Raw genomic sequence first — 56,471 nt, 5'->3', positions numbered from 1 at the left:
GGACGTCGGTGCTCGGGCGCTGCTGACCGTCAGGGAGCGAGGTACCGTAAGCGCCGCCCTGCGGCGTCTGCGCCTGGTCCGATGCACGGACTTCGACGTCCACCGGACTGCGACCGCCCGGCCATTTCGGCCGGACGACGATGCCGCGCACGCGCTCGGCCATGCCCTGCCGCGGCACGACGACCACGCGGTCGCGCTCGCCTTGCTGGCGATCCATCGCCACGTCGACCCACTGGATCGGCGTCGATTCGGTCATCGTGAACGAGGCCTGCGAACCGTTGAGCACCAGCAGGCGCGGGAACAGCTGCTGGCGTTGCTCGCGGTTCTCGGTGGAGAGCGCCACACCGCCGCGCGCCGACACGCTGCCGCCGGTACTGACCACGGTGCTGCCGTCGCGGATGCCGGCCACGGTGGACCCGCTGAGCTCGGATTCGACCCAGCGCATCTCGACCTGCAGGTTCTGCTTCGGGCCTTGCGCATAGCCCGGCGTCATCACTGAGGCGCCGACGCCGAGCACGGCGGCGGCAAGAACGGCGAGGCGGCGATTCGAGTTCATCGCATCAGCATACGCCGCGACGACGTCAATCACGACGTCACTTGTTGAGCGCTCTGCAGCGGTCGATGTCGCAGGCCGTGGGCAGCATCGAGCGGTATTCGACGACGCTGCCCCAGCTCTTCGGATCGCGCAGCGCGCAGCGTTCGCCCTTGCCGTTGTCGTAGTAGGACATCGTGTCGACGCAGCGCTTCGAATGCGCCATCAGGCCGAGGAAGTGCCCCATCTCATGCGAGAGCACCATCTGCAGCGTCTGGTCCGCCGGGTGCTTGGGGTTGCGCTCGCGCAGCAGCGCGAACAGGCCGGGACCGATCGACAGGCTGCGCGCCGTCACGTTGGCGAGGGCGAACTGGCCGCGGCTACCGACGTCGCTCCAGAGGATCTGGATGGCGTCTTCCGGCGGCACCTGGCCGCTGGGCACGGCGATGACGGCGAGCTTCAGCCCGCAGGCGGACCAGGCCTCGGCGGAGCGCTTCACCAGCGCCATCACCTGCGGTTCGCTGAACCAGGGCGGCGCGTTGTCGTGGCGATAGGCGAAGCGCAACGAGCGCGTCGCGATCGCGCGATCGCGGCCATCGCCCCAGGTCCGCACCTCGCCGGGCAGGCATTGGGCGATCTCCTCGTCGCGCACGGAGGGAATCGTCGTTGGCGCCTTGCCCTTCTCGGACGGGACGAACTGAGCGTTCGCGCCACGCGGCGTGAGCGCACCGAGCAGGGCCAGGGCCAGGGCGGCCAAGGCGCTGGCAAGCCGGCGATGCGCGCGCGCGCCGAGGCGCCTGTCGATGCTCACGCCGGTGCCCATGCTCATGCCTTCGCGGTCCGCAGCACGCCGCGCACATGCGGCCACAGCAGATTGATCGCGAGCCCGCTGATGACCAGCGCCGCAGCGATCAGCTTCCACGCCGGCAGGCCTTCGCCCAGCAGCAGCGCGGAGCAGCTCATGCCGAACACGGGCACCAGCAAGGCCATCGGGACGATGGTCGCGGCGGGGTGGCGCGACAGGAGGAAGCTCCACGCGCCGTAGCCGAAGAGCGTGTTGCCGACCGACTGCCAGAGCACGGCGCCCCACGCGCCGACGCTCGCGTTCTGGATCGCCTCACCCATCTGTGCGGGACCTTCGACGATGAAGGACAGGACGAACAGCGCGGGCGCGGCGAAGGCGCTGCTCCAGACGACGTAGGCCAGCATGTTCACGGCGCCGGCGCGCTTGCCGACGATGTTGCCGCTGGACCAGCAGAGCGCGGCGAGCAGCACCATCGCCAGACCCAGCACCGTCGTCGTGCCGTCGGTGTGCGAGGCGATGACGCCGATGCCGGCCGCGGCCATGACCAGGGCGAGCCACTGGAAGCCCTGGACGCGTTCGCCGCTCATCTTCATGGCGAGCAGCAGCGTGAAGAAGACCTGCGTCTGGATGACGAGCGACGCGAGCCCCGGCGAGATCTGCGAACGCATCGCCAAGTAGAGCAGCGCGAACTGTCCGACGCCGACCAAGGCGCCGTAGGCGGCGAGGTTGCGCCAGCCGACCTTCGGCCGCGGCAGCAGGAGCATCGCGGGCAGCGCGGCGAAGGTGAAGCGCAGCGCCGCGAACAGCAGCGGCGGGAACGCGTTCAGGCCCCAGCGGATCACGACGAAGTTGCTTCCCCAGATGGCGACCACGGACAGCGCGAGCAGGAAATGTCGGAGCGGTAGCGTCATGGCGGCCGGGTGAGCGAGGGGGGACTGTCGACTATGCCTGTTGGGGTCTGCGCCGACCCGGTACAGGCGATTGGGAGTGCGACCGGTACAGCGGAGGGCGCATTGCGTCACTGCGGCACATCACAGAAAAGAACCAAGCCAACGAATCCCTTGATTCAGTTAGTTAGTTCTTGTTATTTTCCGACAGTTATCAATAGTCAAACCACCCTCCTCAGCCCACCTATTTTCATGATGGAACTTCTACCAATTAAAACATCCCTTCGCCCCATTTAATGTCGGACCGTGCCTCGTCATTTGCGGGCGGGCTGCCCTCGATCGCTGGGATAGCGACCTTTGAAAACTTGAAGGATGAAAATGGAAGAGCTCCAACCACACGAACTCGAACAGGTCAGCGGCGGAATCGCCTTTTTGGCCCCTTTGGCAATCGCACTCGCGGACACGGGAGGCTGGAGCGCACTCGCCATGGCGGGAGGCGCGGGTTTCAAGTTCGGCGAGATGCTTTCCGACATGTCCAATCATCAAGGTGAGGACCTGACGAACTACAACTTGTTCTGATCGACTTTCACGGTGTCGACACTGCGAGGAAGGGACGCCTTCCTCATGCCACATGAGATGAAACCTCCATCATGGACAACATTTTTCGGGTCGTCTGTCTGTGCCTCAGCGTCATCATGTTTGCGTTGGCATGGCGCTCATTTTCGGATCACCGCATTGCCATGGGTTTGATAGAGATGTCGGCTTGCGCTGGTGGGATTTCCGCGTCAAACCTGTCGAATCCATCCCGCAAGATCCAACTCAAGGCATTTATATTGGGACGCGAGAGATTCCAGATCAGCGCGATCGGAGCAGCGATGGATTTTCTTTCCATCTTCCTTTTCATCAGTGCGCTATTCGCTGGTTGGTTTGAACTCTGACCGTTGAAATGCAGGGAGAGTCTGTCTTCTCATCCTTTGGGTCGCAGGTGTCCCAGCGGCAACGCGCCGCCCGCCTTCACCTCCCCCAGCGAAAAGCTCGTGTGGATGTCCTTCACGTTCGGCAGGTTCAGCAGCGTGTCGATCGAGAACCGGCTGAACGCATCGAGGTCGGTGGCCATCACCTCCAGCTCGAAGGTCCCGGCGCCGCTGATGTAGTGGCAGGCGATCACCTCCGGCAGTTGCCGGATCGCCTCTTCCAGCTGCTTGGTCGCCGCGCCGTTGTTGCGGTCCGCGTCCACGCGCACGAACGCCAGCACGCCCAGGCCAAGGCGGCGACGGTCGATCTCGGCGCGGTAGCCGGTGATGAAGCCCTGCTCCTCCAGCCACCGCACCCGCCGCCAGGTCGGCGCCGGCGACAGGCCGATCCGCGTCGCCAGCTCGGCGTTGGACAAGCGCGCCTCGCGCTGCAGCTCACCCAGGATGGCCACGTGATACCGGTCGAGTTCGCCGCTTGCCGGAGCACCGGATCCGCCCGCGTCCTCTCCCCGATCGGCGCTCCGGTCGACCCCCTCGTCGACGCCCGCGGAACCCGCCGTCGCCCTCATGGTTTTCCCTGAGGCGCCATTTTTCGATGCCATTTGAATTCCTTTCGCCATTCCGGGAAAGATTCTTGCTCAAACGACCGCCGCCGGCGCGGAACTAGCAAACACTCGCCGGGCATTGTTTCCTACACTGTTCTCTGCGTTTTCCGCGCGCCGCCATACTCGGCGCGACGGCAGCCAAGGCACACGGCCTCGCCACAAGCGGGGACCGGAGGTCAGCCACCTATCAGGAGACTCCCCCGCATGAACGCCCCCTTGCCCGAACACATCCTGCGCGCCCTCGAGAAGGTCACGCTGGATGACAAGTACGCACTCGACGAGGGCCGCGCCTTCATGAGCGGCGTCCAGGCGCTGGTCCGCCTGCCGATGCTGCAACGCACCCGCGACGCCATCGCCGGCCTCAACACCGCCGGCTTCATCTCCGGCTACCGCGGCTCCCCGCTGGGCGGCTACGACCAGGCCCTGATGGCCGCGAAGAAGCACCTCGCCAAGCAGCACATCGTCTTCCAGCCGGGCGTCAACGAGGAACTCGGCGCCACCGCCGTCTGGGGCACCCAGCAGCTCGCGCTCTTCCCGGAGAAGGCGAAGTTCGACGGCGTCTTCGGCATGTGGTACGGCAAGGGCCCCGGCGTGGACCGCTCCATCGACGTGTTCAAGCACGCCAACATGGCCGGCACGTCGAAGTACGGCGGCGTGATCGCCATCGCCGCGGACGACCACATCGCCAAGAGCTCCACCGCCGCCCACCAGAGCGACCACGTCTTCAAGGCCGTCGGCTTCCCGGTGTTCTTCCCGAGCAGCGTCCAGGAGATCCTGGACATGGGCCTGCACGCCTTCGCGATGAGCCGTTTCTCCGGCCTGTGGTCGGGCATGAAGACGATCCAGGAGATCGTCGAATCGTCCAGCAGCGTCAGCGTCGATCCCGACCGCGTCGAGATCCTGATGCCCGAGGACTTCCAGATGCCCCCGGGCGGCCTGCACATCCGCTGGCCCGATCCGCCGCTCGATCAAGAGGCGCGGATGATGGACCACAAGTGGTACGCCGCCCTCGCCTACGTCCGCGCTAACAAGCTCAACCACAACGTCATCGCCACGCCGCATGACCGCATCGGCCTGATCGCCTCCGGCAAGGCCTGGAACGACACCCGCCAGGCGCTGCACGACCTGGGCCTGGACGACGACAGCTGCCGCCGCCTGGGCATCCGGCTACACAAGGTCAACGTCGTGTGGCCGCTGGAAGCGACCATCACCCGCGACTTCGCCACGGGGCTGCAGGAGATCCTCGTCATCGAGGAGAAGCGCCAGATGATCGAGTACCAGCTCAAGGAAGAGCTGTACAACTGGCGTCCGGACGTCCGCCCGAACGTGCTCGGCAAGTTCGACGAGACCGACGGCGACCGCAGCGGCGGCGAGTGGAGCCACCCGAACCCGAGCAGCAACTGGCTGCTGCGCCCGCAGGCCGACCTGACGCCGGCCATCATCGCCCGCGCCATCGCCAAGCGGCTGAAGAAGCTGGGTGTCGACGCCGACACCGCCGCGCGCCTGGACGCCCGCATGGCGCTGATCGACGCCAAGGAGCAGTCGCTCAAGAGCGAAGAGAAGACCGCCGGCGGCGCCGACCGCACGCCGTGGTTCTGCTCCGGCTGCCCGCACAACACGAGCACGCGCGTGCCGGACGGCTCGCGCGCCGTGGGCGGCATCGGCTGCCACTACATGGTCACCTGGATGCCGGGCCGCAACACCGCGACCTTCACCCAGATGGGCGGCGAAGGCGTGCCCTGGGTCGGCCAGGCGCCGTTCACCGACGAGAAGCACATCTTCAGCAACCTCGGCGACGGCACCTACTTCCACAGCGGCATCCTGGCGATCCGCCAGTCCATCGCCGCGGGCGTGAACATCACCTACAAGGTGCTGTACAACGACGCGGTCGCGATGACCGGCGGCCAGCAGGTCGGCGAGCGCCCCGAGGGCCACAGCGTCACGCAGATCATGAACAGCCTGGTCAGCGAAGGCGTGGCCAAGCTGATCATCGTCACCGACGAACCCGAGAAGTACGACGGCAAGCCGCTGGCGCCCGGCGTGACGGTCCATCACCGCGACGAGCTGGACGCGCTGCAGCGCCAGTTCCGCGAGATCCCCGGCACCACGGTCATCATCTACGACCAGACCTGCGCGACCGAGAAGCGCCGCCGCCGCAAGCGCGGCAAGCTGGTCGATCCGGCCAAGCGCACCGTCATCAACGAGTTGGTCTGCGAAGGCTGCGGCGACTGCTCGGTGCAGTCGAACTGCCTGTCGGTCGAGCCGCTGGAGACCGAGTTCGGTCGCAAGCGCCAGATCAACCAGAACACCTGCAACAAGGACTTCTCCTGCGTGAAGGGCTTCTGCCCGAGCTTCGTCACCATCGAAGGCGGCGAGCTCAAGAAGCCCAAGAAGGACAAGCGCGTCAGCCCGTTCGACGCGTCGCTGCCGGTCATCCCGCAGCCGACGATCCCGAACGCGGTCGAGGCCTGGGGCATCGTCGTGGCCGGCGTCGGCGGTACCGGCGTGATCACGATCGGCCAGTTGCTCGGCATGGCCGCGCATCTGGAAGGCAAGGGCGTCATCACGCAGGACGCGGCCGGCCTCGCCCAGAAGGGCGGCGCGACCTGGAGCCACATCCAGATCGCCAACACGCCGGACGCGATCCACTGCACCAAGGTCGGCACCGCGGAGGCGGATCTGGTCATCGCCTGCGATTCCATCGTCGCCGCCAACAAGACGACGCTGGCCGTGATGCGCGAAGGCCGCAGCTTCGTCGCGCTGAACACGCACGGCTCGCCGACCGCGACGCTGGTCAACGACGCCAACTGGTCCTTCCCCGGCGCCGCCTGCGAGGCCGCCGTGCAGAAGGCGGTCGGCGCCTCGCACCTGGGCATGTTCGACGCGGAAGAGGTCGCGGTGAAGCTGCTGGGCGATTCGCTCTACACCAACCCGCTGATGCTGGGCTTCGCGTGGCAGAAGGGCCGCGTGCCGCTGAGCCTCGCCGCGCTGATGCGCGCGATCGAGCTCAACGGCGTGCAGGTCGACAACAACAAGGCCGCCTTCGAATGGGGCCGTCGCTGCGCGCATGACCTGGCCGCGGTGCAGTCGCTGTTCGCCGCGCAGCAGGTCATCAACTTCGTCAAGCGCCAGGGCGTGGACGAGCTGATCGCCAAGCGCGTCGAGTTCCTGACCGACTACCAGAACGCCGCCTACGCCGAGCAGTACCGCGCCTTCGTCGAGAAGGTCCGCCAGGCCGAGGCGCCGGTGGGCGGCACGCGCCTGACGGAGGCCGTCGCGCGCTACCTGTTCAAGCTGATGGCCTACAAGGACGAATACGAGGTCGCCCGCCTGCACACCGACACGAAGTTCCTCGACAAGATCAAGGGCCAGTTCGAAGGCGACTTCAAGGTCGTGCATCACCTGGCACCGCCGATGCTCGCCAAGAAGGACGACCACGGTCATCTGCAGAAGCGCCCCTTCGGCGGCTGGGTGCGTCCGGCGATGGGCGTGCTGGCCAGGCTGAAGGGCCTGCGCGGCACCGCCTTCGATCCGTTCGGCTACACCGAGGAACGCAAGACGGAACGCCAGCTGATCGCCGACTACCGCGCGACCATCGAATCGATCCTGGCGAAGGGCCTCAGCACCGAGCGCCTGTCGACGGCGGTCGAGTTGGCCCGCATTCCGGAAGACATCCGCGGCTATGGTCACGTCAAGGAGCGCCATCTGAAGGCGGCGCGCCTGAAGTGGGACCAGCTGCAGAAGCAGTGGCAAGAAGTGGCCTGATCGGATCCATTTCCCGTCCGCGATACGGCCCGCCCCGGGATGCCTGGGGCGGGCCGTATGTCTTTCGTCACTCAACAAGTTTTTTGACGCCCCCCGATGGGGGAAGTGCGGCTTTCCCGATGACTCGGATCGATAGACTCGCACCCTTCGGCCCGCCAGAGGCCAGGTTCGACACACCATTTCGAGGGAAATCCATGATCGCCACCCCCTTCGCCCGCTCGCTGCGGACCTTCGTCGGCGCACTTGCCGGCGCGATGTTCATCGCGGCCGCGCCCGCCTCGGCGCAGACCGGCGAGAACGAGTTCGCCAAGGTCCTCACCGCTGCCCAGAACGACATCGTCAAGGGGCCGCAGGACGTGAAGTTGTCCAGCCAGGCGGTGCTGCATCTGCCCGAAGGCAAGGTCTACATCCCGCAACCGCATGCGGCCAAGCTGATGCGCGCGATGGGCAACCCGGGCGACTACGGCGACCTGGAAGGCGTGGTGTTCCCGCGCGGCGACGCCGACTGGTTCGCGACGCTGCGTTTTGAGAAGTCCGGCTACATCAAGGACGACGACGCCAAGCACTGGGATGCGGCGGACATGCTGAAGAGCTTCAAGGAAGGCACGGAGGCCGCCAACGAGGAGCGCAAGAAGATGGGCGTGCGCGGGCTGGAGATCACCGGCTGGGCGCAGGAGCCGACCTACGCGGCGGACTCGCACCGTCTGGTCTGGGCGATGAAGTCGCGCGAGGTCGGCGCGCAGGCCAACGAGCCGCAGGGCGTCAACTACAACACCTACGCGCTGGGCCGCGAGGGCTACATGAGCCTGAACCTGGTCACGGGCCTGGACGATCTGCCGAAGTACAAGGGCGACGCGCAGCAGTTGCTGGGCGCGCTCGAGTTCAACGACGGCAAGCGCTACGCCGACTTCAACAGCAGCACCGACAAGGTCGCCGAGTACGGCCTGGCCGCGCTGGTGCTGGGCGTCGGCGCGAAGAAGCTGGGTCTGCTGGCGGTGATCGGGGCGTTCTTCCTGAAGTTCGCCAAGATCATCATCCTGGCGGTGGTCGGCTTCGGCGGCGCGATCATGAAGCTGTTCGGCCGCAAGAAGAGCGAGTCCGCGGAGTCCTGAGCCGATGACCAAGCTCCTGTTCCTGCTGTTCTCGGGCGTCAAGCTGAGCAAGCTGCTGTTCAGCGGGGGCACGATGCTGCTGTCGCTGCTGCTGTACGCCTGGATCTACGGCTGGCGCTACGCGGTGGGGTTCGTCGCGCTGCTGTTCGTGCACGAGATGGGTCACTACCTCGCCGCGCGTCAGAAGGGCCTGAACGTGGGCCTGCCGACCTTCATCCCCTTCGTCGGCGCGTGGATCGAGCTCAAGGAGATGCCGCACGACGCGCAGACCGAGGCCTACGTCGGCCTGGGCGGTCCGCTGCTGGGGACTGTCGGCGCGACCGTCTGCTACTTGCTGGCGCGCAGCTGGAACCTGGACTGGCTGCTGGCGGTGTCGTACGCGGGCTTCTTCCTGAACCTGTTCAACCTGATCCCGATGTCGCCGTTCGACGGCGGCCGGATCACGGCGGTGCTGTCGCCGCGGATCTGGTTCGTCGGCGTGCCGGTCCTGGTCGGACTGTTCCTCTACCGGCCCAGCCCGATGCTGCTGCTGATCGCGCTGCTGGCCGCGCCGCAGCTGATGAAGGCATGGAAGTACCGCTCCGACAGCGAGGAGGCGAAGACCTACTACGCAGTCCCCGCCCGCGTGAAGTGGGAGTACGCCGCGTATTACATCGGCCTGGCGGCATTCCTCGCGGTGATGACGCACGACGTCCACGAGATGCTGGGCGCGGCGCGGCATCTCGGCGGCGACACCTGACGGCGGCGTCCGGGCGCGTCGATCAGTCCGGCGCGCCGGGCGCCCGGTAGAACATCGCGGTCGGCGTCTTGCCGCCCTGCCCGCTCGCCCAGCGGAAGTGCGGGTAGGTCGCCTGGTTGTCGACGACGATCATCTCGTCCTGGTTGACGCATCGGACCACCAGGAAGACATGGTCCTCGCCGTGGTGCTTGTCCTCGCGGCAGGTGCTGCCGACGTCCCCGCCGCGCTGGCTGCCGGGAGGCACCTCGATCCAGCCGCGCGCGAGCAGCGTCGCCGGCACGTCGATCGCCCAGCAGAGCTCGGGCACGTCGAATCCCGCCGCCCGCATCAGCACCGACAGCGTCATCGCGCATCCGTCGGCGGGATAGGTGCCGCCCTCGGGATCCAGCAATCTGCGCGCGGCGAGCGCCTGCGCGGCGCTGAGCCGGTCGGGATCGACCGCCAGCGCCAGCAGCCCGGGAATCCGGGCGCGATCCGGGACATCCTCGGCGGGACGGGGAGGAAGTTCGGTGAACGGCAGAGGATGGAACAACGGCATGGGGGCCTCGCAATGACTGGAATGAGGGAGTGCGTCCCGTCGCCTCGGCATGAGGCTGCGGGCGCCCTCTTCAGTGAAGTCAGTCGGCCAAAATGCTTCAGTCCTGCTTGCGGCGCTGCGACGGCTTGGCAGTCTTGGCGCGCTTCGAGGCGTCGCCCACGCCCATGAGCTTCACGGCCTTGACCGCCTTGGTCGCCTTCTCCAACGCCTGCCGCTGACGCGGCCTCAGCCATCCCAGGGCGAAGCCGGCTGCCGCCGCCGCCGGCACGTCGCTTCGTGCCATCGCCAGCGCGAGTTGCTCACGCGCCTGGGACAGGCCGACCTCGAGATCGTTCAGCGCACCGAGCCGCTGCGCGGCCTCGTGGACACGGGCGAGCTCCCGGGCCCGGCGTTCGATGTCCTTCTTGGTCAACTTGCCGCCGTCGGCACCGGCCGGGACCGCGAATGTCAGCTCCATCGCCAGGCGCAGGCGTCTCAGGCGGCGCCGCAGGTGATGCCGTCCCTCGACATCGAGACGATCGAAGCGTCTGACCTGCTTGTCCGTCGCGGCGCGCCACTGCGCGAGGTGGGCATGGACGGGGGCCAGGCCTTGCGTCCCTTCGGGCGCGTGGTCCGGCGCGGGGCGCGCGAGCCAGCCGATGACCGCGAGCAGCCAGCCCTGGACCTCTGGCGTGAGCAGCAGGCCGGCGACGTCGATGGGCGCTGCGGGCGAGACCTCGGAGGCCGCGGACGGACGCTCGGCGCGCCAGGCGGCAAGCATCGTCGCGCGCCAGCCGGCTTCGGCCTGCGCATCCGCGTCGCGCGCGGCGGTGAGCCGTCGCGACAGCTGCCCGGCGCCCTCGGCGAGCGCGAGCAGCGCGACGTCGTCGTCCGCCGCCAGCAGCCGCAGGCCGGCGCGCAGGCGGCGCAGACCGACGCGCATCTGATGCAGGTGCTCGGGCCGATGCCGGCCGCTCGCGATCTGCGAGGCATTGCCGACGACCGGCTCCAGACACTCGCGCAGCAGCACGTGGAGCGCGTCATCGCAGCTCATGTCCCCGGTCCAGTGGATCGCATGGGAATCGGCGACCGGCGCGCAGTCGAGCTGGCGCGCGAGCAGGTCGCCCCGCAGCGCTTTCGTACGCAGCTCCAGCGACAGCCCGAAACGCTCGATGGCCCATTGCCGCGCCGTTTCGAGCACGGCGCGGGCCTCGCCGCTCTTCAGCTCGATCTCGAGCTCGGCGACCGGCGTGCTGCGCAGCGAGTCGCCCTCGCCCGCGAGCAGCGCGCCGTGATCGAGCGCCAGTTCGACCGTGCCATGCGGCGTGCGCAGCGGCCGCGTCAGGCGGGTGATGTCGGTGCGGAACAGCGCCTGCAGCGCGCCTTCGGGCAGCGTGGCCAGCAGCGTCTGCAACGCCTGCCCGGCGGGATGGTCGGCGTGCCGGGCGACGTCGAGCCGGGGAATGTCCGCGCCGAGCGGCACGTTGTGTTCGAGGCGGGTCATGCCGTCGGGCGCGGCGCCCTTGAGCGTCTGCACCCAGACCTCGCCCTCGCGCCGCAGACGCAACGCGAAGCCGGCGCGCGCGAGGTCGCGCTCGGGCGTATCGAAGTACGAGGCCTGCAGGCGCTCCTGCGCCGCGACGGACTTGCCCGCCCCCGCGACCCAGCGGCGCACGGCGGGCCATTGCGATTCGGGGATCTGGAAACGCAGTTCGATTTCGGTCATCAGGCAGTGTCGCATGCAAGGGGTGACAGTCATCGGCCAGCGGACTGGCAAGACCCAGTCAGCAGGCGCTGCAGGTGTACCCATCGATGGTCGCCCCGTTGCGACGAACCGTGCAGGTTCTGCTTGACCAGCGGCATCGTTGACGAGGCGCAAGGCGTGAAGAGAACCGAATCGGAAACATGGCTGTCCCGTTGCTCCGAGAGCTTCCTTCGCCATGATCAGTTCTACCCTGGAAAGCGAGTCACGCCCGACCGCGGCATCCACCGGCGCGATCACCGATGTGCCGGTGACCGAGCATCTTGACGCGATATCGCCGCGACACCGAAGCCGGGTCGTTGCCCGATGTGGCGTGCCATGGGACCTGACGCATCTGGAGCCGATGGCGTTCCGCATCGATCCCGGACTCGGCTTCGACATCGTCGTCATCGCGTACTTCTCGAGTCATTGCTTCACGCGCTCAATTCCTTGGGATGGCCGGCCAAAGCACATGATCCCAACGGGCGAACTCTTCGACGATGGTCAGGAGATCCGTGTGCTTTGCGAAGAGCGCTATTCGCTCTCATCGATGCATCTGCCCAGGATCATCAAGGACCTGCCACAGCGTGCGATCCGCATCGCCCGTGAACAGCCGCAGAACTTCGTCACCGTCGAATCTGTGACCAGCAACATCGGCGCATCGCAGCAGCACTATGTGCTGTTCTTCGAATTGAGCCGGGATGCCAAGCGGAGGCGCCGACTTGTACTCAAGGTCCAATCGGCATACCTGCAACACCCTTTCGACACCAGTTTGACGAGGGGGCGAAAGGTCAGCTTTGCGAAGCTGTTGAAAGCAACTTGCTTGCGGCAACCCTTGAGGCGTTGACTGAAGCAATTGCACAAAAAACAGGCGGCCACCCAAAGGTGGCCGCCGCACGCGGGGTTCTCTATCGCGTTTCCGCGAACTCCCATTCCAGCTGGGACCCGATTGCTCGGGCGGCTCGACCGTCTCACTCCGCCTGGTTCGATCTTGAGGTCCGCAGTCTATCGACCGGCTTTGGCCAACGCAAGATTGCCAGATGACAACACACCATCCGGCAAGTCCGAAGATTGACCGGCTCGGTCAAACCAGAGTTCGACCTCCCCACCTCGCACGCGGAGCACCGCGAAGCCATCGCCCGGATGGTCGGCCCATGCGCTGACGACGCATCGCAGCCGCTGACCATCCGGGCCGTCGAACTCAAACACGTCGGGCGCGGCCAGTTCCTCGGCCGCCGTGATCGCGAACGGCCAGGGCGCGTAGAGCGCGGAGCTGTGGATCGAGTGGATGCGCACCGGGCCACGGTCGTCACCGTCGACGGCGGAGATCTCCGCGCTCACCCAGCCCGAGCGGTGCTCGTCGCCCGACAGGAACACCAGTCCCGAGGCACGATGCCGCCACACCAAGCCCAACAGTTCATGCAGGCTGTGCGGGTAGCCGTCCCATCCATCCGAACGCAGGCAGCTCGCCGCGTGCTCAACGCTCATCCGGCGTCGCGGCAGCGGCAGCGATCCGCTCAGCACGAACTTCGGCCGAGACGCGCCGCGCGACAACCATTCGTTGAATGCATCGCGTTGGGTGGTCGACCACAGGCGCGCGCTCGACCAGTTTGCGACGCGTCGTGCCTCGCGCTCGCAGCGCGCGTCGGCGATGAAGAAGGCAGCGCCGCGCCAGTCGAACTCGTGCCACAGCAGTTCCGGGCCGCCCACGCGCGGGCCGGCTTCCCACCGGTGATGCCAGGCGGCCTGGCGCGCGACATCGAACCAGGGGCCGTTGCCGCCGTGGCCGGCGCCAGGACCCGGTTCCCAGTTGTCGACGATCTCGTGATCGTCGATCGCCTGCACGACGCGCGCCACCGTCGGTGGCAGCAGCCGCACCGGACCGGCCTTGAACTCGCCGTAGGCGCGCGCGTACCGCTCAATGCCGCTGCGCGAGTCGGCCAGTCCGCCGCTCGCATCCGCATAGATCTGGTCGCCGGCGAACAGCACCAGCGAGCAGTCCTGTCCTCGCGCCGTGGATCGCGTGAACTGGTGCAGTCTCGCCAGTGACGCAAGACCTGGCCCCGCCTGCGACGCATCGAGTTCCCACCCCGGACTCACATCCAGCAGGCCCGGCGGGTACTGGCACGCGGCAAGCGCGAAGCACAGGCCTCCGTCGTCGACGGTGACCTCCGACCCGCCCGGCGAGGGCACGAAGCCATGCGCCCAGCGATGCGGCGGCAGATCGAAGAACTGATCCAGCGCGCCTTCGACCTGCGCGTGCAACTCCTCGTGGCCAAGCTCGTGCATCACGCCGCGATGCGCGCCTTCCATGGCCAGCGCGCGCGGCTCCAGGTACAGCGCCACCAGCAGCAGGCCGTGGATGTCGATCTCATGCTCGTCGCCGTCGGCGCCCGTCGCGGCCTCGTCCTTCGGGTGACCCGCTGCATCGGACATCGCGCGCGGCGGCACAGGGAACGCCTCCACGGCCTGCGAGGTCCGCCAGGGCGCGCCCGGCTGCCCCACGCCCGGTGGCACGAAGGACTCGATCCGCCAGGGCTGCGGCAACTGCTCGTAGGTCCAGCCGCCGCGCCACCGCATCGGCACCCACAGCAGCCAATGCGGCCAGCCACGCTCCGGTCGCAGCGCCGTGAGCAGTGGCACGCGGCCGGTCTCCGGCGGCGCCCGCTCGATGCGATGACCCGGCGCCTCGGCGCCAATCAGCAACGCGCTGGCCGGCGTGCCCCGGCGTGTACCGTGCAGGACCCCGCTCATGACTGCGGCTCCTCGGCCAGGAAGGCCAGCACGTGCGGGAACACCTGCGTCGCGACATGGCGTCCGATCAGGCAGTCCTGATGCCCGTGGCCCGCGATCACCCGGTAGCGATAACGGCCCGGCGCGGCCTGGTCGTAGTAGTCCTTCAGCAGCTCGGCGCTGTCGGCGCTGCACAACCCGTTGTCCTCGCCGTGCAGCGACAGGACCGGGAACGCCTTGAGCAGCGCCAGGCTCTTCGCCAGACTGTCGAGATAGACGCTCGCGCCCTGCCAGTCGGTGATCTCGTGGCATCGGGCGAAGTGGATCGCCTGCGCGACCGTGTCCATGTTCAGCGGCCCGAAGTGGTCGTCGATGAATGCCAGCACCGCGCGATCGACGTTGCCGATCGCGAAGTCGCGCCCGTACAGCAGGTCCATGCGGTGCCGCGTGGCGGTCCAGGGCGTGCGCCGCATCCGCCATGGCGGCCAGGGCGGCGGGTTCTCCAGATCGAACTCGGCCTCCGGATACGGCAGGCTGGCCAGCAGCCGGTCGAGCAGGTGATCGAACAGCGTCGGCGTGCCCTCGGGCCGGAACGCGTACCCGCCCAGCGGCAGGTAGGGCCGCAGGTACTGCATCAGCACGCCGCGCAGGCTGTTCGTCGGCGACATCACCATCAGCGGCGTGACCTGCGAGATCACCAGCTTCGAGATCCGGTCCTTCAGCGCCGCGCGCAGTGCGAAGCAGCGTTCCCACGGCTGCTCGCGCGGCTCCAGCAGCGCCATGTGCAGCATCACCGATCCCATGCAGTGCGCGAGGATGTTGAGCCGCTCCCGACCGGTCTCGCGCAGCACACGATCGACGGCCAGCGGGATGTCGTTGAACGCGGATTCCTCGAAGGTCCACGGCAGCGTGGCCGTCGGCAATCCCGCGCTGGTGCGCAGGTCCAGCAGCCAGACGTCGTGGCCCGCGTCCCACAGCAGCTGGGCCGGACCGGGGCGCACCGAGTGGTGCGCGAAGGTCGTGCCGCTGGCGCTGTAGCCGTGGATCATCAGCACGGGTTCGCCGCCCGGCCGGCCGTAACGCGTCAGGCGGATCAGCACCGGCCGGTCGTCGTCCTCGCGCGTCGGGCGGTCCAGGTCCTGGCGCTGCGCGCCCGCGTCGCCCCAGCGGCCGGCGGCCATCTCGATCACCACGGGATCCGGCAGTCCCGGCACCGTGCCCGGCAGGCGCGAGATGCGCCGCCGCGGCGCCTCGTCGGGCTTGCGGAAGGTCCAGGCATGCAGCCCGATCGTCATCCGCGCGATGTAGGCCATCAACGCGCCGACGTCGCGCGCTGCCGAAGGAATGTCGCGCGCCTGCCGGATGCGCAGCAGCGGCAACCGCTCGCGGGCGAGGTGGTGCATGTCCAGCGTCAGGACGATGTCCCGCGCGCCCGGTGGCGGCGCCATGCCGGCGGCCGGCGTCAGCGTCATGCGGCTCAGCTGCGTCCAGGGATTGCCGCGCCGCGTGTAGCTGATCCGCTTGCATCCGCGCAACGACTGCCCGCGCAGCCCGGCGGCCCACGCGGGCAGGTCCGCGGCCGGGTCGATGAGCACCTGGTAGCGCATCACCCGCGCCTCGCCCGCATGGCCCGAGAGGTGCCAGGCGTTGACGGCCCGCGCGCGCAGGCCTGCTCGTGCCGCGCCCGGCGTCCTGGGCGGCGATCGGCGCCCCGCCCAATCGATCAGACCCTGCCAGGCGTCGCGCACGCCGCGGTTGATCGCCCAGGCCCACAGCCCGCGCGCATGCCGCCGCAGCGATCCCGAGTCCTCGCGCTGGAACAGCGTCAGCACGCCTTCCGCCAGCGGCGCGATGAACAGTGCGTGCTCATCGCCGCGTTCCTCGTGCGCCCAGAGGCGACCGTCGCCCGGCTTCGGGCCGACGATCTCGAAGCATCCGGGCCGTCGCTCGCGAGCCTCGAAGACGCGAAGCCGGCTGCCCGGCGCCACGATCAGTCGCCGCTCGGGGCCAGGTCTCAACAACTCCACCAACGCCTTCGGACGGAAGACGACGCAGAGCTCCATGTACTTCACCGGCGAGCCCGGCGCTCCGGACCAGCGCACGAAGCCGCCGAGGCGCTCGCGCACCTCGATCACCGTGGCATCGGGGGCTCTGGCGGCGCCGTCGCTGCTCGCGCTGCCGCCATTGCCGGAGTGACCGGCGGCGGAGGACGGCGGCCCACCCCGTCCAGGCCCGGCAGGCAGGCGGAACACCGGACGCTCCGGCTCCCGGCGCCGGGCCACCGGCGATGGCGCGCCCAGTCGCCAGAGGACGGCGAGCCGGTCCAGCGCCCGCTGCGCCAGCGCGCTGATCGTCAGCGCCGGATTGATCGCGATCGAGCCCGGCACGATCGAGCCGTCCAGCACGACGAGGCCGTCGTGCACCGCCTCGCCGTCGCCGGAAAACACCCGCCCGATCGCGTCGACGACGCCGTCGCTGCCGAGGTCCCCCATCGCGCAGCCCCCCAGCGGATGCACGCTGACCATCGGCCCGCGGGCGTCGTTCGTCAGGAAGGCCATGTCCGGCGGCAGCAGCTGCCACAGCGGATTGCGCAGCAGCCGCGCGCCCTGGGTGTGGCAATGACGCGCCAGCGCCTCGTGACGGCGCGCGATCGCGGGTTCGTCGCGCAGCCCGGGCCAGTCGACCTGCAGCCCGCCTGGCTCCTCGAAGCCTTCCCGTCGGACCAGCCGGCCGGTGCCGCTGTCGCGACCGACGATCGCCAGCGGCAGCTGCCGCTCGGTCACGGAAGGACGGACCGCGAAGGGATCGTCGAAATCGGCGCGCTCCTCATGCGGGCCGGCGTTTGAACGGGCCAGCGCATCCAGCGTCGCCGCCAGCGCGAAGCCCTCCTCGAAGACCGGACGCAATGCGCCGGGAATCGCCAGGTCCTCGACGACATGATCCGGCCCGGCGTCCCACACGCCGGTGATGGTCGGACCCACCTGGCGCGCCGCGGGCGGCTGGTCCTCGTCGGCGACCGCATGGACCGCCCGCGGCCAGCCGTGGCCCACCGCGATCACGTCGCCGTTGGCCGAGAACGCCTGCCCCAGCATCCGCGACAGCGTCAGCCCCCGGTCCCGCGAGCGCATCAGGATCTCGGTCGACCCCAGGCTGCCGGCGGCCAGGATCACCCGACGGGCGAGCACCTCGAACGGCTCGCCCTGCCGCCGGCGCAGCAGCTCGTCGGTGTGCTGCAGCGTGACGCGCCAACCGGCGCCGGGGGCCGCCACCAATGCTTCGACGCTCGCGCCGCAGACCAGCTCCGCGCCCTGCCGCCAGGCCTGCAGCAGCAGGCTCGTGTCGAGCGACTGCTTGGCCTCGTGGTTGCAGCCGGTCGCGCAGTCGCCGCAGGCGATGCAGGGCTGGTGCGACCATTCGGCCGCACCGCGCGGGCGCGCGTCCATCGCGACCTGGATCCTCGCCGCGCGTGTGCGCGCCGGGTCGAGCGCCTTCAGCGCCTCGAGCCGGCGCGTCTTGAAGCCGGCCTTCGCGCGCAGGCGTTCGATGGTGTTGTCGCCCTCGTCGTCGCGGACGCCCAGCAGCCGCTCGGCGCGCTCGAACCAGGGCGTCATGTCCTCGCGCAGGAAAGCCTGCGGCCAGCCGGGTTCGCGGAACACCGCCGGCGCGGGTCGCTCCATCACGCCCGCGTTGATCAGCGATCCGCCCCCCAGGCCGTTGGCCAGGGCGACGCAGACATCCGGTCCCAGCCGCAGGTCGAAGAGCCCTTCGCGACGTCCCGTCGGCGCATCCGCGCCGGGACGCGCCAGCCGCACGTGACCGGGCAGATCGGCGAAGCGGCTGGGGAACGCCCCGGGCAGGTACTCACGCCCGCGCTCGAGCACGACCACGCTCAGCCGACGGCCGTCCTCGTCGCGACGTCCCGCGAGCGCATGCGCCGCCGCGGCGCCGCCATAGCCGCTGCCGACGATCAACACGTCCACGGCGGCCGGGCCCGGCTCCGGGACCGACAGCCGCCCGGCCATCCAGTCCTCGAGCGGCCGCGACAGCCAGCGCGTGCCCGAGGGTCTCGGCCGCCGAGCGTCGGTGCCGTCCGACGTCACGCGAGCCGCCGTGTCGGACGACGCGGCAGACGGGGCCTCAGAGGGGACTCTCGGCGCCTCCTCGAACGGTCGAGACATCGGCACCCTCCCTGCGATATTCGGCCAGCGCGGCCTGCATCGCGTTGATGAGCAGCTCCTCGGTGACCGGTTTGTGCAGCAGCGTCAGGCCCGCCTCGTGGGCCTCGCGCAACCGCTCGGGCGCAGTGTCGCCGCTCACGATCAGCGCGGGCAGTCCCGGGAACGCGCTTCGCAGCGAGCGCACCGCGCTGATGCCGTCCTCGCCGCCGCGCAGCCGGAAGTCGGTCAGCAGCAGGTCCGGCTGCTGGCCCATGCTCTTGAGCAGGCCCTCGCGGGTGCTGCCGGCCAGCAGCACCTGGCAGCCGTGCGCCGTCAGCAGCGCGTGCATCGCGACCCGCACCGGCTCCTCGTCGTCGATCACCAGCACGCGCATGGGCGGCAGCGCCGGGCCCTGCGTCGGCGTCGAGCCGGGTCGCACCAGCGCGATGTCGGCGGCGGTCACGTTCAGCATGAAGCTCGAGCCGTGCCCCGGCGCCGACCGCAGCGCCAGGTGCAGGTCCAGCAGGTCCACCAGCCGCGTCACGATCGACAAGCCCAGCCCCAGGCCCTTGGCGCGATCGCGCTCCGGGTTCCCGACCTGGTAGAACTCGTCGAAGATCCGCTGCTGCTCGTGCTCCGGGATGCCCATGCCGGTGTCGCGCACCGTCAGCCGCCAGACTTCCTCGTCCTGGCCGCGATGGACCTCGATCGCCACCTCGCCGCGCGCCGTGTACTTGAGCGCGTTGTCGATCAGGTTGCGCACCACGCGCTCCAGCAGCACGGGGTCGCTCTCGACGCAGGCCTCCGGCGGGCAGTCCAGTCGCAGCAGCAGGTGCTTGCGCAGCGCGGTGGGCTGGAACTCCCGCTGCAGCCGGCCCAGCCAGGGCTGCAAGGCGAAGCCCTGGTTGTTCACCGGCACGACGTTGGCGTCGAGCTTCGAAATGTCCAGCAGCGCATCCATCTGCGAGGACAGCGAGTGCAAGGCCAGGTTCATCTGCGTGACGATGACGCGGCCCTCGTCGTCGAGCGGGCGCTTGTCCAGCGCCGCGCCGAACAGGGACAGCGTGTGCATCGGCTGGCGCAGGTCGTGGCTGGCGGAGGCCAGGAAGCGCGTCTTCGCCGCCATCGCCGATTCCGCCTGCGACAAGGCCTGGCGCAGCTGCTGGTTGCTCTTGTTCTGCTGCAGCCGGATCAGCACCGACTCGGCGAAGACGCGGTAGGTGTCGCGCGCCAGGCCGGTCAGGATCAGGCCGAAGAAGACGATCAGCGCCGACAGCACCCAGTCCAGCCAGCGGTGCTCCGCGCCGGGCTCGTGGAACAGCCCCCACGACAGCGCGGTGGCGAGCGTCACCGGCCAGAGGAAGACCTGGAACACGACGCGGTGCCCGGCGGTCGTCGCGACCGCGCCGGCGCACAGGCCCAGCAGCACGATGGTCTGCACCATCCGCTGGAAGTCGCTCAGGTGGGGGGCCGCGATCAGCGAGGCGCTGAAGACCAGCCCGTTGGCCAGGCTCAGCCACACGGCCCAGTCCATGCGCTGTTCCAGCGGGCGGTCCTGCATTTCCGGCAGGCGGCCCAGCACGGCCCAGCGCGTCACCAGTACCGCGTACACGGCGGCCAGCCAGCCGTAGGCCAGCCAGGGCGACATCACGCTGGCCGCCATCACCGCCATCATCAAGGCGGCAATGCTCACCGGATAGGGGACGCGACGACCCTGCTTGCCGATCAGCCGCAGCAGTTCGAGCTCGACGCTCGCCTGCTCGGCGCTGCGCTCACCCGCCATGACCGGAACAGACAGCGCCTGGCCACTGCCGCGAATGGAAATGCATGGGTTGTGTAAGGCTTGTTCTGGGCCGGCAATATATCGTGCCGTGCCGAAAACGTGCCGCGCAGATAAAACTATGCCGACCACCGCCACCCTTGCGGGCTTTGGTAGGTCGGCATAGCACTCCTCCCCTTGATCACGACGCTGAGGTCCAGGCAGCGCGCGATCGGTACCCAGTATGCAAAGCGACTCGGGGGTCCGATATCCCCCTCAAGAGGGAGACACGCTTTGACATCGACCCATTCCGCATGTGCTCATACGGAATGCGCCTATGCCGCCCGCGCCTCAGGCGATGCGCACCCGCTCCGGGGCCCGTGTGTCGTGCAGCAACTCTTCGAGCAGCACCAGGTAGTAGCCGAGCGGCGGCGTGCGCATGCCCGGCCGCTTGGCCAGATCATCCCAACGGCGCAGCTGCAGCGAGGCGCTCGCGTGCGGGTGGGCCATGAAGAGCAGCCGTTCCTCCGCATTCATCGGCCCGCCCTGCAACGCCAGGCTGTGGCGCGAGGCGTCCGACAGCCCCGGTCCGTATGCCGGGTCGGTGCTGACCAGGTAACGCTTGGCGGCGACGTGCAGGCGGATCGGCTCCACCACGGCCGGGCCCAATCCCCCGGCGCGCAGCAGCGGCAGCGCGGTCAACTCATGTTCGTCGTCCCGCAGAGGGGCGCCAGAACCGCCGTCCATCAGCTGCCCGATGTCGTGCAGCAGCGCGGCGGCTACAAGGCTATGCTCCGCGTGGGCCCACTCGGCCAGTTGGGCGCATTGGAGCGCGTGCTCCAGCGCGGTGACGGGCTCCCGGCGCTCGTCGCCGTACTGCAGGTGTCCGCGGCGGCGGAACACCGCCTCGATCTTGGCGATCAGGTCCATGGCAACTCCTAGCCATCGCTCCAAGGGCGGAGCGGGCGCCAGTCTCGACCCCGCCGATGACGGATCTGTGAAGCATGGCCGGGGCTCCCATTCAAATTGGATGAACAGTGGCCTCAGTTCCGGTGAACCGACGATGTACGGCGCACGCGGACACTTCATGCCATTCCGGACCTCCCGACGCCCCAGGTCTTCCCAAGGACGCGAGCCGACATGACTGCCATCGACAACCAGAACAACGACCCTGACCAGCAGCCCACGCTGCCCGCCGAGACCCACGATGGCACCGGGGCCCCCATCGCCACGTCGCCAGCGCCCGCGTCCACGGCGATGCCGCCGGTGCCGGCCGCGGTGCCGCCCACGGGCAAGACCCGGTACGACGGCCTGGCGATGCTCTTCCACTGGGTGCTGGCGATCGCGATCATCGGCACCTTCTCCGTGGGCTGGTACATGGCCGACCTGCCGTTCTCGCTGACGCGGCTGAAGCTCTTCAACTGGCACAAGTGGGCCGGCGTGACGATCCTGGCGCTGTCGGCGCTGCGGCTGCTGTGGCGCCTGACGCACCGCCCGCCGGCGGACCTGCCGATGCCGGGCTGGCAGAAGCTGGGCGCCCACGCGGTGCACTGGCTGCTGTACGCGGCCTTCTTCGCGGTGCCGCTGAGCGGCTGGGCCTACAGCTCGGCGGCGGGCTTCCCGATCGTGTGGTTCGGCGTGCTCCCGCTGCCGGACTTCGTCGGGAAGGACAAGGAACTCGCCGAATCGCTGAAGCAGGTCCACCAGTTCTTCGCCTACGGGCTGGGGCTGCTGGTGCTTGCCCACCTTGGCGCCGTGGTCAAGCATGTCGTCCTCGACAAGGACGGCCTGCTGCGGCGCATGCTCCCGGGCCGCGCCTGAGCGGCACGGCGACAGCCCCGGCCCGGACCGCAAGAAACAACACCTGACAACACCTGACCCCCAAGATCCACGACTGGCAGAGGACCTCATGACCGCACGCATGGCCACCCATCTCTCGATCACCGCGCTGTCGGTGCTGAGCGCCGCCCTCCTCCTGGCCGCGCCGGCGATGGCGCAGACCAAGCCGGCGGCCGCGCCCGCCACGGCAGCCGCCGCCACGACAGCGGCCGCGCCCAAGCTGGTGCCGGCGCAGAGCGACATCGCCTTCACCTTCCGCCAGATGGGCGTGCCGGTGGACGGTCACTTCAAGAAATTCGATGCGCAGCTGGCCTTCGATCCGAAGAACGCCGCGGCGGGCAAGGTCACCTTGTCGATCGAGCTGGGCAGCGCCACGCTGGGCGACGCCGCGACCGACGCGGAGCTGGTCAAGCCCGAGTGGTTCAACGTCAAGAAGGTCCCGACGGCCACGTTCCAGAGCACCTCGCTGAAGGCGCTGGGCGGCGGCAAGTTCGAGGCCGCCGGCAAGCTGACCATCAAGGGTCAGGTCAAGGACGTGGTCGTCCCGGTGGCGCTGGCCCAGGCCGGCGGCACGACGACGGCGACCGGCGCGTTCGCGATCAAGCGGCTGGACTTCAACATCGGCGAAGGCGAATGGAAGGACACCTCCATCGTCGCCAACGACGTGCAGGTGAAGTTCAAGCTGGCCATCACCGGCATGGCGCCGCTGTAAGCCGATTCCGCGGCCGATCCGCAGCCTCTCCCGATTTCTCCAACCGGTCCGGGTCCTTCGCCCGGTTCCTTCTCCACCGCGGTACCCGCCGCGGTTCCATCACTGTTCCGACAACTGTTCGACAAGGACCCACCACCATGATGAAGAAAGCCCTGCTGCTCGCCTCCCTGCTCGCCGTCGCCGGCCTGGCCCAGGCCCAGAGCGCGACCTACGCGATCGACCCGACGCACACCTACGCCACGTTCGAGATCAAGCATTTCGGCACCTCGACCAACCGCGGCCGCTTCGACAAGAAGGAAGGCACCGTGCAGTTCGACAAGGCTGGCAAGTCGGGCAAGGTCGAGATCACCTTCGACATGAACGGCATCAGCACCGGCTCGTCGCAGTTCGACACCCACCTGAAGAGCAAGGACTTCTTCGACGTGGCCAACAACCCGACGGCCAAGTTCGTCGGCGACAAGTTCACCTTCTCGGGTGACAAGGTCGCCTCGGTGGCCGGCCAGCTGACGCTGAAGGGCAAGACCGCGCCGGTGACGCTGACGGCCACCAACTTCAACTGCTACGAGAACCCCATGCTCAAGCGCGAAGTCTGCGGCGGCGACTTCGAGACCACCTTCGACCGCACCGCCTTCGGCGTCGACTACGGCATCCAGTACGGCTTCTCGAAGGACATCAAGGTCATCGTCCAGGTCGAGGCCGTGAAGCAGTAATCCCCTCGGGAACACTTCACAACCATGCCGGAAGGCCCGCGGAAGCGGGCCTTTCGCGTTTTGTGGCGCTTCTGGCGCCCGCACCGATGGGGGGCGCATGGGCCATCCGGGCCTCCGGCCTGTCGCCGATCGGTGCAGTCCATCCCGCCGTCTTCACGGCGCGTCGCCCGCCGCCCCGGGAGCGCCGGGGTCTTGCGTAAAGTGCGAGCCATACGACAGGTCCTCCCATGAACGCGCCGACTCCCGCCTCCCCCACCCCGCGCCAGCGCTGGCAGAGCTTCATGAAAGCCGCCGAGCAGGGCTTCCACGCCTACGGCAACTGGCTGGTGTCCATCACCTGGAAGCGCTTCACGCTGCTGGCGGTGATGCTGATCATCGGCGCCAACATCCTCCAGACCCTCCCGCCCTTCTCCTTCAGCTGGCAACTGCCGGTCGAGACGACCGAGACCATCCATCCGTCCAAGGACCTGCGCCGCGACCGCGACACGGACCGCGAACGCCGCGAGAAGCAGCGCGCCGCCGAAGCGGAGAAGAAGGTGGCCGAGGCGCAGAAGAAGATCGACAAGGCCACGAAACCCGCCGACTCCGCCGAAGCCGGCTCCGAGGCGGGTCACGGCGCGTCCGCCGCGGTCGACGGCGAGGGCCTGCGCTACGAAGTCCAGATCGACAGCCGCGGCGTGCGCATCGTGCCGCGCCATCCGGCCTCGCCGGCCAGCGCCGCGTCCGCAGCCGACGCCGAAGGGGCCGTCGACCCCAACCTGCCGTCCGTGGACATCCGCATCCCCAACGAGAAGCAGCGCGAGGCCATCCGCGACGCGGTGAAGTCCGCCGCGGCCGACGCCAAGCGCGCCCTCGAGGAGGCGGCGGAAGAAGCCCGGCAGGCCAAGGCCGATGCCGAGGAAGCGCGTGACGAGCTCGAACAGGTCCAGCGCGAGACCTCGCGCAAGACGCGTTATCGCACCGTGCACCTGGGCGACTTCCTCGACAAGCTGGCCATCCTGGTCGTGCTGGCCTCGGCGCTGCTGAAGGCCACCTACAAGGGTCGCCTGCAGGCCGAGGTGAAGGCCGCCAAGGCCACCGAGACCGCCGAGGCCGAGTCGCTGCGCCGTCAGGTCGTCGAAGCCCGCATGGCCGCGATGCAGGCGCAGGTCGAGCCCCACTTCCTGTTCAACACGCTGGCGTCGATCGACCATCTGATCGAGACCGATCCGCCGCGCGCCTCGCAGATGCAGAAGAACCTGATCGCGCTGCTGCGGGCCTCGATGCCGACGATGCGCGAGGCCAACGCCAACGGCGGCGTGCGCGACCTGGGCCGCGAGATGGCCGTCATCCGGCCCTACCTCGAGATCCTGCAGGTCCGCATGGAAGAGCGCCTGGTGTCGCGCATCGAGGTGCCGGACGGCCTGCTGTCCGCGGAGTTCCCGCCGATGATGATCCAGAGCCTGGTCGAGAACGCCATCAAGCACGGCCTCGAACCCAAGGCCGAGGGCGGCAGCCTGCTGCTCAAGGCCGAGATCGTCCACGGCAAGCTGCAGGTCACCGTCGCCGACACCGGCCTGGGCTTCGGCCGCGCCGCGACCTCGGGCACCGGCGTCGGCCTGGCCAACATCCGCGAGCGGCTCTCGCTGCTCTACGGCAAGGCCGCCAGCGTCACCGTCGCCGAGAACCAGCCGTCCGGCACCGTCGTGATCATCACCGTCCCCTACCGGACCTCCGCCCACCACGCGCCCGAACAAGGAACGCAAGGAGCACACGCATGAAAACGCTGTTCAAGACCCTTCTTGTCCTCGGATTCGTCCTCGTCGCCGGCGCGCTGCTGCTGGGCTGGGGCGTGATCCATCTGCTCGGCGACGTCCCGGGCGTGCACCTCACCGTCGACGGCGAGGAAGTCATCCTGAGCGGCATGGGCATCGCCGACGCCTTCGGCGCCGGGCTCGGCCTGATCATCGCCATCGTCGTGATGTGCCTGGTCGTGCCGCTGGTGCTGCTGCTCGGCCTGGGCCTGCCGCTGCTGATCCTGGGCGGGCTGGCGCTCGTGGCGCTGGCCGCGCTGGCGGGCGTCGGCGCGGTGGTGGGCTCGCCGCTGCTGCTCATCGGCCTCGTCGTCTGGCTGATCGTGCGCGACAAGCCGCGCAAGGCGCCGCGGGTGCCGCCCGCGCCGGCGGCGCCCGCCATGACGTCCACGCCGGCCGAACCGTCCCTCCACGCCTGAGACCACGCGCGGGTCCACCGCCGGATCGCCCCTCACCTGCCCTAACATCGCCTCCCATGAGCGACACCAGCGACACCCACCACGCCCCCCGCGCCGTCCTCGCGGACGACGAACGCCTGATGCGCGAGCAGCTGCGCAGCCGCATCGCCGAGGTCTGGCCCGAGCTGCAGATCGTCGCCGAGGCCAAGAACGGCCTGGAGGCGGTCGAACTGGTCAAGGAGCACAAGCCCGACCTGGTCTTCCTCGACATCCGCATGCCGGGCCTGACCGGCGTCGAGGCCGCCAAGCAGATCGCGCAGCTGCCCGACGACGACGACTGGCCCCTGCCCGAGATCGTCTTCATCACCGCCTACGACCAGTACGCGGTCGAGGCCTTCGAGCAGGGCGTCTGCGACTACGTGCTCAAGCCCGCCGAGCGCGATCGCCTGCTGGTCACGGTCGAGCGCATCAAGAAGCGCCTGGCCCTGCGCAGCGGCGAGGTCGAGCCCGAAGGCCCCAGCACCGGCACGCTGCAGCAGCTGCTGCACTCGCTGTCGGCGCGGGTCAACAACACCAGCGGCTCGCCGCAATACCTGCAATGGATCCAGGCCTCGGTCGGCCAGACCATCCAGATGATCCCGGTCGAGGAGGTGCTGTTCTTCATCAGCGACGAGAAGTACACCCGCGTCCAGACGCCGACCGTCGAGGCGTTGATCCGCAAGCCGATCAAGGAACTCGTCGACGAGCTGGATCCGAAGCTGTTCTGGCAGATCCACCGCTCGACGCTGGTCAACGTCAAGGCCATCAACGGCATCAGCCGCGACTTCCGTGGTCGTCAGCTGGTGGGTGTGCGCGGACTCGATGAAAAGCTTGAGGTCAGCCGCAGCTACACGCACCTGTTCAAAGGGATGTGACGCGGCCCAGAATCGGGCACACCGCGTCAGCGTGGCGGACCTTTCAGCTTGACGCCTGCCGCCGCCATCGCGCGGCGGACTTCGGGGGCGTCCTCGAAGGCCGACTCGAGCTCCGGCTGCAGGGTCTCCAGTTCCAGGCGGGAATCGGGATCGCCCGGGCGATGCGACTTGCGTGACGACGCCCGCAGGCCCAGCCCCAGCGCCATCAGCGCGTAGAACAGGAAGGCGATCCGCGGCGCGTCGATGAGGCTGTCGAAGAGCCCCACGATCACGAAGCCCGCCAGCCCGCCCACCACCGCCGGCGCCAGCGGATGGTGGCGCCCCGCGCCGAAGCTCAGGCGCACCAGCACCGTCACCAGCAGGCTGGTCCACAGCGCCAGGCCGAACAGGCCCTGCTCGAACAGCACGTGCGCCGGCAGGCTCTTCATGTGGAAGGGCATGTGGTTGCGGTCGCTGGTGAAGAACCAGCGCGCCAGACCCTCGTTGAAATCGCCGTTCCGCAGCAACGGACCGTGCACGCTGTCGACGATCGAGATCGACGCGATCTCCAGCACGCCGCCGCGCCAGTTCTGCGTCACCGAGGCCACCAGACGCTTCGGCGCCCAGGATCGGCCGCCGAAGTCGGCCGGCGCCTGGCCCAGCTTCAGTTGCACCGGCTGCCAGGCGCCGCCCATCGGCTCCACATCCGTCTCACGGTCGACGCAGCGCAGCGGGTAGAGCAGGAACTTCTCGCAGATCTCGACGCGCAGGCGCGTCTTGAACTGCGTGCGCAGCGTCACCGTCGCCGCGACTTCGCCGGCGACGGCCGGCACACGCTGGCTGAGCCGGAACATCTCGCCGTGCCCCATCTGGTGCAGGCCACTGGTCAGCGTCACCGTCGGATGCGGGAACGGCTCCGTGCCGGGCAGGCCGGACGCGGGCAGCTCGGAACGCGCCGCGTTCAGGTGGTAGTCACCGACGCGTTCATCGAAGGGCCCGCCGTTGGCGAAGCTCGCCGGGAAACGGCCGCTGCCCTTGCCCAGCAGCCATTCGTCCATGGACTTGAGCAGGCCCAGGCCGACGCGCCAATGCTCGAGACGACCTTCGAGATCCTGCTGCCCGGTCGACATCCGCTGACCGATGTAGGCGCCACCGCCCAGCGCCGCGACCACCGCGCACGCCAGCAGACAGCCCGTCCACACGAGGCCGCGGATGCGCCAGCCGGCGGTGCGCAGATCGGCGCCGACGCGCGGCGACCATTGCGTCGCGATCCACGCGATCGCCAGCACCGACAGCACGGCGGCGATCGCCACCACGTCCTGGCCGTCGCCCCAATGCGCCGCGACGAGCCCCGTGCCGGCGAGCGTCGCCATCCACACGATCGCCAGCGCGAAGGCCTGCGAGGGCTGCGTCAGTCCGCCGCGCCACAACCAGGCCAACCCCAGGCCGAGCAAGACGACGATGCCGTCGATCAGGTAGGCGCCCTTGGGCACGAGATCGATCAGCAATCCGCCGAGCAAGGCCAGCAGCAGCGCCGGCAGCGGCGACAGCGCCATCAGCGCCCGCTGCTGTCCGCGCGGCCACGCTGCACGCGAGGCCGGCATCGCGAGCAGCACCGCGACACTGCCCGCCAATGCGAGCAAGGCGCGATAGCCACCAGCGCCGAAGAGCACCCAGGCGGCGACCGCGGTACCGATGATCACGCCGGCCGACCAGGCAAGCGGCACCGTCCCGCGCGCACCGGGGAAGACATGCGACGACGGCGCCGCCTCCTGTCGCGGCGCGTTCCTTTCATCGCGGCGCTGCACCGCCCACAGCAGCGCGCAAAGCGCCATGCCGAACGGCACCGCCAGATACACACCGCGCGAGAACGTCGTCAGCGACGCGTAGAACGCCAGCAGCATCACCGCCAGCGCCATCACGAAGCGCAGCGGGCGGCGCTCCCGCATCGCCCACAGCATCGCGAAGGGCAGGCTCAACGCCAGCGCGCCATCCAGCGACGCTCCGCCGACGTTCATCTCCCAGAACAGCGAGGTCGTGCGGTAGTCCGATGAGAAGTCCAGCAGCCCCGTGTAGACCCAGCGCTCCCACAACGCGCCGAGCGAGGTCGTGACCAGCACCAGCACCCAGGCCGCGCGCGACAGGCGCTGCACCGACGAGGGCCGCAGGTCCGACGCCTTCTGCCACAGCGGCAGCAGCAGCAGGACCAGGAAGAAGCTCTTGCCGGCGCGCAGGCTGTTCATCGGCTCCTGGAAGCCTTGCCAGAAACCGAACTGCACGCCGCCGGCCTGGTCGAAGCCGCGCCAGACGGCGATGAAGGCGGACAGCGCGAACACGGCCATCAACACCCGCACCGCGGCGCGCCAGCGCAGCGTCCGATAACGCCACGCCACCGGCTTGTGCGGCGGCTCGGTCACCGCCATCGCGGTGTAGCCGCCGGCGGCGACGGCCAGCACCAAAAGGTCGAGTTCCTCGAAGGTGATCCAGCCGGTCCACGGCGCGAACCCGATCACCGGCACCAGCGCGGGCACCAGCAGCGGCAACGAGCGCCATCCGAAGAAGCTGGCCACCGCGATCGCCACCCACAACGCGGTGGCGGCGACTGGTTCGACCGGGTAGTGCCGCATGAGCCAGAGCCCGACGGCGGCGCTGGCCACGCCGATCACCAACGTGGCCAGCGATGAAGGGCGCCGAGGCAGGACGAATTTCATGCGTGGGGCCGTTCCAGGCTGCTGGCGATGCACCACTGCGCCGGCCAGTAGCTCGCGAGCACCCAGAAGCTGGCCATCTCCAGCGGGCCTGCGAACTTGTTGATCGCCAGCATCGCGTCGGAGAGCACGAACAGCGTGCCGCCCCACGCGGCCCAGCGCGCGAGCGGCTCATCGGGCTGGCCGACGCTGCCGCGCCACCAGGCCCAGGCCTGCGCCGCCATGGCCGACAGGCAGACGACGTAGACGACCACCGGTGCGCGCAGCTCGGCGGGGATGTGCGGCCAGAGCCGTCCCAGCACTGCCGCCGCGAGGATGCCGAACATCAGGAAGGGCCAGCGCACGGCGCCCAGCTTCTTGCGGGTGCAGAAGCCGACGATGTAGCAGACATGGGCGGCCAGGAAGCTCACCAGACCGGGCAGGAAGCCCTGCGCCGGCCACAGCAGCGCGATGTCGCCCGCCAGCGAGCACAGCAGCCCGGCACGCAGCCAGCGCGCCAGCCGTGGACGCTCGGCGCCACGAGGCCAGGCGTAGAGCAGGATGAGGATCGTCGTCAGCGGCTTGAAGACGAAGGCCAGGGCCGGCGGCAGTTGCGCGGGCTGTGACAACGCGAGGATGGCGGCAGCCGCGCTGAGGAGGGTCAGCAGCGGGAGCGCGGCGGCGAGCCTGGTGGCGGACTTGGCGGCGGAGGCTGTCATGCGCCGGCATTTTGCCGTTTGCCGACGACGCCCACCCCCCGGTTCCGGGTGACATGGCAGACCTTACAGGGTCGATGCGGCGCTTGACGCTGACCGCCGCGACGTGTCGATCACCGCCCGTGGCGCGCGCGAGGCGCACGAAGTGCACGGCATGCGCGAGGATCACAGATGCGACCAGTGCCGATCCAGGGCCTGCAGGCGTTCGTGGACGGCGGACTCGGGGACGAAGAACTTCTCCGAGAGCCTGCGGGCACTGACGATCCCCTGGTTCATCAGCCGGTAGATCGCGAAGTCCGGCATCAGCAGGTCCAGCGCGAAGCGATGGGCGTCCTGCTCGATGCGGCGCGGGCTGTGAATGGAGAGGTTGGACGCCGTCTCCGGCGGTACCGCACCGTGCCCGAGCAGGTGATGGCCCAACGCATGCGCCAGCACGATGCGGCGTCGCATCGGGTCCTCGGCGAGGCTCAGCTCGATCACCGGGCGCTCGTCCAGATAGAGGAGCCGGCCGCGATGGGGATACATCGGCTCCCGCGGGCCGCCGCGGTCGCGGATCTCGACGCCGACGCCCTCCGCCAGTTCGTGGGCGTTCAGCGGCAGCGTGGCCTGGTCCCAGTGCGTCTTGCGCAGTTCATCGGCGAGGGCGTCGATGGCGCGGTGGCGCGCCGCGGCGTCGGCCGGCTCGGGGGATTCTCGGAAGGGGTGGCAGGAAAGCGGGGCGGCGTCCATGGTCGGTCTCCTCGGCGGGCGCAGAGGGACCGGATGCTAGAAACGCGCGCCTCGCCGCGAAATGACTCGAACCAGTAAGAATCGTTCGCCCACCACCGTCACTGACTGTTCGAGTGACAGGTCTTGCTCAGCGATCGTCCTTCGCCGCCTGCGCCTGTTTCGCCGCGGTATCGGCGGCCTTGGCGGCAAGCTGCTCGCGCATGCGCTTGAGTTTCTCGCGGGGGTCTTCCTTGACCCCGCCCTCGCCGAGTTTCATCTCCGCGATGAAGCGGCTGGGCACGCCGACGACCGTCTCGCGGTTCTTCTTCCGCCGCCGCAGCGTCGACACCGCCAGCGTCCGCCGCGCCCGCGTGATGCCGACGTACATCAGCCGGCGCTCTTCCTCGACGCGCTGGGGCGTGAGCTCGTCGTTCTCGGCCTTGAACGGCAGCAGGCCTTCGTTCACGCCGGCCAGCATCACGTGCGGCCATTCCAGGCCCTTGGACGCATGCAGCGTCGTCAGCACGACCTGGTCCTGTTCCTCCTGGCGCTCGGCCAGCGAGAGGATCACGCTGATCGTCTGCGCCACTTCGAGCAGCGTCTGACGCGGGCTCTCGGTGGTGATGCCGCCGTCGGTCGAGATCTCGCCGCCGCAGCGCTTGGCGACCCAGTCGACGAAGTCGAGCACGTTGCTCCAGCGGGCCTGCGCGACCTTCTCGTTGTCTTCCTGGTCGATCAGGTACTGCTCGTAGGCGATGTCCTTGAGCCATTCCATGATCAGCGCCTTGCCCTCCTCGCCGCCGACGGCGTGACGGGCGCGGTACTCGAGGTCGACGACATAGCGGCCGAACTCGTGCAGCCCGTGCAGCGCCTTGCTCGACAGCGTCGCCTTCAGCGACTCGGCGAACAGCGACTCGAACATGGACAGCTTCCACTTCGCCGAGAACTCGCTCAGGTGCCCCAGCGTCTGGTGGCCGATGCCGCGCTTGGGCGTGGTCACGGCGCGCAGGAAGGCCGGGTCGTCGTCCTGGTTCACCAGCAGCCGCAGCCAGGCGCAGAGGTCCTTGATCTCGGTGCGGTCGAAGAAGCTCTGCCCGCCGGACACCTTGTAGGGGATCTCCGCGCGGCGCAGCGCCTGCTCGAAGATGCGCGCCTGGTGGTTGGCGCGGTACAGGATCGCGAAGTCGGAGAACTTCGTCGTCGGATGGTTGGCCCGGATCGACTGGATGCGGGCGACGGCGCGTTCGGCCTCGTGCTCCTCGCCGTCGGCCTCGATCAGCGTGATGGGATCGCCTTCGCCGAACTCGCTCCACAGCGTCTTCGGGAACAGCTTCGGATTGCCGCCGATCACGTTGTTGGCCGCGCGCAGGATCGCGCTGGTCGAACGGTAGTTCTGCTCCAGCGGAATGATCTTCAGCTGCGGGAAATCGACCGGCAGCTTCTTGAGGTTCTCGATCGTCGCGCCGCGCCAGCCGTAGATGGACTGGTCGTCGTCGCCCACGGCGGTGAACATCGCGCGCTCGCCGACCAGGCACTTCAGCAGCTCGTACTGGACCGCGTTGGTGTCCTGGTACTCGTCGACCAGCACGTAGCGCAGCGTCTCCTGCCACTTGCCGCGCGCCTCTTCATTGGTCTGCAGCAGCTTCAGCGGCATGCCGATCAGGTCGTCGAAATCGACCGCCTGGTACGCGGTCAGCCGCTCCTGGTAACGCTGCATGACGACGGCGGCGGCGCGCTCCATGTCGTCCTTCGCGTAGGCCAGCGCCTGCTGCGGGCTCAGGTTCTGGTTCTTCCACAGCGAGATGGTCCACTGCCAGGACTTCGCCGTCGCCGCGTCGGTCGTGCCGCCGGCATCGCGCAGCACGGACAGCACGTCGTCCGAGTCGAGGATCGAGAACTGCTCCTTGAGCCCGAGGTGGCGCCCGTCCTGGCGCAGGATGCGCACCCCCAGCGAGTGGAAGGTCGACACCAGCAGCTCCGAGCCCGCCTTGTTGCCCACGAGGTGCTTGGCGCGCTCGCGCATTTCCTGCGAGGCCTTGTTCGTGAACGTGATCGCGGCGATGTTCTTGGGCCGGTAGCCCTCGGACATCAGCTTGGCGATCTTCTGCGTGATGACGCTCGTCTTGCCCGAGCCCGCGCCCGCGATCACCAGGCACGGCCCCGAGAGGTGATGCACCGCCGCCAGTTGGGCGGGGTTGAGCTGGGCTTTGGACATGGAACGTGGGGGACAGGAAAGCGCGGAGGGGCCGGGGATGATAGCGGGACGTACAGTGCGAACCATGAACACAACACTTGCCATTGCCGCCAATGTCGTCGTCGCCCTCGTGGCGCTGATCCACGTCTACATCCTGATCCTGGAGATGTTCCTCTGGACCACGCCCAAGGGTCGCAAGGCCTTCGGACTGACCCAGGAATTCGCCGAGGCGAGCAAGGTGCTGGCCGCCAACCAGGGGCTGTACAACGGCTTCCTCGCGGCCGGGCTGATCTGGGGCCTGGTGCTGGGCGCGGCCGGCGGACCGGTGAAGATCTTCTTCCTGGCCTGCGTGCTGGTGGCGGGCCTGTATGGCGCCGCGACGGCCAGCCGCAAGATCCTCTTCATCCAGGCCATCCCGGCGGCGATCGGCCTCGCGTTGCTGCTGTTGAGCTGAGGCAGCGCGGTTCGGGCCCAAAATGCCCGATTCGCCCGATTCGCCCGATTCGCCCGATTCGCCCGGGTAGCCCGGGTCGCCCGCCGGGACGCCGTTCAGTCCGGCAGCGCAACGCCGCGTCGTGCCGCCATCTGCTGCAGTTCCCCGCTGGCGCGCAGGCGCTGCATGCCGGCATCGACCAGCGCCGCCCAGGGCTCGCCCGCAGCGTCGCGACTGAAGGCGAAGTGGCCGCGCAGCTGCGCGAACGGCGGCGCGCACAGCACGACCTGGTCTGCCAGTCCCAACTCCTGGATCACCGGCTCCGAATTGCGCTGGTTGGCCGCGATCAGGTCCAGCCGGTTGAGCTGCAGCATGCGCAGCGCGGTGGCCAGGTCCCGCACGGCGGTCACGTTCAGGCCCGCGCGCGCCTGCTCGAAGCGGTCGCCGTAGACCCACCCCTGCACCGCGCCGATCCGCAGCGGCTGCAGCGCCCGGAAGTCGTCCCACCAGAGTCCTTCCTCGCGGCGGCGCGCGTAGAACACCAGCGCGTCCTCGTAGAAGGCCAGGCGGGAGAAGCGCATCGATCGCTCGCGCTCCGGCGTGCGATACGGTCCGACGAGGATCTGCGCCGGACCATGTTCGATCATGGACTGTGCGCGCAGCCAGGGATAGAACTCGTAGCGCGGCTGGTGGCCGGCGGGGATCAGGATCGCGTCGAGCAGGTCGACGGCCAGGCCGCGCGGCTTGCCGCCGTCCATCCCGGGTTCGAAGAGCCGCGCGAAGGTCGTGCCCGCCACATGCACCTGCGCCGACCGCGGCCGTCCAACGCCGGGCGCACCGGCCAACGAAGGCAGCGCACCCGCCGCGCCCGCCATGCCGACGGCCATCGCGCCGAGCGCGGCATCACGGAGCAGGTGTCGACGGAAGGCGTCCATGGGAGTGCCCATGATAGGCGCGCGCTTCGTGCGCGGGCAGCCCCGCGACACGGGGTGGCGGACGTCCTTCAATGCCCGCGGGTCTCCGCCGCGAGGTCCTCCGGCACCAGCGCGCCGGGGATGAAGATGGGCGTGCGGATGGGATCGCGGCCGATGTCCTCGCCATGGGAACCGTGGACCGCGAACGCCGCCGAGAGCACGGCATGGACCTGCCCCATCGTCTCGTAGGACGGCGACGAGCCGCCGGCGAAGAACACCTTGGCGTCCCCGATGCCCAGCCCGCACAGCCCGTAGAGCCGGTCGCCGACGCGGGCGCAGAACTGGTCGGCGATCTGGCGTCCGATCAGCGAAGGCAGCCGGACCAGGTAGTCCCCCGTCCCCCCATCCACGGCCCAACGCACCGACAGCCGCATCCAGTGCGCGTTCTTCCCGTCGATGCAGCTCTCGAGCACGCCGCGAAGCCAGGGCGAACAGTCGGGATCGGTGACCGAGTCCCGCCAGCAATTGCGCCAGTCCGCGGCGGACATCGGTCGAATTTCGAAACTCACGCACATCCTCCTCGCGTCGCGACCCATGGCGACAGAAGGACGATCGTAGGCAGAGGCACCCGGCTCGGACAATCCGCCTTCATCGACCGCTGAATGACTCTTCCAAGTCGCTCTGAAGCGCGAACTTGTCGATTCGCATGGGCGTTTCCGATGGGTCCTGCCTCACCCCTGCGGGAGCACTAGTGCATCGAGGTGGGTCGCCGACTCATCGGCGGAAGGACGCGAAGGAGGGCGAAAGGGGCGCGGCGCGTTCAGGCGCCCCGCAGCAGCAGCCAGGCGACGATCGCCGCCAGGGCCAGGACGAAGGCGAGGCCCGCCAGCCGTTCCGCCCATGACGCGCCGGGGGACGCCGGGCGCTCGTCGTCGGCCTCGAGCGGTGGCGGCAAAGGCAGGAGCGGCAAAGGCGCCGACGCCGACGCTGCAGGGCCCGATCCGGCACGTGGAGCGGCGGGCTCGACCTCGATCCAGTCGCGCACGGCCTGCGCCAGCAGCTGCCGGTCGGTGAACGAGCGCCCGTCCATCATGGCCCGGTCCAGCAACTGGTCCAGGCTCTCGCGCTGCGCGGCCGTCAGCGACATCCACGACTGCAGCGACGCCACGGGCGTGGCGCCGGGTTCGGGTTCTTCCTCGAAGCCGTCCTCGGTCGCGTCGCGTCGCGGCAGCCGGCCGTTGACGAGCATGCCCAGCAGGCGGCCCAACGCGTGGGTCTCGCTGTTGGCGTCGGGGCGGCCGCCGGCGCGTTGACGCGCGTTGGCCAGCGGCTCGGCGGCGCGCACCAGCGCGGCAGGCGCCTGGCTGTCGCGCGGTGCCAGCCCTTGCCCCAGCCAGTGCAGCTGCTGCGCCGGGCTCAGCCACAAGGTGCCGGGATCCAGTTCGTGGAGGACCAGGCCATGCACGTGGGCGGCGTCGAGCACATCGATCAGGTCCAGCAGCAATTGCATGCGCCGCTTCAACGGCAGCGCCATCGCCACGCGCAGCAGCGGCGCGCCCTCCATCGCCGGCACCACCAGGTAGGGCAGGCCGGTCGGGCTGAGTCCGCTGTCCAGCGGCGCGCCGAAGGCCGGATGCCGGAAGCGCGACAGCGATTCCGAGTCCTCCGCGAAGCGCATGAGCACCGCCTGCGCATCGGACTCATGGCGGTAGACCAGCGCCAGGCCGGTCTGCGCGGCGGCCTTGCCGTGCTCGACGCGGAACCACACGCCGGAGGCGCACTCGAAGAGCACGGCCGAGACGCGCCAGACGCCCAGCCGCTCGCCGACGGCCGGCACCGCGGCCGGGGCCCGGGGGGCTGGCTCATGCGGTGCGCGGGGGTCCTGCGCGTGCGGGGCGGGGGGTTCGATCATGGGCGCGAATCCTAGCGCAGCGATACTTCGGCCCCATGTCCTCCCGCGTCCCCTCTGTCGGCCTGAGCCATCCGCCCGTCGGTGCCCTCGACGCCCTTGATGCACCGACGGCGCCCCTCCCGTGGCTCCGGCGCATGACCGTCGCCCTGCTCGCCACGGCGCTTTCCGGGCTGGCCGCCGCGGCGCCCGCGCCGTACAAGCAGCCGTCCGCGGCGATCCGCGAGCTGCTGGACGCGCCGGCGCTGCCGCGGCTCATCCCGTCGCCGGACCGGGCCGCGCTGGCGCTGGTCGAGCAACGCCGCTACACGCCGCTCGAGGAACTGGCGCGACCGGGACTGCGCCTGGCCGGCGCGCGATTCGATCCACGCAACGCCAGCCAGCAGAACCTGATCGCGGTGCAGCGCGTGCGCCTGCGCTCGCTGCTCGACCCGGAGGCCACGGAACGCGACGTCGAGCTGCCGGCCGGCGGCACCTGGCACAACTTCATCTGGGCGCCCGACGGGCAACGTTTCCTGCTGTCCCGGCGCACCGACACGGCGGACGAGCTGTGGGCGGGCGCCACGTCCAACGGCCAGCTCTGGCGCATCTACAACGTGCGGCTGAACAACGCCGTCGATGCCGACGACATCGCCTGGCTGAACGCCCGCGAGGCCGTCGTGCTGACGGTGCCCGACGACCGCGGCGCCCCGCCCAGCCGGGCGCAGACCGGGCCGGCGATCCAGGAGACGCACGGCAAGGCCTCGCCGGAACGCACCTATCCGGACCTGCTGCGCAATCCGCGCGACGAGGACCTGTTCGAGCACTACGCCCGCTCGCAACTGACGCTGATCGACGTCGCCAGCGGACAGAGCCGCGACATCGGCACGCCGGGGCTGTTCACCAGCGTCTCCAGCATCGGCACCGGCCAGGCGCTGCTGACCGAACGGCTGGTGCGGCCGTTCAGCTACAACCTGACCTTCGACGATTTCCCGACCGTGGTCGAGGTCCGCCAACGCGACGGCAAGGTCATCCGCGAACTGGCCAAGATGCCGCTCAAGCAGGGTGTCGCGATCGACGGCTCGCTGGCGGGGCCCCGGGTGTTCTACCCGTCGCCGACGAAGGACGCGGCCATCTATTGGGTCGAGGCGCTGGACAGCGGCAACCCCGCCAACCGCGCGGCGTTCCGTGATCGCGTGATGCGGCTGGATCCGCCCTACACCGGCGATCCTTTCGAGGTGCAGCGCATGCCCTACCGCTTCACGCGGCTGCGCTTCCTGGACGACGGCATCCACGGCCTGCTGACGGAAGAAGACCGCAGCCGGGGCTGGTCGCGGACCTACCTGCTGCCGCTCAACGGCAAGCAGAGCCGGCCCCTGTTCGAGCACTCCGTGCGCGAGCGCTACCGGCATCCGGGCTTTCCGTTCATGCGCACGCTGGCCAACGGCCACCAGGTGGCGCAGACGCTGGGTGGCGACCTGCTGCTGTCCGGCCAGGGCGCGGGCCCGAAGGGCGACCGGCCGTTCCTGGACAAGCTCTCGCTGAAGGACCTGAGCGTGCAACGGCTGTTCCAGTCGGCGGAGGGGGTCTACGAGCAGCCCGTGGCGCTGCTCGAGGATCGCCGGCTGCTGACGCAGCGCGAGACCGAGCACGAGCCGCCCAACCTGGTGCTGCGCGAGAACGGCAAGGTCACGCCGCTGACGCGGATCAAGGATCCGACGCCGCAGTTGAAGGGCGTGCGGCGCGAGCTGGTGAGCTTCAAGCGCAACGACGGCGTGGAGCTCTCGTTCTGGATGTACCTGCCGCCGGACCAGCGCGAGGGTGAGAAGCGACCGGCGCTGGTGTGGGCCTACCCGCTGGAGTTCAACGACGCGGCGATCGCGGGGCAACTGAGCGGATCACCGGGCCGGTACATGAGCTTCTCGGGGATCAGTCCGCTGAACCTGCTGATGGATGGGTACGTGGTGCTGATGGACGCGACGATGCCGGTGGTGGGCGACTCGCGCAACATGAACGACAGCTTCATCGAGCAGATCACCGCCAACGCGCGGGCGATCGTCGACAAGGCCGAGGACCTTGGCACGGTGGACCCGAGGCGGGTGGCGATCGGCGGCCACAGCTACGGCGCCTTCATGGCGGTGAACCTGCTGGCGCACACGAAGCTGTTCCGCTGCGGCATTGCGCGCAGCGGCGCCTACAACCGGACGCTGACGCCCTTCGGATTCCAGAGCGAGCGTCGCTCACTCTGGGACGCAAAGGACGTCTACCTGAAGCTGTCCCCCTTCCTCTTCGCCAACCAGATCAAGGATCCGCTGCTGCTGATTCATGGCGAGGCGGACAACAACTCCGGCACCTTCCCGATGCAGAGCGAGCGCCTGTACCAGGCGCTGGCGGGCCTGGGCGGCACGGCCCGCTACGTCCTGCTTCCTTTCGAGGCGCACGGCTACACCGCGCGCGAGTCCGCCGGCCAGGTGCAATGGGAGATGAGCCAATGGCTGAAGGGCTGCGTTGGCGACCCGCGAGTCGAGCCCAAGCCTCGCCCCACAGCCGGATCCGGCGCCTCGCAGTAACCGGACGGTGTGGACTCGCTTGGCCGGGGCCGCCGGCGAAGCCGAAGCTTCCAGGACTGACTAGGCGCGTTCTGTCTGACCAAAGCGAGCCGCAGGCGAGCGGCGGGAGTTGAGCGCCCCAGCTTCGGCTTCGCCGGCGGCCCCGGCCAAGCGAGTCGCGCTCGACCTAAAGCTGCTTCGCCGAAAACGTATCGCAGTCCCGCAGATCTCCTTGAGCCATCCCCCGCTTGAACCAGCGCTGCCGCTGATCACTGGTGCCATGGGTGAAGCTCTCCGGCACCACCGCGCGCCCGGCGCTGCGTTGAAGCGTGTCGTCGCCGATCTTCGCGGCGGCATTCAACGCTTCGTCGATGTCGCCGGCTTCCAGCCAGCCTTTGGACTGCTGCGAGTGATGGGCCCACACGCCGGCGAAGCAATCGGCCTGGAGTTCCACGCGGACGCTGGTGGCGTTGGCCGCCTGCTCGGACTGACGACGGCGGGCGGCGTCGACCTTGTCGGTGATGCCGAGCAGATGCTGGACGTGGTGTCCGACCTCATGGGCGATGACGTAGGCCTGGGCGAAGTCCCCGGGGGCCCCGAGCCGGTCGCGGAGGGTCTGGTAGAAGCCGAGGTCGATGTAGACCTTGCTGTCGCCGGGGCAGTAGAACGGTCCCATGGCGGCTTGTCCGAGCCCGCAGGCGGTGCGCGACTGGCCTTCGAAGAGGGTCAGCGTCGGCGCCTGGTAGGTCTTGCCGCCGGCCTTGAAGAGCGGCGTCCAGACGTCCTCGGTGTCGGCCAGCACGACGCTGACGAACTTTGCGGGCGTGTCCTGGGGGCGGCTGTGCTCGACGGGGCGCTGGGCCGGGCCGGGCGTGGTCTGGACCGCGCTGCCGTCCAGCGCGCTGAGCACCGTCAGCGGATTGATGCCGAACGCCCAGGACGCGAGCAGCGCCACCACGATGCCGCCGATGCCGATGCCGCGTCCGCCGATCATCGGCAGGCCGCCGCCGCCGCGGCTTCCACCGCCGCTGCCGCGCAGATCCTCGACGTTGTCGCTCTCGCGATTGCCTTCCCACTTCATGATGTGCTCCTGATGCCGTCCCGCCGGCACGAACCGCTTGCAAGGATCGCACAGCGCGTGGGATGCGACTGTCGGACGGGGCCCCGAGAGCGCCCTCCCCGTCCCCCTGGATCAGGGGACAAGGCACTCAGTCGGCTGCCTGGGCCTCGCTGCCCGCCGCCAGCGAGTCTTCGGCGGGGAGGATCAGATGGAACTCGGCGCCCCCGCCCTCGCGATTGGCGGCATAGAGCTGGCCGCCGTGCATCTCGACGATCCGCCGGCTGATCGGCAGGCCGAGGCCGGTGCCTCCGGAGCCATCCTTGGTCGCGCTGGATTGGACGAAGGGATCGAAGATGCGCTCCAGTTCGTCGACCGGGATGCCCGGTCCCCGGTCGGCGACGCAGAGGTGCAAGGCCCCCTCGGGCGTGCGACCGCCGCGGAGCTCGATGGTGCCGCCCTGCGGCGCGAACTTGATGGCATTGGCCAGCACGTTGCGCACGGCCTGCTGGAAACGCAGCGGATCGACGCGCCCCGGCATCGGCGCCGGCAGGTCGGCGGCCATCGTCAGCTGGCGCTTCGCGGCGAGCGGCGCGAGCTCACGCATCACCGCGTCGACCGGCCCGCGCAAGTCCTCCGCGCGCAGTTCCAGCGCGCCGACGGCATCCAGCTTGGACGCGTCGAGCAGGTCGTTGACCAGCGCCAGCATCCGCTGCCCGGAGCCGTGGATGTCCGAGAACATCGCCTGCAGCCGCTCCTGCCCGCCGCTGCGCATGATGCCGAGCTCGGAGAACCCGAGGATCGACTGCAGCGGCGTGCGCAGCTCATGGCTGATGTTGGCGAGGAACTCGGTCTTCGTCCGCGAGGCCTCCTCCGCCGCGTCGCGCGCCTGGCGCGTCAGCCGTTCGGCGGCGGCGCGTTCGGTGATGTCGACCGCGCTGCCGGCGTAGCCGAGCAGGTCGCCGTCGCGACGCAGCGGCACCGTGGCGATCTGGTAGCGGCGCGGCGCGCCCTCGCCGTTGCGGATCGTGGCCTCGACGCTGCGCACCCCTTCGTCGCCGCCGAACAGGCTCGCCACCGCGTCGCGGTCGGCCGGCTCCGCGATATCGGCCAGCCGGCGCCCCACCGCCTCGTCCGGACGTCCGCGGTGCAGCGTCGTCCAGCGCGCGTTCACGAAGGTCAGCGTGCCCGCCGGGTTGGTCCGGAAGATCACCTCCTGCACGCTCTTGAGCAGCACGCGCATGTCGCGCTCGCGATCGGCGAGCTGCTCATGCGCGCCCTCGAGCGCTTCCACCGCCTCCGCCCGCGCCTGCAGGCTGCGCCGCACGGTGATCGTCGCCAGCGCGATCAGGGCCAGGGCCAGCGCGCCGATCAGCAGCAGCCAGCGCAGCCCCGCATGCCAGCGGGCCAGCACCTCGTCCATCGACTGCTCGACGCCGACCATCAACGGACGCCGCGGCGCCGCGCGGTAGGCAACGATGACCTCGCCCGGCAGCGCGCCTGCGCCGATGTAGGTGTCGTGCTCGCGCCCGCGGCGCAGCCCGTCGAAGGCCGGGTGCCCATCCAGCCGCTGACCGGGCAGCTGATGCAGCGTTTCCATCGCGGCGAGCAACTGCCCGTCGGTCGAGGCCAGCCATGCGGCGCTCCGGCCGGTCGGCAGCGCACGCTGCTGGACCTGCGTCAGCGCGTCCGGATTGATCAGCGCCAGCAGCCAGCGCGGGTCGCGCTCGCGCGTGCCCGGCGAGATGCCCACGGGCGCGGAAGCACCGCTGGCCGGCGCGTCGGGCGACGGCGACAACTGCAGCAGCAGCGGCAGCATGCCGACCGGCGAGCCTCGCGCCGCGCGTCCCTTCGCGAGGTCCGCCAGCCCCCGTCCCGGCCGCAGCGGCAGCAGCAGATCGCGGTCCGGCGCCGGCAGGCGGCCGAAGTCGTCGAGCGGAATCTCCAGGCCGATCTCGTCGGCATTGGTGCTGATCAGCACCCGCCCGCGCGTGTCCAGCAGCGACACGCTGCGAATGAAGGGCAGCCCCACCAGCACATGGCTGAAATGCTCCTCGAGGTGCTGCGCCTCGTGCGGGTCGGCGACCGTGCGCGTCAGCCCGTCGCCGATCGCATGCAGGGACAGCGAGGCGGTCTCGATCGTGCGGCTCGCGTCGCTCTCGAGCACCTGCGCCAGCAGCGCGCCGCGGGCGCGCGCCTCGTCGATCGCTTCCTGGCGGCCGATCCAGGCCGGTCCGATCAGCCCGGCCAGCGTGCCCGCCCCGACGGCCACGCCCGCCCACAGCGTCGCGCGACGCAGACGCAGGAGGGATCGGACGGCCGGACCGAGCATCGCTGCGACTCCGCCTCAGGGCACGACGATCGCGCTCAGGCCGTGGCGCTCCGCGGCGGCGCGCAGGCGCCCGTCGCGCTTGATGCGCCCGACGAATTCGTCCAGCCGCGCCAGCCAGACGGCATCGCCGCGCTTGATCGCGTAGGCATACGGCAGGACGTGGAAGGGCTTGGGCGACGCGATCAGCTGCGCCCAGTCGGCGTTGTCCAGCAGCCGGCGGCTGTACGGATAGTCGGTCATGAAGACGTCGGCGCGGCCGGACTCCAGTTCGCGCTCGCGCGTCGCGGGCGGCTGCACCACCAGCAGCGTCGCGCGCTTGAGCGTGTCGCGCATCACCTGCTCCGTCGACGTGCCGGTCTGCACGGCGACCACCACGCCCGGCTGGTCGATGTCCTCCCAGCGCTTGACGACGCGGCTCGCGCGACTCGCGATGGCGTAGATGTCGCTCTGCAGATAGGGCTGCGTGAAGGACAGGGCCACCGCCCGCTGCGGCAGCACGGCGACGGCGAACATCGCGACGTCGCAGCGCTCCGCCTCGAGGTCCGGGATCAGGCGCCGGAACGAGGACTCGACGTACCGCAGGCGAACGCCGAGTTCCTTGGCCAGTTCATTGGAAAGATCGATGTCGATGCCGCTGAGCGTCTCGTCGCGCGGATGCCGGTAGGTGATGCCGTAGTAGTCCGGCCAGATGCAGACGCGGAGCACGCCGTGGGCGAGCACGCGTTGCAGCGCCGGGCTGGCGGCGGCGTTGACGGGCGCAGGCGCGGACGCCGGGGCGCTCCACGCGCCCGGCGCCACCGCCACCAGCAGTCCCGCGGCCCAGGTCCGGGCCAGCCGGACCGTCGCGGCCTGTGCGGTCCATCGCTTCGTCATCGCATCTCCTCGGCTCCGGATTGCACCAGAGTTCGCGCCACCCGACCGCGAGGGATGCCCCCACCCGCCACCGAAGTCACACCCGATATCAGTTTTATCGCTTATAAATGGGGATATTGCCCACCTACAAGTTTGGTTAATTCGGCAAAATCGACTCATGACAGCCATTGCCCGTACACCTGACGACATGCAAGAGGATTTCAGCACGCGCGAAGTGGCGCAGCGCCTCGGCATGGCCGTCCGATCGGTGCAGCTGATGGTCGACCGCGGAGAGCTCCAGGCCTGGCGCACACCGGGCGGGCACCGCCGGATCCTGCGGGCGTCGCTGGACGCGTGGCTGACCGGCCGCGGCCTGGCGCCGACCAAGCCGGCCGACCTGGCGCCCGCCGACGGCGCCCCGCAACGGCTGAAGGCGTTGCTGATCGAGGACTCGGTCCACTACCAGAACCTCGTCATGCTGCTGGCGCAGCAGGAGTTCCCCGACCTGGACCTGCACACGGCCAACGACGGCATCGGCGGTCTGGTCATGTACGGGCAGCTGCAGCCCGAGATCCTGCTGGTCGACATCCTGCTGCCCGGCATCGACGGCGCGGCGCTGGTGACCAGCCTGCGCTCGCAGCCGCAGTTCGCCAGCAGCGAACTGATCTTCGTCACCGCGCTCGACGAGCAGCAACGGGCGCCCTACGCGTTCGCGCTGGCCGGCCTGCCGCTGGTGCACAAGCCCCGGCTCGTGACCGACCTGCCGCCGCTGCTCGGCGCCGCCATCCAGCGCATCCAGGCCCGTCAGCCGCAGTTCGCCGGTTGAAGCCGGTCGACCTCGGCGGGTTTTGATCATGGCGTCCCGCGTCCGGGTCCTCCTGGTAGAGGACGACACCACCCTGCAACGCTTCGTTGCCATGGCCCTGGAGGACGACGAGGTGCGCCTGCAGGCCTGCATCTCCGTCGACGAGGCGCTGCTCGCGCTCGCGACCCAGAGCTTCGACCTGGTCATCAGCGACCTGATGCTGCCAGGGCGGCACGGCCTGGACCTGCTGCAGACGCTCAAGCAACGGCCCGAGCTGCGCGGCACGGCGCGGCTGGCCGTGTTCAGCGCCGGACTCAACCCGGCCGTGCGCGAACAGCTGGAGGCGCTCGGCGTGACGCGTTTCCTGTCCAAGCCCTGCTCGCTGGGGGATCTGCAATCCTGCCTGGACGGCCTGCGCGACGCGACGCCGGCGGCGGCGATGCCGTCGATCCACCAGGCGGCCATCGAACAGTACTTCGGCGGCAACGCCGCGCTGTACCAGGCCTTCCTCGCGCGCTGCCGGATGCAGTTCCCGCTCGACATCGCCAACGGGCGCCTCGCCTGCGAACGCGGTGAGCACGTCAAGCTGCGCCATCTCGCGCACAGCCTGAAGAGCGTGCTGCTGACGCTGGGGCACACCGAGGCGGCCGAGGTCGCCCGGCAGCTGGAGCTCGACGCGGAACAGGCCGCGACGGGGTCCGAGGACGCCCTCGCCGCCGCACGCGCCGCCTGGCCGGTGCTGGAAGAAGCGCTCTCGCGCCTGCTCTGAATCCGCGGCGACCGGGCTTCCCTAGATCGCCAACGGATCCACGTCTACCGCCCACCGCGTCAGGCCCTTCTGACGGCGCTTGAGCGCGTGCAGCTCGGGCAGCCAGGCGCGCAGGAAACGCTGGAGCTGCGCGCGGTTGCCGGCTTCGATCAGCATCTGGAAGCGCTCGCTGTCGGCCACCCGCGCGATGGCCATCGGCACCGGCGGATAGAGCAGCAGGCCCAGCGACAAGGGCAGCGCCTGCGCCGCCTCCTGCGCGGCGGTGAGGAAATCGCGCGCGGCCTCGACGCTGCGCCCTTCCGCCCGTACCAGCGCCAGATGCGCGAACGGCGGCAGGTTCGCCGTCATCCGCTCATGCAGCTGGCTGCCGGCGAAGGCCTCGTAATCGTGCTTCTGCAGCGACTGGTAGAGCGCGTGCTCGGGATACCAGGTCTGGATCCACATCTCGCTCGCGGCCGCCTGCGCGGCGTCGCGCCCCGCGCGGCCGCCCGCCTGCATCAGCAGCGAGAAGAGTCGCTCCGGCGCGCGGAAGTCGCTGCTGAACAGCGCGCCGTCCGGGTTCACGGCGGCCACCAGCGTGATGCGGCGGAAGTCGTGGCCCTTGGCGACCATCTGCGTGCCCACGAGGATGTCGACGTCGCCGTCATGCACCGCGGCGAGTTGCGTTTCCAGGCTGCCCTTGAGCCGGGTCGTGTCCGCATCGATGCGCGCCACCCGCGCGCCGGGCAACGCCAGGGCGAGCTGCTCCTCCAGCCGCTCCGTGCCGCGCCCCAGCGGGGCGATGTCCGGGTTGCCGCAGGACGGGCAGGCGCGCGGCACGCGCGTCGTCACGCCGCAGTGGTGGCAGCGCAGCGTCCTGTCCTCCTTGTGGAAGACCTGGTGCGCGCTGCAATGCGGGCAGTCGCTCTTCCAGTTGCACTGGTCGCAGTGCAGCACCGGCGCGTAGCCGCGGCGGTTCAGGAACACGAGGCTCTGCTCGCCACGCTCCAGCCGCTTGCGCATCGCGTCCAGCAGCGGCACCGACAGCGCCGTCGTCACGCCCTTCTTGCGTTCGAGCCGGTTCATGTCGAAGAGCCGGACGCGCGGCAGCGCGCCGCCGCCGATGCGCTCGGTGAGATCGATGCGCCGATAACGGCCGCCGAGCGCGTGCTGCCAGCTTTCCAGCGACGGCGTCGCCGAGCCGAGCACCACGGGCACCTTCTCCAGATGGCCGCGATAGACGGCCAGATCGCGCGCGGAGTAGCGCGCACCGTCCTGCTGCTTGTAGGAGGGGTCGTGCTCCTCGTCGACGACGATCAAGCCCAGCCGCGGCATCGACGCGAACACCGCCAGCCGCGTGCCCAGCACCAGCTGCGCGCGCCCCAGGTGCGCCGCGAGCCAGTTGCGCAGGCGCTGCGCCGGCGTCAGCGCGCTGTGCAGCGACACGATCGAACGACCCGCGAAGCGCTCGGCGAAACGTGCCTCGAGCTGCGGCGTCAGGTTGATCTCGGGCACCAGCACGAGGACCTGCTGCCCGCGTTCCAGCGCGGCTTCGGCGGCGCGCAGGTAGATCTCGGTCTTGCCGCTGCCGGTCAGTCCCCACAGCAGCGCGGGCGGTGGGGCGTCGCGGCCGGCCAGCTCCGCCAGCGCGTCCAGGGCCGCCTGCTGCTGCGCGGTCAGCGCCGGGCGCTCCGGCGAGGCCGGCGACCCGTCCTGCACTTCGGCCACGGCCTTCGCCGCTGCCGCATCGGCCTTGTCGAGCTTCTTCAGCCGCGCCTGCAGCTGCTTCGCGTCGAGGTCCCGCAGTTGCGGCGGGAGCACCGCCAGCGCCAACTCGCCGACGCTGCGCTGGTAGTACTGCGCCGCGAAGTCGAGCAGCCGGCGCCAACGATCGGACAAGGGCGGCAGCGCATCGAGGGCCTCGCCCACCGGACGCAACTCCGACTCGGGCAGTTGCTCTTCCTCGGGCAAGTCCTGGCCCTCGGGCAGGTCGTCCCACACCAGCCCCATCACGTCGCGGCGGCCCAGCGTCACATGCACCAGGGTGCCGGGGGTCAAGTCTTGCGGGCCGAGGTAATCCAGCGGCCCGGTCAGCCCGCTGTACTGCGGCGCCTCCACGGCCACCCGCACGCGGCGCAGGGGCGGACCCTCGCTCATCGGCCCTGCCCTCGGCACCGGATGTCACCGCTCGCGCCGTCCCCTCCGGCCTCCACCGGCCATGAGGAAAACGCGCCAAGTGCCTGATTTCCAAAGGTGTTCACAACGGGGTCGAAAGCCTGTGGATAACTTTGTGGGAAACGCGCTGGCTTTTCTGGGGCCGCCCGGATTGGCGCCGCGGCGCCTCTCGGGCGTCAAATTCCGGGGAAACGCGGACACCCCTTTGAAATCAACAACTTACGCGCCCATCGGGGAAAGCCCTAGCTCCGATGCCACGCATGTGCTGCGTTTCGGTGACATGCACGAATTTGGGGATAACTACGCCGTGCCCTTGCGCAGTTTGCGCGAATGCTTATGCACTTCGTCGACCAGTTCGGCGACGCTTTCCGGCGGCGTGAACTGGCTGATGCCGTGGCCCAGGTTGAACACGTGTCCGCCCCAGCCGCCGTCCGCGCGCTGCGGCGCGCCGAAGCTGTCCAGCACCGCGCGCGCCTGCTCGCGCACCGCGGCCGGCGGCGCGAACAGGACGTTCGGATCGAGGTTGCCTTGCAGCGCGACGCGGTCCTGCACCTGCGCCCGCGCGCGGCCGAGGTTGACCGTCCAGTCCAGGCCGACGACGTCGGCGCCGGCCGTGGCGATCTCGTCCAGCCACAGTCCACCGCCCTTGGTGAACAGCAGCTTGGGGATGCGGCGGCCGTCGTGTTCGCCCTTGAGCTGCGACAGCACGCGGCGCGAATACGCCAGGCTGAACTGCTGGAACTGGCCGTCGGCCAGCACGCCGCCCCAGGAATCGAACACCATCACCGCCTGGGCGCCGGCCTCGATCTGCGCGTTCAGGTAGGCGGCGACCGCATCGGCGTTGATCGACAGGATGCGGTGCATCAGGTCGGGACGCGCGTACATCAGGCTCTTGACGTGGCGGTAGTCGTCGGAGCCGCCGCCCTCGACCATGTAGCAGGCCAGCGTCCACGGGCTGCCGGAGAAACCGATCAGCGGCACGCGGCCGTTCAGCGCGGTCCGGATCGAGGTCACCGCGTCGAAGACGTAGCGCAGCTTGTCCATGTCCGGCACGGCCAGCGCGTTCACGGCGGCCTCGTCGCGGACGACCTTCTCGAACTTCGGACCCTCGCCCTGCGCGAACGACAGGCCCAGGCCCATCGCGTCCGGCACGGTCAGGATGTCGCTGAACAGGATCGCCGCATCCAGCGGATAGCGCTCCAGCGGCTGGAGGGTGACCTCGGTCGCATAGTCCTTGTTGGTGGCCAGCCCCATGAAGCTGCCCGCCTTGGCACGCGTGTCGCGGTACTCGGGCAGGTAGCGGCCCGCCTGACGCATCAGCCAGACGGGGGTGTACTCGGTGGGTTCGCGCAGGCAGGCGCGCAGGAAGACGTCGTTCTGAAGGGGGGCGCTCATGGGGAGGGGATTATGCTCGGGCCCCCCGCTCTTGAATTCCGGGACCCGGCACACGATATGCCGCTGCGCACTAGGAGGATCCGCTGATGACTTCGACCCTGTCCCGCCCATTCAACGCCATTCGCTCGTCGCTCCGCGCCACTGCGGCCGCCGCGCTGATCGTGGGCGCGCCGATGGCGCTCACCGGCTGCGGCTACAACGAGTTCCAGAGCCTGGACGAGCAGGTCAACGCCAGCTGGTCCGAGGTGCTCAGCCAGTACCAGCGCCGCAGCGACCTGATCCCCAACATCGTCAACACGGTGAAGGGCGAAGCCAGCTTCGAGCAGGACACGCTGACCAAGGTTGTCGAGGCGCGCGCCAAGGCCACCAGCATCCAGGTCACGCCCGAACTGGCGCGCGACCCCGCCGCGCTGCAGAAGTTCCAGGCCGCGCAGGGCGAGCTCTCCGGCGCGCTGAGCCGGCTGATGGTCGTCAGCGAACGCTACCCGCAGCTGCAGGCCAACCAGGGCTTCCGCGACCTGCGCGTGCAGCTCGAGGGCACGGAGAACCGCATCACCGTTGCACGCAACCGTTACATCAAGTCGGTGCAGGAATACAACGTGCTGACCCGCCGCTTCCCGACCAACCTGACGGCGAAGGTCTTCGGCTACGACACCAAGCCCAACTTCACCGTGCAGAACGAGGCGGCGATCTCCGCGCCGCCGACGGTGAGTTTCGACAAGCCGGCGACGACAACGCCGGTCCCGGCCCCGGCGGCCTCGCCCGCGTCGAACTGAGGCCCCGCGCATGCGGGCGGCCTCGCTCCCGTTGCCGCACCGGCGGCTGTCGTCGCATCACTTGTCGCGACACGTGTGGCGGTTGCTGGCGCTGGTCTTCTTCGGCCTGCTGATGAGTGTCGGCATGCTGCCGCGCGCGCGGGCGCAGGACGTCCAGCCGATACCGCCGCTCAGCGGCCGCGTCATCGACCAGACCGGGACGCTGAGCGCCGCGCAGCGCGAGGCGCTCGACGCGAAGCTGGCCGCCTTCGAGCGCGAGGCCGGCCCGCAGATCGTGGTGCTGATGGTGCGCACCACCGCGCCGGAGGACATCGCCGCGTTCGCGCAGCGCCTCGGCGACCAGTGGAAGATCGGCCGCCGCGACGTCGGCGACGGGCTGCTGGTCATCGTCGCGAAGGATGACCGGCGCATCAACATCCAGACGGCCAAGGCGCTCGAGGGCGCGGTGCCCGACCTCGCCGCCCGGCAGATCATCGAGCGCGACATCACGCCCGCGTTCAAGGCCGGCGACTACGCCGGGGGACTGAACCGCGCGATCGACTCGCTGCAGGCGCGCATCCGCGGCGAGCACCTGCCGGCGCCGACGCCGCGGTCATCGAAGTCCGGCGGCGGCCACAACATCGACATCGGCGAGATCGCGATGATCGCCTTCCTCGCCGTGCCGCTGGTGGGCGCGGTGCTGACCTCGATCTTCGGCCGCAAGATCGGCAGCCTGTTCACCGGCGTCGGCGCGGGCGCCGTCGGCTGGGGCCTGAGCAACAGCCTGCTGCTGGGTGCCGGCGCGGCGGTCGCGTCGCTGATCCTGGTCGGCGTGCTCGGCATCGGCGCGGCGCGACGGCGCAGTGCGAGTCCTTCCTACAGTGGTTACCGGCGCAGCGCCCATGGGTCCGGGGGCATCTCGCCGCCGATCATCTGGGGCGGCGGTGGTGGCGACGGCGGCGGCAGTTGGGGTGGCGGCAGCGACGGCGGTGGCTTCTCGTCCGGCGGCGGCGGCGACTTCGGCGGCGGCGGCGCTTCGGGAGACTGGTGATGGAACGACCCACCGATCACGACGTCCGCCACGCCGGCGACACGAGCCGGCTGGGGCGCTTCTTCCGCCACCGCTTCTGGGACGAGGCCGACGTGCGGCGCGTGCTGCCGGCCGCGGCGCTGGCGCGCCTGTCCGCACGGGTCACCGAGAGCGAGCTGAGCCACGCCGGCGAGATCCGTCTGTGCGTGGAAGCCAGCCTGCCGATCAGCTACCTGTGGCGCGGCCTGACGGCGCGGCAGCGCGCACTGGCGCTGTTCGGCAAGCTGCGCGTCTGGGACACCGAGCACAACAACGGCGTGCTCATCTATCTGCTGCTCGCGGAGCACGCGATCGAGATCGTCGCGGACCGCGGATTGAACCGGCGCGTCAGCGCGGCGCAATGGCAGCCCATCGTCGACGGGCTGCGGGAGTCGCTGCGCGGCGGTCAGTTCGAGCAGGGGCTGGTGGAAGCGATCCGTGCCGTCGAGGCGCTGCTGGCGCAGCACTTCCCGCCCGAAGCCGGCGCGGTGCCGCGCAACGAGCTGCCGGACGCCGTCGTGGTGCTCTGAGATTCAAAGGCTCTTGATCGGCCTGAGCTTCCAGCCGAAGCGCTCTTCCTTCAGACCGCCCTTCATCGGCGGGAACTTCAGTTCCTTCGCCGGCACGGTGACGTCCGGCAGATGGTCCAGCAGATGGCGGATCACGGTCAGGCGGCCGCGGCGTTGATCGTTGAAGTCGACCAGCGTCCAGGGCGCCTGCTTCGTGTGCGTGTGTTCGAGCATGCGGTCGCGCGCGCGGCCGTAGTCCTCGTAATGCTGTCGCGCCTCGAGGTCGATCGGCGAGAGCTTCCACTGCTTCAGCGGATCCTCGGCGCGCTCGGCGAAGCGCTCTTCCTGCTGCTGCTGATCGACCGTCAGCCAGTACTTGAACAGCAGCACGCCGTCGTCGACGAGCAGACGCTCCAGCACCGGCGCCTGCTTCAGGAAGTCCTCCGTCTGCTGCGGCGTGCAGAAGCCCATCACCGCCTCGACGCCGGCGCGGTTGTACCAGCTGCGGTCGAAGAGCACGATCTCCCCCGCCGACGGCAGGTGCGTCAGGTAACGCTGGAAGTACCACTCGCCCTGCTCGCGCTCGCTGGGTTTGCCCAGCGCGACGGTGCGGCACTGGCGCGGACTCAGCGTCTCGGAGATCGCGCTGATGACGCCGCCCTTCCCGGCAGTGTCGCGGCCCTCGACGATGATCAGCAGCCGCTTGCGCGTGTGCTGCAGCCAGCGCGCGAGGTTGTTGAGCTCGACCTGCATCGGCTGCAGGCGGTCCAGGTAGTCCGACTTCGACAGCTTGCCGTTCTTGCCGCTGCCCTTGTCGTTGCTGCCCTTGTCGCTGCTGCCTTTGGCGCTGCTCCTGTCGTCGCTGCGCTTGCCACCGCTCTTGGACTTCTTGTCGGCCATGCTGTCTCCGTGCCGTGAAGGACGGGCCAGCTTACCGCGCATCACCGCCAACGCGGGGGTGGCGCCGCGGCCGCCGTGCTGCTGCTGCGCTGCTACGGCGATGCGCCGATGCGGCGGATCAGAGCAGTTCGAGCGTCTGCATCCCCGCCCAGGTCTCGCCCGGCGGCAGCTCGATCGGCTTGAGCACCTGCGCGGCCTCGACGCACAGCATCTGCTTCCAGCCGCCCTCGGGCATGTCGGCGAGCGCGTCGCCCTTCTCCTGACCGGGATTCCAGATCACGGCGTCGGTGAAGCCCTGCTGGCGGATCGCCACGCGGCGGTCGCCGTCGCGCAGGGTCAGGTCGTGCCGGGCGTCCTGGTAGATGCGATCCATCTCGCCGTCCAGACGCAGCAGGTCTTCGTGCTGGGTGCCCGCGCGTTCGGCGGCGGAGTCCCAATACGCCAGACCCGACAGTCCTTGCACCGAGGCCGACATGATCTGCGTCAGCCGCAGGTAGGTGTGCAGCGCAGCGGTGAAGGACAGCGGCGCGTCGCCCTTGTTCTCGCAGGCAAGCTCGATCTGCAGCGCGCGGCCGGCGATGCGGATGCTGATCTCGGCCTCGAAGGCATGCGGCCAGACCATGCGGGTGGCGTTGTCGTCGCTCAGGCGCAGGACGGCGAGCGCGTCTTCCTTGCCCGACTCGGCGCTGACCAGCTGCCAGGGCTTGCCGCGCGCGAAGCCGTGGCGCTGCAGCGGGCCGCGGGTCGCAAACTGCGGAAAGATCACCGGCACGCCGCCGCGGATCGCCTGGCCGGTGGCGAAGGCGCTCTTCGGCGACAGAAAGAGCTGCTCATCGGCGCCGGCGGGCACCCACGACACCAGATGGGCGCCGTGCAGCAGCAGCGTCGCGCGGGCGCCGCCGGGGGCGCGGAGTTCAAGGGCTTCGAGGCCCTGGTGACGGGTGATGGCGATGGGGGTGGACGACATGGGCGACAACAACTTCAGGCGGAGGGCCGCGATTCTAGGAGTTGCCAGCGCAGCGGTTCGCCGGCCATCTCCTCGGGAAGGTCATGCGGGTGCAGACCGCGCCCCGGGAGAGCGCCCTCCACGACGACGGCGAGCATCAGGCCAAGGCCTTCCGCGCGGGCGCAGGCGCAGTCCGCGCGAGGCCCGTCGGTATCTGCATCGGCATTGGCCGACACGCCGACGTCGTCGAGCGGGAGGAAGTCGAGCGCACGCATCTGCGCGAAGTCGAGGCCACGGCCCCGGCACTTCAGCCAGGCTTCCTTGAGCGTCCACCAGCCGTAGAAGACCGCGAGCGCATCGGCGTCGCGGCCCAGGGTCTGCAGACGCTCGATCTCCGCGCATTGCGCGTCGCCATGCACCTGCCGTGACAACGCGAGCAGATCGCCGCGACGTGGTCGCAGCACTTCGAGGTCGACGCCGATCGGCAGCGCGCAAGCACCGGCGAACAGCCAGTCGCCGCTGTGGGACAGGTTGATGTGCCCGGACGGCAGCGTGCTGCGTCCGTCGGCATCGATGTCGGGAGGAACGGCCGTCAGTTGCCGCAGCAACCGACGTCCTTCGACGAAGCGCTCCCGCGCGTCGTCGTTGCGGCGTCCCGCGAGCCGGGCGCGCTCGCCCGGCAGCAGGTCTTCGGGCGACAGCGGCGGACCGGACAGACCGGTCCGCGTCGTCAGCGCCAGGCGAAGGAACGGCGGCGACACGCGACTTTGACCGCCTGCCGCCATCCTCGTCACTTGGCGGTGGCAGTGGCGGGAGCGAGCGCCTTGTCGTCCGCGCCGGTCGGGCCGCCCTTGGCGACGCTGTAGTTCGCCAGCACGTAGCCGCTGGCCAGGTTGGCGACACGGGTCAGCATGATGTTGTCATGCACGCCCATCACGAAGCCAGCGGCCATGGCGTCGGCGCGCTGGAAGAACTCCGGCGTCGCGACCACGCGGCCCTTGTCGTCGATGATGCGCAGACGCAGCAGCACGCCCGAGCTGCCGGCCAGCGGTCCCAGCAGGATGCGCTTGGCGCCGTGCGTGAACTGCAGCTGCTCGAGCACTGGCAGGATGGTCAGCTTGCGGCCGTTGTCCGGGCCGGCGTTCCACTCGGGCAGCGCGGTGGACAGATCCTTGGTCAGGTTCTCCTGGATCTTGGCCACGCCCGTCGGGCTGGCCTTGATGCCGTCCGCCACGCGCAGCGGCTGCACTTCGATGCGGCCGAAGGCCTTGAAGGCTTCCGTGGGCGGCGGGTTGTCGAGCGCGGTGGCCTTGACCCGGGTGGCGCAGCCCTGCAGGGCGGCAAGGCCCATCAGGCCGGCGATCGCGAAGACGCGAAGGAAATGACGACGCATGGAGAACTCCCTGAAAAGTCGTTGTTGTGGTTGAGAAAAGGAAAACGGCGCGCGCTCAACGGCGCGCCGCGGCTTGGATGTCCTTGGTCAGGGACGGCAGCCACTTGTTGTAGTTGGGATGGATCTGAGGAACACCGTCCTTGACTTCATAGCCCAGCTCGCGGCTGGACACGTAGCTCATCTGCAGGCTGTCCGCGTCATAGGCCACGGCGATGACGCACTCGATGCGGCCGTTGTCCTTCGTGTAGACGAGCTCGATCCGACCGGGCTCTTCCTTGCCAGGCCGCCAGCCGCGCTTGGCGCTGCCCTCGACGATGGACTTCCTCATGAGCTCGACCCCGGGCGTCCGGCCGTCGATGTTGGTGATGGTGGTCCGCCCGGGTTCCACCATCGGCACGGAATCGCGCGCCTGCGACAGCGTGGTGGCCGCGATCAGCGCGGCGGCAATCAGGAAACGCTTCATGTCGACCCTCCGATCAGTTGGCAACCTTGGCGTACGTGCCCTTGAGCGCGACGCCGATGATCACGCCGCCGGCATGGCATTCGAAGGTGGTGTCGCTGCGGGTCTCGTTCTTCTTGTAGTAGCTGACCATGTCGACCACGGCGTTGGCGCCTTGGCGTTTGGCGCTGTTCTGGAACTGGATCAGCGCGCTCAGGGCGGCCCACTTGCAGCCGAACTCGTCGGACTTGCCGATGCCATTGGTCTTCTGGTTGGAGCTGTCCGACCCCATGCGCTTCTCGACGCGGGGCGTCTTGGCGCCGGCCAGGAAGAACTTGACCGAGCCGTCGAGCTTGCCCTCGGCTTCCGGCATGGCCAGCACGTCGGCCAGCGGGATGTGCAGCACCGTGTCGCGCGCCTGCGCGGCACCGGCGGCCAGGCCCAGCGCGGCGACGCCGACGGCCAGCGAGCGCTTCATGACGAGGGCGTACTTGTTCTTCGTGGTCATGGATTCCCTTTCTTGAGGACGGTGGTGAGGGGGGCGGGTCCGCAATCGCGGCCCTCAGATCCGGCGGAAGATCAGCGACGTGTTGATGCCGCCGAACGCGAAGTTGTTGCTCATCACGAGGTCGGTCTGCAGCGCGCGGCCGTCGCCGGTCACGTAGTCCAGCTCGCCGCAGCGCGGGTCGACCTCGGTCAGGTTGAGCGTCGGGGCGAACCAGCCCTCGCGCATCATCTCGATGGTCATCCACGCTTCGAGCGCGCCGCACGCGCCCAGCGTGTGGCCCATGTAGCTCTTCAGCGAGGAGATCGCGACCTTCGGCCCGAACACCTCGTTCGTCGCGCGCGACTCGGCCACGTCGCCGTGCTCGGTGGCGGTGCCGTGCGCATTGACGTAGGGGATCGCGGCCGCATCGAGGCCGGCGCTCTCCAGCGCCAGGCGCATCGCCTGCGCCATCGTCGGCGCGTTGGGCTGCGTGACGTGGCAGCCGTCGCTGTTGGTGCCGAAGCCGATCACCTCGGCCAGCATCGTCGCGCCGCGCGCCTTGGCGTGCTCGTAGTCCTCCAGCACGAAGGTGCAGGCGCCCTCGCCCAGCACCAGGCCGTCGCGGTGGACGTCGAAGGGCCGCGGCGTCAGCGACGGGCTGTCGTTGTGCTTGACGCTGGTGGCGAACAGCGTGTCGAAGACCGCCGCCTCGGTGGCGTCGAGTTCCTCCGCGCCGCCGGCCAGCATCGCGACCTGCTGGCCGCTGCGCACCATCTCGTAGGCGTAGCCCAGGCCCTGGCTGCCCGACGTGCAGGCGCTGCTGGTCGTGACGACGCGGCCGGTCAGGCCGAAGGTGACGCCGATGTTCACCGGCGCCGTGTGCGACATCATCTTGATGTAGGTCGTGGCGTTGATGCCCTCGGTGCTCTTCTCCAGCAGCATGCGGCCGAAGTCGCCGATCGCCTTGGGCGTGCCGGCGGAGGATCCGTAGGACACGCCGACCTTGCCGCCCTTGAGCACCGGATCGCCGAGCAGACCGGCCTGCTCGAGCGCCATCTCGCTCGCACGCACCGCCATCAGCGCGACGCGGCCCATGCTGCGCGTGGTCTTGCGGTTGTAGCGGACCGGGTCCAGTTGGAACGGTGCGGCGGGCACGCCGACGCGGGTGTTCAGACCCTCGTACTCGTCCCACTCGTCGATGTGCTGAACGGCATTGCGGCGGCTGCGCAGGTGGGCCAGCACCGAGGCCCAATCGCAGCCCAACGGGCTGATCGCCCCAATGCCCGTGACGACCACGCGCCTCATCCCACCATTCCTCCGTTGACCGAGATCACCTGTCGGGTGATGTAGGCCGCGTCCTTGCCCATCAGGAAGGCCACCGTGGCGGCCACCTCCTCCGGTGTCCCGACGCGTTGCGCCGGGATCAGCTTCATCGCTTCCTCGAGGACCCGCTCGTCCACCATCTCGGTGGCGATCAGGCCGGGCGCGACGCAGTTCACCGTGATCTGCCGGCTGGCCAATTCGACCGCCAGCGCTTTTGTGGCGCCGATGATACCGGCCTTGCTGGCGCTGTAATTGACCTGACCCCGGTTGCCCATGACACCCGACACGGAAGCCAGCGTCACGATGCGACCCGGCTTGCGGCGGCGCACCAGCGGCATCGTCAGCGGGTGCAGCACGTTGTAGAACGCATCCAGGTTGGTGTGGATGACCTGGTCCCAGTCCTCGCCGCTGAGCGCCGGGAAGGCGCCGTCCCGGGCGATGCCGGCGTTGCAGACGACGCCGTAGTAGCAGCCGTGCGCCTCGACATCGGCCAGCAGCGCGGTCGATGCGGCCTCGCGGTCCGCGA

The 56,471-nt window shown here is 69.4% G+C and carries 49 protein-coding genes (2 of these 49 running past the window's edge); 19 read left to right on the top strand and 30 right to left on the bottom strand.

Annotated features, from left to right (window positions below; genetic code table 11):
- The 3 genes in view from AC1VNM_RS24200 to AC1VNM_RS24190 are tightly spaced (at most 4 nt apart) and all read right to left on the bottom strand, a layout consistent with a single transcriptional unit that may run on beyond the window.
- A protein-coding gene (locus AC1VNM_RS24200; RefSeq protein WP_483108602.1) for a hypothetical protein crosses the window boundary here: on the bottom strand, positions 1-589 show its 5' portion. Its footprint begins 152 nt before the window's first position; the window shows 589 of its 741 coding nt (coding positions 1-589); the start codon lies at positions 587-589; its stop codon lies beyond the left edge, outside the window.
- 4 nt (positions 590-593) lie between these two features.
- On the bottom strand, positions 594-1,361 hold the full coding sequence (locus AC1VNM_RS24195) for a zinc metalloprotease (RefSeq protein WP_483108601.1): 768 nt from the start codon (positions 1,359-1,361) through the stop codon (positions 594-596).
- Positions 1,358-2,248 carry an EamA family transporter gene (locus AC1VNM_RS24190; protein WP_483108600.1) on the bottom strand — a complete coding sequence of 297 codons (891 nt, stop codon included), beginning with the start codon at positions 2,246-2,248 and terminating at the stop codon, positions 1,358-1,360. Before AC1VNM_RS24190 ends, AC1VNM_RS24195 begins: the two co-directional genes overlap by 4 nt.
- A 354-nt stretch (positions 2,249-2,602) precedes the next feature.
- Between AC1VNM_RS24190 and AC1VNM_RS24185 the strand changes: the two genes are divergently transcribed.
- Positions 2,603-2,803: a class IIb bacteriocin, lactobin A/cerein 7B family gene (locus AC1VNM_RS24185; protein ID WP_483108599.1), complete on the top strand. Its 201-nt coding sequence runs from the start codon at positions 2,603-2,605 to the stop codon at positions 2,801-2,803.
- A gap of 71 nt (positions 2,804-2,874) precedes the next feature.
- Complete coding sequence (locus tag AC1VNM_RS24180) at positions 2,875-3,162, top strand: hypothetical protein (protein ID WP_483108598.1); 288 nt, start codon at positions 2,875-2,877, stop codon at positions 3,160-3,162.
- Between the two features lie 29 nt (positions 3,163-3,191).
- On the opposite strand, the gene AC1VNM_RS24175 is transcribed toward AC1VNM_RS24180, so the two are convergent.
- Entirely contained in the window at positions 3,192-3,767 is a 576-nt protein-coding gene (locus AC1VNM_RS24175) for an Lrp/AsnC family transcriptional regulator (protein ID WP_483108597.1), read from the bottom strand.
- Positions 3,768-4,007: 240 nt separating this feature from the next.
- Here AC1VNM_RS24175 and AC1VNM_RS24170 point away from each other — a divergent pair, with 240 nt between their 5' ends.
- The 3 genes from AC1VNM_RS24170 (at position 4,008) to AC1VNM_RS24160 (ending at position 9,419) form a co-directional block, all read left to right on the top strand.
- On the top strand, positions 4,008-7,568 hold the full coding sequence (locus tag AC1VNM_RS24170; RefSeq protein ID WP_483108596.1) for an indolepyruvate ferredoxin oxidoreductase family protein: 3,561 nt from the start codon (positions 4,008-4,010) through the stop codon (positions 7,566-7,568).
- A gap of 197 nt (positions 7,569-7,765) precedes the next feature.
- A complete protein-coding gene (locus AC1VNM_RS24165) occupies positions 7,766-8,680 on the top strand; it encodes a DUF2167 domain-containing protein (protein ID WP_377161618.1) in 915 nt (304 codons plus the stop codon).
- Between the two features lie 4 nt (positions 8,681-8,684).
- Positions 8,685-9,419, top strand: coding sequence for a site-2 protease family protein (locus AC1VNM_RS24160; protein WP_377158238.1), 735 nt, complete (start codon positions 8,685-8,687; stop codon positions 9,417-9,419).
- Between the two features lie 22 nt (positions 9,420-9,441).
- Here AC1VNM_RS24160 and AC1VNM_RS24155 read toward each other — a convergent pair whose 3' ends face one another.
- Positions 9,442-9,957 carry a hypothetical protein gene (locus tag AC1VNM_RS24155; RefSeq protein ID WP_377158240.1) on the bottom strand — a complete coding sequence of 172 codons (516 nt, stop codon included), beginning with the start codon at positions 9,955-9,957 and terminating at the stop codon, positions 9,442-9,444.
- Positions 9,958-10,054: 97 nt separating this feature from the next.
- The gene (locus AC1VNM_RS24150) at positions 10,055-11,662 is read right to left on the bottom strand and encodes a CYTH domain-containing protein (protein ID WP_483108595.1); all 1,608 of its coding nucleotides are present in this window, start codon (positions 11,660-11,662) and stop codon (positions 10,055-10,057) included.
- Positions 11,663-11,876: 214 nt separating this feature from the next.
- Here AC1VNM_RS24150 and AC1VNM_RS24145 point away from each other — a divergent pair, with 214 nt between their 5' ends.
- On the top strand, positions 11,877-12,524 hold the full coding sequence (locus AC1VNM_RS24145; RefSeq protein WP_483108594.1) for a hypothetical protein: 648 nt from the start codon (positions 11,877-11,879) through the stop codon (positions 12,522-12,524).
- A 158-nt stretch (positions 12,525-12,682) separates the two neighbouring features.
- Here the strand turns inward: AC1VNM_RS24145 and AC1VNM_RS24140 are convergent, their stop codons facing one another.
- The 4 genes from AC1VNM_RS24140 to AC1VNM_RS24125 form a co-directional block, all read right to left on the bottom strand.
- On the bottom strand, positions 12,683-14,431 hold the full coding sequence (locus tag AC1VNM_RS24140; RefSeq protein WP_483108593.1) for an alkaline phosphatase D family protein: 1,749 nt from the start codon (positions 14,429-14,431) through the stop codon (positions 12,683-12,685).
- A complete protein-coding gene (locus AC1VNM_RS24135) occupies positions 14,428-18,510 on the bottom strand; it encodes an alpha/beta fold hydrolase (protein ID WP_483108592.1) in 4,083 nt (1,360 codons plus the stop codon). Before AC1VNM_RS24135 ends, AC1VNM_RS24140 begins: the two co-directional genes overlap by 4 nt.
- Positions 18,511-18,547: 37 nt before the next feature.
- Entirely contained in the window at positions 18,548-20,350 is a 1,803-nt protein-coding gene (locus AC1VNM_RS24130; RefSeq protein ID WP_483108591.1) for an ATP-binding response regulator, read from the bottom strand.
- Positions 20,351-20,677: 327 nt separating this feature from the next.
- Positions 20,678-21,256 (bottom strand): HD domain-containing protein, encoded by a 579-nt coding sequence (locus tag AC1VNM_RS24125; RefSeq protein ID WP_483108590.1) that lies wholly within the window; start codon positions 21,254-21,256, stop codon positions 20,678-20,680.
- Positions 21,257-21,583: 327 nt separating this feature from the next.
- Here AC1VNM_RS24125 and AC1VNM_RS24120 point away from each other — a divergent pair, with 327 nt between their 5' ends.
- The 6 genes from AC1VNM_RS24120 to AC1VNM_RS24095 all read left to right on the top strand — a co-directional run bounded on the left by AC1VNM_RS24120 (position 21,584) and on the right by AC1VNM_RS24095 (position 26,692).
- Positions 21,584-22,147: a cytochrome b gene (locus AC1VNM_RS24120; RefSeq protein ID WP_377161620.1), complete on the top strand. Its 564-nt coding sequence runs from the start codon at positions 21,584-21,586 to the stop codon at positions 22,145-22,147.
- 88 nt (positions 22,148-22,235) lie between these two features.
- Positions 22,236-22,877, top strand: a complete 642-nt coding sequence (locus AC1VNM_RS24115; RefSeq protein WP_483108589.1) for a YceI family protein — start codon at positions 22,236-22,238, stop codon at positions 22,875-22,877.
- 140 nt (positions 22,878-23,017) lie between these two features.
- Complete coding sequence (locus AC1VNM_RS24110; protein WP_377161624.1) at positions 23,018-23,587, top strand: YceI family protein; 570 nt, start codon at positions 23,018-23,020, stop codon at positions 23,585-23,587.
- 227 nt (positions 23,588-23,814) lie between these two features.
- Positions 23,815-25,347, top strand: a complete 1,533-nt coding sequence (locus tag AC1VNM_RS24105) for a sensor histidine kinase (RefSeq protein WP_483108588.1) — start codon at positions 23,815-23,817, stop codon at positions 25,345-25,347.
- Positions 25,344-25,799 carry a hypothetical protein gene (locus AC1VNM_RS24100; protein WP_377158255.1) on the top strand — a complete coding sequence of 152 codons (456 nt, stop codon included), beginning with the start codon at positions 25,344-25,346 and terminating at the stop codon, positions 25,797-25,799. Before AC1VNM_RS24105 ends, AC1VNM_RS24100 begins: the two co-directional genes overlap by 4 nt.
- Positions 25,800-25,855: 56 nt before the next feature.
- Complete coding sequence (locus AC1VNM_RS24095; protein WP_377158257.1) at positions 25,856-26,692, top strand: LytR/AlgR family response regulator transcription factor; 837 nt, start codon at positions 25,856-25,858, stop codon at positions 26,690-26,692.
- A 26-nt stretch (positions 26,693-26,718) separates the two neighbouring features.
- Here AC1VNM_RS24095 and AC1VNM_RS24090 read toward each other — a convergent pair whose 3' ends face one another.
- From AC1VNM_RS24090 to AC1VNM_RS24075, 4 genes are all read right to left on the bottom strand, one after another.
- Entirely contained in the window at positions 26,719-29,382 is a 2,664-nt protein-coding gene (locus AC1VNM_RS24090; RefSeq protein WP_483108587.1) for a hypothetical protein, read from the bottom strand.
- Complete coding sequence (locus AC1VNM_RS24085) at positions 29,379-30,077, bottom strand: lysoplasmalogenase (RefSeq protein ID WP_483108586.1); 699 nt, start codon at positions 30,075-30,077, stop codon at positions 29,379-29,381. Before AC1VNM_RS24085 ends, AC1VNM_RS24090 begins: the two co-directional genes overlap by 4 nt.
- Positions 30,078-30,239: 162 nt before the next feature.
- Entirely contained in the window at positions 30,240-30,803 is a 564-nt protein-coding gene (locus AC1VNM_RS24080; RefSeq protein ID WP_377158269.1) for an ImmA/IrrE family metallo-endopeptidase, read from the bottom strand.
- Between the two features lie 127 nt (positions 30,804-30,930).
- Entirely contained in the window at positions 30,931-32,997 is a 2,067-nt protein-coding gene (locus tag AC1VNM_RS24075; protein ID WP_483108585.1) for an ATP-dependent helicase, read from the bottom strand.
- Positions 32,998-33,061: 64 nt separating this feature from the next.
- Here AC1VNM_RS24075 and AC1VNM_RS24070 point away from each other — a divergent pair, with 64 nt between their 5' ends.
- Positions 33,062-33,430, top strand: coding sequence for a DUF1304 domain-containing protein (locus AC1VNM_RS24070; protein WP_377158273.1), 369 nt, complete (start codon positions 33,062-33,064; stop codon positions 33,428-33,430).
- A 95-nt stretch (positions 33,431-33,525) separates the two neighbouring features.
- On the opposite strand, the gene AC1VNM_RS24065 is transcribed toward AC1VNM_RS24070, so the two are convergent.
- From AC1VNM_RS24065 to AC1VNM_RS24055, 3 genes are all read right to left on the bottom strand, one after another.
- Positions 33,526-34,356, bottom strand: a complete 831-nt coding sequence (locus tag AC1VNM_RS24065) for a substrate-binding periplasmic protein (RefSeq protein WP_483108584.1) — start codon at positions 34,354-34,356, stop codon at positions 33,526-33,528.
- A gap of 56 nt (positions 34,357-34,412) precedes the next feature.
- Positions 34,413-34,892 carry a hypothetical protein gene (locus AC1VNM_RS24060; RefSeq protein WP_483108583.1) on the bottom strand — a complete coding sequence of 160 codons (480 nt, stop codon included), beginning with the start codon at positions 34,890-34,892 and terminating at the stop codon, positions 34,413-34,415.
- A 251-nt stretch (positions 34,893-35,143) separates the two neighbouring features.
- Positions 35,144-36,235: a hypothetical protein gene (locus AC1VNM_RS24055; RefSeq protein WP_483108582.1), complete on the bottom strand. Its 1,092-nt coding sequence runs from the start codon at positions 36,233-36,235 to the stop codon at positions 35,144-35,146.
- A gap of 134 nt (positions 36,236-36,369) precedes the next feature.
- On the opposite strand from AC1VNM_RS24055, the gene AC1VNM_RS24050 reads away from it, so the two are divergent.
- A complete protein-coding gene (locus tag AC1VNM_RS24050) occupies positions 36,370-38,781 on the top strand; it encodes an alpha/beta hydrolase family protein (RefSeq protein ID WP_483108581.1) in 2,412 nt (803 codons plus the stop codon).
- Between the two features lie 166 nt (positions 38,782-38,947).
- Here the strand turns inward: AC1VNM_RS24050 and ypfJ are convergent, their stop codons facing one another.
- The 3 genes from ypfJ to AC1VNM_RS24035 form a co-directional block, all read right to left on the bottom strand.
- Positions 38,948-39,841 carry a KPN_02809 family neutral zinc metallopeptidase gene (gene ypfJ, locus AC1VNM_RS24045; RefSeq protein ID WP_483108580.1) on the bottom strand — a complete coding sequence of 298 codons (894 nt, stop codon included), beginning with the start codon at positions 39,839-39,841 and terminating at the stop codon, positions 38,948-38,950.
- A gap of 127 nt (positions 39,842-39,968) precedes the next feature.
- Entirely contained in the window at positions 39,969-42,149 is a 2,181-nt protein-coding gene (locus AC1VNM_RS24040) for a sensor histidine kinase (protein ID WP_483108579.1), read from the bottom strand.
- A gap of 15 nt (positions 42,150-42,164) precedes the next feature.
- A complete protein-coding gene (locus AC1VNM_RS24035) occupies positions 42,165-43,022 on the bottom strand; it encodes a substrate-binding periplasmic protein (RefSeq protein ID WP_483108578.1) in 858 nt (285 codons plus the stop codon).
- A 157-nt stretch (positions 43,023-43,179) separates the two neighbouring features.
- Here AC1VNM_RS24035 and AC1VNM_RS24030 point away from each other — a divergent pair, with 157 nt between their 5' ends.
- Positions 43,180-43,827: a helix-turn-helix domain-containing protein gene (locus tag AC1VNM_RS24030; RefSeq protein WP_483108577.1), complete on the top strand. Its 648-nt coding sequence runs from the start codon at positions 43,180-43,182 to the stop codon at positions 43,825-43,827.
- Positions 43,828-43,855: 28 nt separating this feature from the next.
- Positions 43,856-44,575: a response regulator gene (locus AC1VNM_RS24025; protein WP_483108576.1), complete on the top strand. Its 720-nt coding sequence runs from the start codon at positions 43,856-43,858 to the stop codon at positions 44,573-44,575.
- 21 nt (positions 44,576-44,596) lie between these two features.
- On the opposite strand, the gene AC1VNM_RS24020 is transcribed toward AC1VNM_RS24025, so the two are convergent.
- Positions 44,597-46,711 carry a primosomal protein N' gene (locus AC1VNM_RS24020; protein ID WP_483108575.1) on the bottom strand — a complete coding sequence of 705 codons (2,115 nt, stop codon included), beginning with the start codon at positions 46,709-46,711 and terminating at the stop codon, positions 44,597-44,599.
- A gap of 318 nt (positions 46,712-47,029) precedes the next feature.
- Positions 47,030-48,124: a uroporphyrinogen decarboxylase gene (gene hemE / locus AC1VNM_RS24015; protein ID WP_483108574.1), complete on the bottom strand. Its 1,095-nt coding sequence runs from the start codon at positions 48,122-48,124 to the stop codon at positions 47,030-47,032.
- 86 nt (positions 48,125-48,210) lie between these two features.
- Between hemE and AC1VNM_RS24010 the strand changes: the two genes are divergently transcribed.
- Genes AC1VNM_RS24010 through AC1VNM_RS24000 form a run of 3 tightly spaced genes read left to right on the top strand, consistent with a single transcriptional unit; the run spans position 48,211 to position 50,478 of the window.
- Positions 48,211-48,900: a LemA family protein gene (locus tag AC1VNM_RS24010; protein WP_483108573.1), complete on the top strand. Its 690-nt coding sequence runs from the start codon at positions 48,211-48,213 to the stop codon at positions 48,898-48,900.
- A gap of 10 nt (positions 48,901-48,910) precedes the next feature.
- Positions 48,911-49,930 (top strand): TPM domain-containing protein, encoded by a 1,020-nt coding sequence (locus AC1VNM_RS24005; protein WP_483108572.1) that lies wholly within the window; start codon positions 48,911-48,913, stop codon positions 49,928-49,930.
- Positions 49,930-50,478: a TPM domain-containing protein gene (locus AC1VNM_RS24000; protein ID WP_483108571.1), complete on the top strand. Its 549-nt coding sequence runs from the start codon at positions 49,930-49,932 to the stop codon at positions 50,476-50,478. Before AC1VNM_RS24005 ends, AC1VNM_RS24000 begins: the two co-directional genes overlap by 1 nt.
- A 3-nt stretch (positions 50,479-50,481) precedes the next feature.
- Here the strand turns inward: AC1VNM_RS24000 and ppk2 are convergent, their stop codons facing one another.
- From ppk2 to fabG, 8 genes are all read right to left on the bottom strand, one after another.
- On the bottom strand, positions 50,482-51,357 hold the full coding sequence (ppk2, locus tag AC1VNM_RS23995; protein ID WP_483108570.1) for a polyphosphate kinase 2: 876 nt from the start codon (positions 51,355-51,357) through the stop codon (positions 50,482-50,484).
- A gap of 118 nt (positions 51,358-51,475) precedes the next feature.
- Positions 51,476-52,324 carry a D-hexose-6-phosphate mutarotase gene (locus AC1VNM_RS23990; protein WP_483108569.1) on the bottom strand — a complete coding sequence of 283 codons (849 nt, stop codon included), beginning with the start codon at positions 52,322-52,324 and terminating at the stop codon, positions 51,476-51,478.
- A 14-nt stretch (positions 52,325-52,338) separates the two neighbouring features.
- Complete coding sequence (locus tag AC1VNM_RS23985) at positions 52,339-53,064, bottom strand: 4'-phosphopantetheinyl transferase family protein (RefSeq protein WP_483108568.1); 726 nt, start codon at positions 53,062-53,064, stop codon at positions 52,339-52,341.
- 29 nt (positions 53,065-53,093) lie between these two features.
- Positions 53,094-53,696 carry a hypothetical protein gene (locus AC1VNM_RS23980; protein ID WP_483108567.1) on the bottom strand — a complete coding sequence of 201 codons (603 nt, stop codon included), beginning with the start codon at positions 53,694-53,696 and terminating at the stop codon, positions 53,094-53,096.
- 55 nt (positions 53,697-53,751) lie between these two features.
- Positions 53,752-54,159: a hypothetical protein gene (locus AC1VNM_RS23975; RefSeq protein ID WP_377158300.1), complete on the bottom strand. Its 408-nt coding sequence runs from the start codon at positions 54,157-54,159 to the stop codon at positions 53,752-53,754.
- Positions 54,160-54,172: 13 nt separating this feature from the next.
- On the bottom strand, positions 54,173-54,643 hold the full coding sequence (locus AC1VNM_RS23970) for an excinuclease ATPase subunit (RefSeq protein WP_483108566.1): 471 nt from the start codon (positions 54,641-54,643) through the stop codon (positions 54,173-54,175).
- A gap of 54 nt (positions 54,644-54,697) precedes the next feature.
- Entirely contained in the window at positions 54,698-55,927 is a 1,230-nt protein-coding gene (locus AC1VNM_RS23965) for a beta-ketoacyl-ACP synthase (RefSeq protein ID WP_483108565.1), read from the bottom strand.
- On the bottom strand, positions 55,924-56,471 hold the 3' portion of the coding sequence (gene fabG / locus AC1VNM_RS23960) for a 3-oxoacyl-ACP reductase FabG (protein ID WP_377158305.1). 199 nt of this gene lie beyond the right edge of the window; only the last 548 of its 747 coding nucleotides appear in the window; its start codon lies beyond the right edge, outside the window — the gene reads right to left on this strand; it ends in the stop codon at positions 55,924-55,926. The genes AC1VNM_RS23965 and fabG overlap by 4 nt, the downstream gene beginning before the upstream one ends.

It is taken from the genome of Mitsuaria sp. MSU3D (assembly GCF_056867975.1).
Note: the sequence above shows the minus strand (reverse complement) of the source record. Positions and strands in the feature narration are given on the sequence as shown.

Bases quoted from the DNA above. Each gene is read 5' to 3' on its own strand.
- AC1VNM_RS24195 (WP_483108601.1), bottom strand. From the start codon at position 1,361: ATGAGCATGGGCACCGGCGTGAGCATCGACAGGCGCCTCGGCGCGCGC.
- AC1VNM_RS24190 (WP_483108600.1), bottom strand. From the start codon at position 2,248: ATGACGCTACCGCTCCGACATTTCCTGCTCGCGCTGTCCGTGGTCGCC.
- AC1VNM_RS24185 (WP_483108599.1), top strand. From the start codon at position 2,603: ATGGAAGAGCTCCAACCACACGAACTCGAACAGGTCAGCGGCGGAATC.
- AC1VNM_RS24180 (WP_483108598.1), top strand. From the start codon at position 2,875: ATGGACAACATTTTTCGGGTCGTCTGTCTGTGCCTCAGCGTCATCATG.
- AC1VNM_RS24175 (WP_483108597.1), bottom strand. From the start codon at position 3,767: ATGAGGGCGACGGCGGGTTCCGCGGGCGTCGACGAGGGGGTCGACCGG.
- AC1VNM_RS24170 (WP_483108596.1), top strand. From the start codon at position 4,008: ATGAACGCCCCCTTGCCCGAACACATCCTGCGCGCCCTCGAGAAGGTC.
- AC1VNM_RS24160 (WP_377158238.1), top strand. From the start codon at position 8,685: ATGACCAAGCTCCTGTTCCTGCTGTTCTCGGGCGTCAAGCTGAGCAAG.
- AC1VNM_RS24155 (WP_377158240.1), bottom strand. From the start codon at position 9,957: ATGCCGTTGTTCCATCCTCTGCCGTTCACCGAACTTCCTCCCCGTCCC.
- AC1VNM_RS24150 (WP_483108595.1), bottom strand. From the start codon at position 11,662: ATGACCGAAATCGAACTGCGTTTCCAGATCCCCGAATCGCAATGGCCC.
- AC1VNM_RS24145 (WP_483108594.1), top strand. From the start codon at position 11,877: ATGATCAGTTCTACCCTGGAAAGCGAGTCACGCCCGACCGCGGCATCC.
- AC1VNM_RS24140 (WP_483108593.1), bottom strand. From the start codon at position 14,431: ATGAGCGGGGTCCTGCACGGTACACGCCGGGGCACGCCGGCCAGCGCG.
- AC1VNM_RS24130 (WP_483108591.1), bottom strand. From the start codon at position 20,350: ATGGCGGGTGAGCGCAGCGCCGAGCAGGCGAGCGTCGAGCTCGAACTG.
- AC1VNM_RS24125 (WP_483108590.1), bottom strand. From the start codon at position 21,256: ATGGACCTGATCGCCAAGATCGAGGCGGTGTTCCGCCGCCGCGGACAC.
- AC1VNM_RS24120 (WP_377161620.1), top strand. From the start codon at position 21,584: ATGCCGCCGGTGCCGGCCGCGGTGCCGCCCACGGGCAAGACCCGGTAC.
- AC1VNM_RS24115 (WP_483108589.1), top strand. From the start codon at position 22,236: ATGACCGCACGCATGGCCACCCATCTCTCGATCACCGCGCTGTCGGTG.
- AC1VNM_RS24110 (WP_377161624.1), top strand. From the start codon at position 23,018: ATGAAGAAAGCCCTGCTGCTCGCCTCCCTGCTCGCCGTCGCCGGCCTG.
- AC1VNM_RS24105 (WP_483108588.1), top strand. From the start codon at position 23,815: ATGAACGCGCCGACTCCCGCCTCCCCCACCCCGCGCCAGCGCTGGCAG.
- AC1VNM_RS24100 (WP_377158255.1), top strand. From the start codon at position 25,344: ATGAAAACGCTGTTCAAGACCCTTCTTGTCCTCGGATTCGTCCTCGTC.
- AC1VNM_RS24095 (WP_377158257.1), top strand. From the start codon at position 25,856: ATGAGCGACACCAGCGACACCCACCACGCCCCCCGCGCCGTCCTCGCG.
- AC1VNM_RS24090 (WP_483108587.1), bottom strand. From the start codon at position 29,382: ATGAAATTCGTCCTGCCTCGGCGCCCTTCATCGCTGGCCACGTTGGTG.
- AC1VNM_RS24085 (WP_483108586.1), bottom strand. From the start codon at position 30,077: ATGACAGCCTCCGCCGCCAAGTCCGCCACCAGGCTCGCCGCCGCGCTC.
- AC1VNM_RS24080 (WP_377158269.1), bottom strand. From the start codon at position 30,803: ATGGACGCCGCCCCGCTTTCCTGCCACCCCTTCCGAGAATCCCCCGAG.
- AC1VNM_RS24075 (WP_483108585.1), bottom strand. From the start codon at position 32,997: ATGTCCAAAGCCCAGCTCAACCCCGCCCAACTGGCGGCGGTGCATCAC.
- AC1VNM_RS24070 (WP_377158273.1), top strand. From the start codon at position 33,062: ATGAACACAACACTTGCCATTGCCGCCAATGTCGTCGTCGCCCTCGTG.
- AC1VNM_RS24065 (WP_483108584.1), bottom strand. From the start codon at position 34,356: ATGGGCACTCCCATGGACGCCTTCCGTCGACACCTGCTCCGTGATGCC.
- AC1VNM_RS24055 (WP_483108582.1), bottom strand. From the start codon at position 36,235: ATGATCGAACCCCCCGCCCCGCACGCGCAGGACCCCCGCGCACCGCAT.
- AC1VNM_RS24050 (WP_483108581.1), top strand. From the start codon at position 36,370: ATGACCGTCGCCCTGCTCGCCACGGCGCTTTCCGGGCTGGCCGCCGCG.
- ypfJ (WP_483108580.1), bottom strand. From the start codon at position 39,841: ATGAAGTGGGAAGGCAATCGCGAGAGCGACAACGTCGAGGATCTGCGC.
- AC1VNM_RS24040 (WP_483108579.1), bottom strand. From the start codon at position 42,149: ATGCTCGGTCCGGCCGTCCGATCCCTCCTGCGTCTGCGTCGCGCGACG.
- AC1VNM_RS24035 (WP_483108578.1), bottom strand. From the start codon at position 43,022: ATGACGAAGCGATGGACCGCACAGGCCGCGACGGTCCGGCTGGCCCGG.
- AC1VNM_RS24030 (WP_483108577.1), top strand. From the start codon at position 43,180: ATGACAGCCATTGCCCGTACACCTGACGACATGCAAGAGGATTTCAGC.
- AC1VNM_RS24025 (WP_483108576.1), top strand. From the start codon at position 43,856: ATGGCGTCCCGCGTCCGGGTCCTCCTGGTAGAGGACGACACCACCCTG.
- AC1VNM_RS24020 (WP_483108575.1), bottom strand. From the start codon at position 46,711: ATGAGCGAGGGTCCGCCCCTGCGCCGCGTGCGGGTGGCCGTGGAGGCG.
- hemE (WP_483108574.1), bottom strand. From the start codon at position 48,124: ATGAGCGCCCCCCTTCAGAACGACGTCTTCCTGCGCGCCTGCCTGCGC.
- AC1VNM_RS24010 (WP_483108573.1), top strand. From the start codon at position 48,211: ATGACTTCGACCCTGTCCCGCCCATTCAACGCCATTCGCTCGTCGCTC.
- AC1VNM_RS24005 (WP_483108572.1), top strand. From the start codon at position 48,911: ATGCGGGCGGCCTCGCTCCCGTTGCCGCACCGGCGGCTGTCGTCGCAT.
- AC1VNM_RS24000 (WP_483108571.1), top strand. From the start codon at position 49,930: ATGGAACGACCCACCGATCACGACGTCCGCCACGCCGGCGACACGAGC.
- ppk2 (WP_483108570.1), bottom strand. From the start codon at position 51,357: ATGGCCGACAAGAAGTCCAAGAGCGGTGGCAAGCGCAGCGACGACAGG.
- AC1VNM_RS23990 (WP_483108569.1), bottom strand. From the start codon at position 52,324: ATGTCGTCCACCCCCATCGCCATCACCCGTCACCAGGGCCTCGAAGCC.
- AC1VNM_RS23980 (WP_483108567.1), bottom strand. From the start codon at position 53,696: ATGCGTCGTCATTTCCTTCGCGTCTTCGCGATCGCCGGCCTGATGGGC.
- AC1VNM_RS23975 (WP_377158300.1), bottom strand. From the start codon at position 54,159: ATGAAGCGTTTCCTGATTGCCGCCGCGCTGATCGCGGCCACCACGCTG.
- AC1VNM_RS23970 (WP_483108566.1), bottom strand. From the start codon at position 54,643: ATGACCACGAAGAACAAGTACGCCCTCGTCATGAAGCGCTCGCTGGCC.
- AC1VNM_RS23965 (WP_483108565.1), bottom strand. From the start codon at position 55,927: ATGAGGCGCGTGGTCGTCACGGGCATTGGGGCGATCAGCCCGTTGGGC.